The sequence below is a fragment of the Salinivibrio sp. MA607 genome (genome assembly GCF_001996245.1).
Lineage (GTDB): Bacteria > Pseudomonadota > Gammaproteobacteria > Enterobacterales > Vibrionaceae > Salinivibrio > Salinivibrio costicola.
In genome coordinates, this window is the sequence record NZ_MUFJ01000018.1 from 1 (window position 1) to 57671 (window position 57671).

General features: G+C 49.1%; 55 protein-coding genes (1 of these 55 running past the window's edge). 25 read left to right on the forward strand and 30 right to left on the reverse strand.

What is annotated here, in order from left to right; genetic code table 11:
- Positions 1-364: 364 nt before the first annotated feature.
- Entirely contained in the window at positions 365-925 is a 561-nt protein-coding gene (gene gmhB, locus BZG81_RS09795) for a D-glycero-beta-D-manno-heptose 1,7-bisphosphate 7-phosphatase (protein WP_108743480.1), read from the reverse strand.
- Positions 926-1045: 120 nt separating this feature from the next.
- Here gmhB and tsaA point away from each other — a divergent pair, with 120 nt between their 5' ends.
- The 6 genes from tsaA (at position 1046) to BZG81_RS09825 (ending at position 6313) form a co-directional block, all read left to right on the forward strand.
- Entirely contained in the window at positions 1046-1771 is a 726-nt protein-coding gene (tsaA, locus tag BZG81_RS09800) for a tRNA (N6-threonylcarbamoyladenosine(37)-N6)-methyltransferase TrmO (RefSeq protein WP_077661042.1), read from the forward strand.
- A gap of 44 nt (positions 1772-1815) precedes the next feature.
- Positions 1816-3531, forward strand: a complete 1716-nt coding sequence (locus tag BZG81_RS09805) for a proline--tRNA ligase (RefSeq protein ID WP_077677254.1) — start codon at positions 1816-1818, stop codon at positions 3529-3531.
- 218 nt (positions 3532-3749) lie between these two features.
- A complete protein-coding gene (locus BZG81_RS09810; protein ID WP_077677255.1) occupies positions 3750-4880 on the forward strand; it encodes a patatin-like phospholipase family protein in 1131 nt (376 codons plus the stop codon).
- 122 nt (positions 4881-5002) lie between these two features.
- Positions 5003-5857 carry a GGDEF domain-containing protein gene (locus BZG81_RS09815; RefSeq protein WP_021021983.1) on the forward strand — a complete coding sequence of 285 codons (855 nt, stop codon included), beginning with the start codon at positions 5003-5005 and terminating at the stop codon, positions 5855-5857.
- 62 nt (positions 5858-5919) lie between these two features.
- The gene (locus BZG81_RS09820; RefSeq protein ID WP_021021984.1) at positions 5920-6123 is read left to right on the forward strand and encodes a YaeP family protein; all 204 of its coding nucleotides are present in this window, start codon (positions 5920-5922) and stop codon (positions 6121-6123) included.
- Position 6124: 1 nt separating this feature from the next.
- Positions 6125-6313: a DUF4250 domain-containing protein gene (locus tag BZG81_RS09825; RefSeq protein ID WP_077576830.1), complete on the forward strand. Its 189-nt coding sequence runs from the start codon at positions 6125-6127 to the stop codon at positions 6311-6313.
- 71 nt (positions 6314-6384) lie between these two features.
- Here the strand turns inward: BZG81_RS09825 and BZG81_RS09830 are convergent, their stop codons facing one another.
- The 19 genes from BZG81_RS09830 to rpsB all read right to left on the reverse strand — a co-directional run bounded on the left by BZG81_RS09830 (position 6385) and on the right by rpsB (position 28385).
- Positions 6385-7734 carry a sodium-dependent transporter gene (locus BZG81_RS09830; protein WP_021021986.1) on the reverse strand — a complete coding sequence of 450 codons (1350 nt, stop codon included), beginning with the start codon at positions 7732-7734 and terminating at the stop codon, positions 6385-6387.
- A gap of 194 nt (positions 7735-7928) precedes the next feature.
- Positions 7929-9230 carry a tRNA lysidine(34) synthetase TilS gene (gene tilS / locus BZG81_RS09835; RefSeq protein WP_198533643.1) on the reverse strand — a complete coding sequence of 434 codons (1302 nt, stop codon included), beginning with the start codon at positions 9228-9230 and terminating at the stop codon, positions 7929-7931.
- A gap of 97 nt (positions 9231-9327) precedes the next feature.
- The gene (gene accA, locus BZG81_RS09840) at positions 9328-10287 is read right to left on the reverse strand and encodes an acetyl-CoA carboxylase carboxyl transferase subunit alpha (protein WP_077677257.1); all 960 of its coding nucleotides are present in this window, start codon (positions 10285-10287) and stop codon (positions 9328-9330) included.
- 55 nt (positions 10288-10342) lie between these two features.
- The gene (gene dnaE / locus BZG81_RS09845) at positions 10343-13822 is read right to left on the reverse strand and encodes a DNA polymerase III subunit alpha (protein WP_077677258.1); all 3480 of its coding nucleotides are present in this window, start codon (positions 13820-13822) and stop codon (positions 10343-10345) included.
- A 45-nt stretch (positions 13823-13867) separates the two neighbouring features.
- Positions 13868-14467, reverse strand: coding sequence for a ribonuclease HII (rnhB, locus tag BZG81_RS09850; protein WP_077459727.1), 600 nt, complete (start codon positions 14465-14467; stop codon positions 13868-13870).
- On the reverse strand, positions 14460-15614 hold the full coding sequence (gene lpxB, locus BZG81_RS09855; protein ID WP_077677259.1) for a lipid-A-disaccharide synthase: 1155 nt from the start codon (positions 15612-15614) through the stop codon (positions 14460-14462). The genes rnhB and lpxB overlap by 8 nt, the downstream gene beginning before the upstream one ends.
- Complete coding sequence (gene lpxA, locus BZG81_RS09860; RefSeq protein WP_021021992.1) at positions 15614-16402, reverse strand: acyl-ACP--UDP-N-acetylglucosamine O-acyltransferase; 789 nt, start codon at positions 16400-16402, stop codon at positions 15614-15616. The genes lpxB and lpxA overlap by 1 nt, the downstream gene beginning before the upstream one ends.
- Positions 16403-16404: 2 nt before the next feature.
- Positions 16405-16857, reverse strand: coding sequence for a 3-hydroxyacyl-ACP dehydratase FabZ (gene fabZ, locus BZG81_RS09865; protein ID WP_077576836.1), 453 nt, complete (start codon positions 16855-16857; stop codon positions 16405-16407).
- Positions 16858-16941: 84 nt separating this feature from the next.
- Positions 16942-17967, reverse strand: coding sequence for a UDP-3-O-(3-hydroxymyristoyl)glucosamine N-acyltransferase (lpxD, locus tag BZG81_RS09870; RefSeq protein WP_077677260.1), 1026 nt, complete (start codon positions 17965-17967; stop codon positions 16942-16944).
- Between the two features lie 14 nt (positions 17968-17981).
- Positions 17982-18491 carry an OmpH family outer membrane protein gene (locus BZG81_RS09875; RefSeq protein ID WP_021021995.1) on the reverse strand — a complete coding sequence of 170 codons (510 nt, stop codon included), beginning with the start codon at positions 18489-18491 and terminating at the stop codon, positions 17982-17984.
- 20 nt (positions 18492-18511) lie between these two features.
- On the reverse strand, positions 18512-20944 hold the full coding sequence (bamA, locus tag BZG81_RS09880; protein ID WP_077677261.1) for an outer membrane protein assembly factor BamA: 2433 nt from the start codon (positions 20942-20944) through the stop codon (positions 18512-18514).
- Positions 20945-20977: 33 nt separating this feature from the next.
- Positions 20978-22333, reverse strand: a complete 1356-nt coding sequence (rseP, locus tag BZG81_RS09885) for a sigma E protease regulator RseP (protein ID WP_021021997.1) — start codon at positions 22331-22333, stop codon at positions 20978-20980.
- The gene (ispC, locus tag BZG81_RS09890) at positions 22330-23526 is read right to left on the reverse strand and encodes a 1-deoxy-D-xylulose-5-phosphate reductoisomerase (protein WP_077677262.1); all 1197 of its coding nucleotides are present in this window, start codon (positions 23524-23526) and stop codon (positions 22330-22332) included. Before ispC ends, rseP begins: the two co-directional genes overlap by 4 nt.
- Before the next feature lie 18 nt (positions 23527-23544).
- Positions 23545-24396 carry a phosphatidate cytidylyltransferase gene (locus BZG81_RS09895; protein ID WP_021021999.1) on the reverse strand — a complete coding sequence of 284 codons (852 nt, stop codon included), beginning with the start codon at positions 24394-24396 and terminating at the stop codon, positions 23545-23547.
- Positions 24397-24411: 15 nt separating this feature from the next.
- The gene (locus BZG81_RS09900; RefSeq protein WP_021022000.1) at positions 24412-25182 is read right to left on the reverse strand and encodes an isoprenyl transferase; all 771 of its coding nucleotides are present in this window, start codon (positions 25180-25182) and stop codon (positions 24412-24414) included.
- 75 nt (positions 25183-25257) lie between these two features.
- Positions 25258-25815 carry a ribosome recycling factor gene (gene frr, locus BZG81_RS09905; protein ID WP_021022001.1) on the reverse strand — a complete coding sequence of 186 codons (558 nt, stop codon included), beginning with the start codon at positions 25813-25815 and terminating at the stop codon, positions 25258-25260.
- A gap of 53 nt (positions 25816-25868) precedes the next feature.
- Positions 25869-26597 (reverse strand): UMP kinase, encoded by a 729-nt coding sequence (pyrH, locus tag BZG81_RS09910; RefSeq protein WP_021022002.1) that lies wholly within the window; start codon positions 26595-26597, stop codon positions 25869-25871.
- Between the two features lie 83 nt (positions 26598-26680).
- The gene (tsf, locus tag BZG81_RS09915; RefSeq protein WP_021022003.1) at positions 26681-27523 is read right to left on the reverse strand and encodes a translation elongation factor Ts; all 843 of its coding nucleotides are present in this window, start codon (positions 27521-27523) and stop codon (positions 26681-26683) included.
- 133 nt (positions 27524-27656) lie between these two features.
- On the reverse strand, positions 27657-28385 hold the full coding sequence (gene rpsB / locus BZG81_RS09920; protein ID WP_021022004.1) for a 30S ribosomal protein S2: 729 nt from the start codon (positions 28383-28385) through the stop codon (positions 27657-27659).
- Between the two features lie 462 nt (positions 28386-28847).
- Between rpsB and map the strand changes: the two genes are divergently transcribed.
- From map to BZG81_RS09935, 3 genes are read left to right on the forward strand one after another with little or no spacing between them, the layout of a single operon-like run.
- Positions 28848-29642: a type I methionyl aminopeptidase gene (gene map / locus BZG81_RS09925; protein WP_021022005.1), complete on the forward strand. Its 795-nt coding sequence runs from the start codon at positions 28848-28850 to the stop codon at positions 29640-29642.
- A 53-nt stretch (positions 29643-29695) separates the two neighbouring features.
- Entirely contained in the window at positions 29696-32314 is a 2619-nt protein-coding gene (gene glnD / locus BZG81_RS09930; RefSeq protein ID WP_077677263.1) for a bifunctional uridylyltransferase/uridylyl-removing protein GlnD, read from the forward strand.
- Between the two features lie 60 nt (positions 32315-32374).
- Positions 32375-32752: a DUF3461 family protein gene (locus tag BZG81_RS09935; protein ID WP_021022007.1), complete on the forward strand. Its 378-nt coding sequence runs from the start codon at positions 32375-32377 to the stop codon at positions 32750-32752.
- Positions 32753-32786: 34 nt separating this feature from the next.
- Here BZG81_RS09935 and truC read toward each other — a convergent pair whose 3' ends face one another.
- Positions 32787-33536 carry a tRNA pseudouridine(65) synthase TruC gene (gene truC, locus BZG81_RS09940; protein WP_077677264.1) on the reverse strand — a complete coding sequence of 250 codons (750 nt, stop codon included), beginning with the start codon at positions 33534-33536 and terminating at the stop codon, positions 32787-32789.
- Entirely contained in the window at positions 33533-33853 is a 321-nt protein-coding gene (locus BZG81_RS09945) for a YqcC family protein (protein WP_077677265.1), read from the reverse strand. The genes truC and BZG81_RS09945 overlap by 4 nt, the downstream gene beginning before the upstream one ends.
- A 140-nt stretch (positions 33854-33993) precedes the next feature.
- Here BZG81_RS09945 and BZG81_RS09950 point away from each other — a divergent pair, with 140 nt between their 5' ends.
- The 4 genes from BZG81_RS09950 to BZG81_RS09970 all read left to right on the forward strand — a co-directional run bounded on the left by BZG81_RS09950 (position 33994) and on the right by BZG81_RS09970 (position 36823).
- On the forward strand, positions 33994-35046 hold the full coding sequence (locus BZG81_RS09950; protein WP_077459737.1) for a DUF3549 family protein: 1053 nt from the start codon (positions 33994-33996) through the stop codon (positions 35044-35046).
- Positions 35036-35350, forward strand: coding sequence for a DUF3301 domain-containing protein (locus BZG81_RS09955; RefSeq protein WP_021022011.1), 315 nt, complete (start codon positions 35036-35038; stop codon positions 35348-35350). Before BZG81_RS09950 ends, BZG81_RS09955 begins: the two co-directional genes overlap by 11 nt.
- A gap of 928 nt (positions 35351-36278) precedes the next feature.
- Positions 36279-36512, forward strand: a complete 234-nt coding sequence (locus tag BZG81_RS09965; protein ID WP_077576818.1) for a DUF2789 family protein — start codon at positions 36279-36281, stop codon at positions 36510-36512.
- 32 nt (positions 36513-36544) lie between these two features.
- Positions 36545-36823, forward strand: a complete 279-nt coding sequence (locus tag BZG81_RS09970) for a hypothetical protein (protein WP_021022014.1) — start codon at positions 36545-36547, stop codon at positions 36821-36823.
- A 16-nt stretch (positions 36824-36839) separates the two neighbouring features.
- Here the strand turns inward: BZG81_RS09970 and BZG81_RS09975 are convergent, their stop codons facing one another.
- Together BZG81_RS09975 and syd are read right to left on the reverse strand one after the other, a co-directional pair.
- On the reverse strand, positions 36840-37619 hold the full coding sequence (locus BZG81_RS09975) for a Zn-ribbon-containing protein (RefSeq protein ID WP_077576816.1): 780 nt from the start codon (positions 37617-37619) through the stop codon (positions 36840-36842).
- Entirely contained in the window at positions 37616-38164 is a 549-nt protein-coding gene (syd, locus tag BZG81_RS09980; RefSeq protein ID WP_077677267.1) for a SecY-interacting protein, read from the reverse strand. Before syd ends, BZG81_RS09975 begins: the two co-directional genes overlap by 4 nt.
- Before the next feature lie 63 nt (positions 38165-38227).
- On the opposite strand from syd, the gene queF reads away from it, so the two are divergent.
- From queF to xni, 5 genes are all read left to right on the forward strand, one after another.
- Positions 38228-39076, forward strand: coding sequence for an NADPH-dependent 7-cyano-7-deazaguanine reductase QueF (gene queF, locus BZG81_RS09985; RefSeq protein ID WP_021022017.1), 849 nt, complete (start codon positions 38228-38230; stop codon positions 39074-39076).
- 58 nt (positions 39077-39134) lie between these two features.
- Complete coding sequence (locus BZG81_RS09990) at positions 39135-41540, forward strand: hypothetical protein (RefSeq protein WP_077677268.1); 2406 nt, start codon at positions 39135-39137, stop codon at positions 41538-41540.
- Between the two features lie 76 nt (positions 41541-41616).
- Positions 41617-43176: a GGDEF domain-containing protein gene (locus tag BZG81_RS09995; protein ID WP_077459740.1), complete on the forward strand. Its 1560-nt coding sequence runs from the start codon at positions 41617-41619 to the stop codon at positions 43174-43176.
- Between the two features lie 120 nt (positions 43177-43296).
- On the forward strand, positions 43297-44658 hold the full coding sequence (gene ppnN / locus BZG81_RS10000; protein ID WP_077459741.1) for a nucleotide 5'-monophosphate nucleosidase PpnN: 1362 nt from the start codon (positions 43297-43299) through the stop codon (positions 44656-44658).
- A gap of 80 nt (positions 44659-44738) precedes the next feature.
- On the forward strand, positions 44739-45509 hold the full coding sequence (gene xni / locus BZG81_RS10005; RefSeq protein WP_077459742.1) for a flap endonuclease Xni: 771 nt from the start codon (positions 44739-44741) through the stop codon (positions 45507-45509).
- On the opposite strand, the gene rlmM is transcribed toward xni, so the two are convergent.
- The 4 genes from rlmM to BZG81_RS10025 form a co-directional block, all read right to left on the reverse strand.
- A complete protein-coding gene (gene rlmM / locus BZG81_RS10010; RefSeq protein WP_077677269.1) occupies positions 45506-46591 on the reverse strand; it encodes a 23S rRNA (cytidine(2498)-2'-O)-methyltransferase RlmM in 1086 nt (361 codons plus the stop codon). The two genes, xni and rlmM, sit on opposite strands and share 4 nt — an antisense overlap.
- A 102-nt stretch (positions 46592-46693) precedes the next feature.
- Positions 46694-47092 (reverse strand): DUF423 domain-containing protein, encoded by a 399-nt coding sequence (locus tag BZG81_RS10015; RefSeq protein ID WP_077646108.1) that lies wholly within the window; start codon positions 47090-47092, stop codon positions 46694-46696.
- Positions 47089-47727, reverse strand: a complete 639-nt coding sequence (locus tag BZG81_RS10020; RefSeq protein WP_077677270.1) for an alpha/beta family hydrolase — start codon at positions 47725-47727, stop codon at positions 47089-47091. Before BZG81_RS10020 ends, BZG81_RS10015 begins: the two co-directional genes overlap by 4 nt.
- Positions 47724-48629: a transcriptional regulator GcvA gene (locus BZG81_RS10025; RefSeq protein WP_021022025.1), complete on the reverse strand. Its 906-nt coding sequence runs from the start codon at positions 48627-48629 to the stop codon at positions 47724-47726. The genes BZG81_RS10020 and BZG81_RS10025 overlap by 4 nt, the downstream gene beginning before the upstream one ends.
- Before the next feature lie 355 nt (positions 48630-48984).
- On the opposite strand from BZG81_RS10025, the gene BZG81_RS10030 reads away from it, so the two are divergent.
- The 6 genes from BZG81_RS10030 (at position 48985) to phaC (ending at position 55416) form a co-directional block, all read left to right on the forward strand.
- Entirely contained in the window at positions 48985-50196 is a 1212-nt protein-coding gene (locus tag BZG81_RS10030; RefSeq protein ID WP_077677280.1) for an aminotransferase class V-fold PLP-dependent enzyme, read from the forward strand.
- 22 nt (positions 50197-50218) lie between these two features.
- Entirely contained in the window at positions 50219-50644 is a 426-nt protein-coding gene (locus BZG81_RS10035; RefSeq protein ID WP_077661063.1) for a SufE family protein, read from the forward strand.
- A 496-nt stretch (positions 50645-51140) separates the two neighbouring features.
- On the forward strand, positions 51141-51881 hold the full coding sequence (locus tag BZG81_RS10040; RefSeq protein WP_077661064.1) for an SDR family oxidoreductase: 741 nt from the start codon (positions 51141-51143) through the stop codon (positions 51879-51881).
- 15 nt (positions 51882-51896) lie between these two features.
- Positions 51897-53108: an acetyl-CoA C-acetyltransferase gene (locus BZG81_RS10045; RefSeq protein WP_077677271.1), complete on the forward strand. Its 1212-nt coding sequence runs from the start codon at positions 51897-51899 to the stop codon at positions 53106-53108.
- 57 nt (positions 53109-53165) lie between these two features.
- Complete coding sequence (locus BZG81_RS10050; RefSeq protein ID WP_021022030.1) at positions 53166-53513, forward strand: phasin family protein; 348 nt, start codon at positions 53166-53168, stop codon at positions 53511-53513.
- Between the two features lie 79 nt (positions 53514-53592).
- Positions 53593-55416, forward strand: coding sequence for a class I poly(R)-hydroxyalkanoic acid synthase (phaC, locus tag BZG81_RS10055; protein ID WP_077661065.1), 1824 nt, complete (start codon positions 53593-53595; stop codon positions 55414-55416).
- Positions 55417-55469: 53 nt separating this feature from the next.
- Here the strand turns inward: phaC and tcdA are convergent, their stop codons facing one another.
- Positions 55470-56279: a tRNA cyclic N6-threonylcarbamoyladenosine(37) synthase TcdA gene (tcdA, locus tag BZG81_RS10060; protein ID WP_077677272.1), complete on the reverse strand. Its 810-nt coding sequence runs from the start codon at positions 56277-56279 to the stop codon at positions 55470-55472.
- Positions 56280-56312: 33 nt separating this feature from the next.
- Entirely contained in the window at positions 56313-57230 is a 918-nt protein-coding gene (locus tag BZG81_RS10065) for a LysR family transcriptional regulator (RefSeq protein WP_198533644.1), read from the reverse strand.
- A gap of 101 nt (positions 57231-57331) precedes the next feature.
- On the opposite strand from BZG81_RS10065, the gene BZG81_RS10070 reads away from it, so the two are divergent.
- Positions 57332-57671, forward strand: partial view of an aspartate aminotransferase family protein gene (locus BZG81_RS10070; protein WP_077677274.1) — the start only. 989 nt of this gene lie beyond the right edge of the window; only the first 340 of its 1329 coding nucleotides appear in the window; the start codon lies at positions 57332-57334; the stop codon falls past the right edge of the window.

Below are 57671 nucleotides of genomic sequence, written 5' to 3' on the forward strand. Positions count from 1 at the left end.
AAATACTGTTTTGTTCGTCTCTTGCGAGACAAACGAATTGACTGTGCCGAACAACGTAAACGTTGTTTCGTATTGGTCACTCAGTTCATCGAATAAATCTTTTTGTCTATTCTCAACGAGTGCCCACACAGATTGCATAGGTCAAATTGTTAAAGAGCGCCGCTCATCGTTGAGCGGGAGTGGCATAATACGCCACTTTGGCACTGAGTCAAGCATTTTGTTTTGCTTGTCTGTGTTGCCGTTGTTAGCTCGGCTTGCCGTGCCAACGAGAAGCGAATTATAGAGAGTTGTTTTTTTGATGCAAGTGTTTTTGTTCAAAAAAAATCTAATCGCACAACTTTTCGCCGTATCGTTAAATATATGTTTACGCTTGGGTATCTTTCAATGCATCCGGCACATCGGCAATCGATACGAGGACCGCGGTCGCTAACGCCATCCCTTCTTCGGTAACGGGCTTCCCTGAACGAACCAGAAAACGCGTTTCGATGCCTGCTGCTTGAGCGGCTTTCATGTCATCTGCTTTATCACCCACCATCACAGAGCGAGATAAATCAATATCAAGCTCTTTCGCTGCCTCTAAGAGCATACCTGGTTTAGGTTTTCGGCAGTCACAATCAAGTTGATATTCACCGATGCCGTCTAGTGCATGATGCGGACAATAGTAGATGCCATCGAAATCGACACCTTTATCGGCAAAGTTCCAATCCATCCACTCTGTCAATTGTAAGAAATCTTCTTCGCTGTAGTAACCACGAGCAATGCCCGCTTGATTAGTGACTAACACTAAAAGATACCCTTTTTCTTTTAACGCGCGGCACGCCTCAAACACACCGTCAATGTATTCAAAGTTATCGATACTGGCCACATAACCGTGGTCAACATTCACCACGCCATCACGATCGATAAAAATTGCTGGTAGCCTCACGCATTTTTCCTCTTCATCAATAGTCACCAGATTATGTCACGCTCAAGACTGACTTGCATCCATACTCCCCGTCTCTTTCGCATGCTAGTATAGCGGCTTTATTGTCGGGTTTATTCGTTTATGCGCTCCCCATTTTCTATCACGCCGATCGGCACGCTCCAATCACCGTTTAAAGAAAAGTTTGCTGTTCCTCGCCAACCGGGGCTGGCACCGAGTGCGCTTGCCCACCTTAAATTACACGATGACGCGAATCAGATTGAGGCTGTCCGAGGCATCGAACAATATTCCCATCTATGGTTGCTCTTTCTCTTTGACCAAAACTTAGAGAAAGGATGGCGACCGACAGTGCGTCCCCCTCGTTTAGGTGGGAATGAACGTATTGGCGTCTTTGCTAGCCGAGCGACGTTTCGCCCTAACGGTATTGGCATGTCAGCCGTCGAGCTGGTTGATGTGTCACAGGATAACGGGCAGGTCACCTTAACACTGCGCGGATGCGATCTCGTCGACCAGACACCTATTATCGATATAAAACCATACATTCCCTATTCAGATAGCATAGCCGACGCTCAAGGCGGATTTGCTCAAACCAAACCGACCCCAATGGACGTCCGTTTTTCTGACAACGCATTACAGGCTTTATCTCAATCTCCTTATCAAGCCTACCATCAACGCGTGATTAGCGAAGTATTAGCCCAGGATCCTCGTCCTGCTTATAAACAGGGTAAAAAGGATGATAAATGTTACGCCGTACACCTTTTTGATTTTAACGTGCGGTTTTATGTACAACCTACGCAAATCCTGGTCGTGGCGGTAGAAGCTTTTGTCGAAACTCCCCCACACTGTTAATATGTTTGGACTTATTGAACGCCAATTTCAACGGATAACTTTAAATGCGTACCAGTCAATATCTGCTTTCTACCTTGAAAGAAACCCCTAGCGACGCAGAGATTGTCAGCCACCAGCTGATGCTGCGCGCGGGCATGATTCGAAAACTTGCCTCTGGCCTTTATACTTGGTTGCCTTCGGGTGTCCGCGTACTTCACCATGTTGAACGCATTGTGCGCGAAGAAATGAATCGAGCCGGTGCCGTTGAGACCATGATGCCCGTTGTCCAACCTGCTGATCTTTGGTTAGAGACGGGGCGCTGGGAGAAATTTGGTCCTGAGCTACTTCGTATTGCTGACCGCCATCAGCGTGATTTTGTCTTAGGCCCTACGCATGAAGAAGTGATTACGCACTTGGCACGTAATGAAATTAATTCATACAAGCAACTGCCGCTCAATCTTTATCAAATCCAAACCAAGTTCCGTGATGAAGTACGTCCAAGATTTGGTGTTATGCGCTCACGTGAATTCACAATGAAAGACGCGTACAGTTTTGATATTGATAAAGCAGGCATGGAACAAAGCTACGAGAAAATGCGTGCGGCCTACTGTGCCATTTTTAATCGTATGGGGCTGGATTATCGTGCTGTGTTAGCAGATACCGGTGCGATTGGTGGGTCAGCATCACACGAGTTCCATGWCCTGGCCGACAGTGGTGAAGATCTGATTGCATTTTCAACCGAGTCCGACTACGCGGCAAATATTGAAAAAGCCGAAGCTTTGGCACCTAAAACGCAGGCTGATGCACCGACCCAAGAAATGACGCTCGTCGATACTCCTGATGCGAAAACCATCGCTGAGTTGGTTGCGCAGTTTGAGCTTCCGATTGAAAAGACGGTAAAAACTTTATTTGTCAAAGCCTCTGACGAGGTAGAGTCTGATCTTATCGCCCTAATCATCCGTGGTGACCACGAGTTGAATGAAGTGAAAGCAGAGAACCTACCACAGGTTGCTGCACCACTTACCTTTGCGACTGAAGAAGAAATCCGCGCACTGGTTGGAGCGGGTCCTGGCTCTTTAGGGCCTGTCAACTTACCGTCTCCTTTCATCGTTGACCGCAGTGTGGCAGTCATGAACGATTTTGGCGCAGGTGCCAATATCGACGATAAGCACTACTTCGGGATCAACTGGGGACGCGATGCGACGCTTGACCAAGTTGAGGACCTACGTAACGTTGTCGAAGGCGACCCTAGCCCGTGTGGCAAAGGAACGCTGATGTTTAAACGCGGTATTGAAGTCGGTCATATTTTCCAGCTTGGTAATAACTACTCGCAAAAAATGAATGCCGGCGTGCTTGGACAGGATGGCAAGAACGCGATGCTAGAAATGGGCTGTTACGGTATCGGCATTACGCGTGTGATTGCTGCCGCCATCGAACAGAACCATGACCAAAATGGCATTATCTGGCCCGATGCCCTTGCGCCATTTAAAGTTGCCATTGTACCGATGAATATGCATAAGTCTGAGCGCGTACGCGAAGCAGCAGAAGCACTCTATGCTGATCTGACTCACACTGGTATCGATGTATTATTCGATGATCGTAAAGAGCGCCCAGGCGTAATGTTCTCCGACATTGAACTTGTCGGTGTTCCTCACACGATTGTTATCGGAGAGCGCAGCATGGATAACGGAGTGTTCGAGTACAAACACCGTCGTGATGGCGAGAAAGTGCCTTTTGCGATTGACGATGCACTGACTTTCATTCAATCAAAACTCGCTTAAATAGCGCGTGATGGTTGCATTCAATACCCCGTTTTAGCGGGGTATTTTTTTGCTGATTTGTTGCCAACCGGCCTCACTGATTACAAAGCCCTCTATTTAACGCAGTCACCATCCGCAATGTTTAAAAGATTGAATGTTGGAAAGAGTGTGACAATGACCATGCATCGGCGCACACAGGCTGTCTATAATCAAACTGTTAGCGCGAGGATGAGATATGTATGGCCAAAAGCAAACCTAAGACAGCTTTGGTGCTGACTGGCGGTGGGGCCCGAGCCGCTTACCAAGTTGGTGTGTTATCGGCGATCGCGCAGTGGTATCCGCGCGTGCATACTAGCCCGTTTACTATTTATTGTGGCACATCAGCCGGTGCGATTAATGCCGTCTCCCTTGCGAGCCATGCGTCATGTTTTCGACTAGGCGTCAAAAAACTGTCGTGGCTATGGCGCCGATTGAGTACGTCTCGTGTCATTGCGAGTCACCCCAGCGCATTGATTGGCCACCTGTTGTCACAAACCGGGCAACGTTTTCAGTCTCACTATCAACCTCCCATTCCCTTTGGCTTACTAAATAACCGACCTTTACGCTATCTGCTTAATCAAACCATTAACTTTAATAAACTTAATTATCAGGTCTTAGCTGGGCACTTACACGGGCTATCCGTCACCGCCTCTAACTATCAAACCGGCCAGTCAGTCAGCTTTTTCCAAGGAGATCCGGATATTCCGCCTTGGGTACGTGCCCGGGCGGTGGGCCGCCGCAGTCAAATATCAACAGAACACTTACTCGCCTCTTCCGCTATTCCGTTCATGTTTCCAGCATCTAGAATTGGCCATGAGTTTTACGGTGACGGTGCCATCCACCAGATCGCACCTTTGCGGCCAGCGGTAAAAATGGATGCAGAGCGTATCCTCATTTTAGATTTGACCACTGGGATCCGGCAGTCTACTCAAATTAATCATGCAGCCCCTGGACTAGCAATGCTCGGCGGCCACCTGATGAATGCCATTTTCGCCGATACACTGTCTGCAGATTTGGAGCACCTTCAACGACTTAATCAAGTGGCTAGTGCGCTGACACCATCACAGCAGCAACAGTTGGGATTACGCCATATTGATGCCTTACATCTGCGTCCTTCTGAGCCTTTTGAGCCCCTAGCCAAGCGTTTTTACCCACATATGCCGATAGCCTTGCGGAGTTTACTCAAATTATTAGGCATCAATGCCGGTCAAGATGCGACCCTAGCGAGTTATTTGTTATTTGAGCCGGCATACCTTCGCCAGTTGATTGACATTGGTTATCGCGATGCACACAATCATCAGTCTGATATTCTCTCTCTACTGACCGATTAATTATCTAAAAAACAACATGCTTATTAGCCTCTCCTCACCATGATTAGGATGAATATTAAAGGCTGGCATGATTTCTGCTTTACCATTACAAACACACACGATTGTAGAGTTGTTATCCTTTAATGAATGCCTCGCACATAAAGCAGTATACAAAGGCTGATTCCCCCCCGCGGATTATTCCGTTGGGCGCCGATCAGCGCTTGTTGTTGCTGCAAAAACTGCAAGGCCACCTTGATATAAAGGTCCTGTTCGAGGTCTATGCGCGCCAATTAGAAAAACATATCGATATCGGTCGGATTATTTGGGAGCACGATGACATCTCCAATATCATTCGCCGTGGTGAGCAACATACCTTTCGTCAAACGTTTTCAATCAAGTTCAATAAACAGCCGCTTGGTGTCCTTCAATATTCGACACCTTATAAGCTCGACCGAGACGAAATTAGCTTGTTACACACCTATCACAAGTTATTAGCCGGCCCGCTTAATAATGCCGTTGAGTATACGCGTGTGAAAAATATGGCGTTACTTGATGGTTTAACAGGCTTACACAACCGTACGAGCTTTGAGCAGGATCTTCAGCATGCGGTTGCTGTATGCGAGCGAGAAAATATCGGCCTTGTGATGGTGATGTTCGATATGGACAACTTTAAACAAGTCAATGACACCTATGGTCATTTGGACGGCGATAAAGTGTTACGCCGCTTTTCCTTGCTGGTTAGGGAAGCGGTAAGAGGAAGTGATCGCTGCTATCGACTGGGCGGCGATGAGTTTGCCGTCATCTTACAGCCCGCCAGCCAAACGTCAGTCAAGCGAGTCACAACACGCGTTAAACAACTCGTTGGCCAAGACCACCTGCTATCCAGCCATCAGATCAGTGCCTCGGTCGGATTTTCTGAGTATCGACAAGGCGACAATAACCTCTCTCTTTACGAGCGTGCTGACCAGAGCATGTACCGCCAGAAGCGCGCACGTTAATACTTTCCTCCTGCCGGTGAGATTGGGTATAGTGCTCCTTATCATCACTTGAGGAGACAATCATGAAAGTTGCAGACTGCTGTGATCTTATTCGCCAACGCTATGCCGAAATAGGCAGTGGTGAGCAAGGCTATATTCCCGCGGCGATCCACTGCGCGATCAACACCCTAAACGACGTTGCACAAGATCCGTCGATTCCTCAGTCACGTCGCGACCAAGCTGCATTTGCAGCAGCCAATTTATTGATTAGCGATCACGAGGATTAAGATGGATTTAAACAATTACGCGACCATGGATCCTGTGATGCTGATGAGCATCATCAACATGAAGCTGCGTGATGAATTCGATGGCTTGGACGATTTGGTTCGCTATTACGAGATAGATAAAGCCGCTCTCTGTGCTCGGCTTAAAGACGCGGGCTTTGACTACCTGGAAGCAACGAAGCAATTTCGATAATCAGGATTAAAACGAGAAAAGCGGACATGATGTCCGCTTTTTATCTCAATTCACCCTGTGAGCGTGTTCGCTTAACCCAGTGACACCCATAACACGGTTGCCACCAAAATAGGACACACGAACTTCACATAGGCGGGCCAAATTTTCCAAAAAAGGCTCTGTTCAATCTCTTCATAGCCCTCACGTAAGGCAGACAATTTACGGTCACGCGCCCAGATCCAGCCACCAAATAAACAAAACAGTAAAGCAGCAAAAGGCTGGAAGTATTGCGTCGCCACTTTTGCCACTAACCCGAACAAAGTACCAAAGTGGAAAACAATCACCGCACTCAACGCCGCAATCAAGCCGCCAAGCACCCAGCTTGTCAATTTACGATTTGATCCTAACCGCTCGCTAGCCAGTGCAACCGGACACTCGAGCATAGAAATAGAAGACGTCAGTGCGGCAATCGTCATTAATAAAAAGAAGACCAAAGACACATAGGGGCCAGCAGCACCTAAGCTTTCAAACAGCAAGGGTAACACGGTGAATACTAAAGTATCGGCGCTAAGTAAGCTGCCATCCTGAGCATAGATTTCGACGCCCTGATGCATCGCCACAAACATCGCTGGCAATACCACTAACCCCGCAACTACCGCCACAGCAGTATCCACCAAGGTCACACTCAAGGCCATCTTCGGCAAATTCTCTTTCTGGCTAAGGTAAGAGCCATAAATCAACATCGAGCACCCACCAATCGTCAGCGAAAAGAAGCCTTGCCCCATCGCGGCTAGCAACAAGTCTTTGTCCATGATCTTGCTAAAGTCTGGGATGAGATAGTGCTTTAGTCCTTCTGTCGCGCCTGGCAATGTCATGATGTAGATGAACATGGCGGCAAATAAGACAAATAGCGCAGGCATCAAACGCGTTGACCAGCGTTCGATCCCTTGCTTGACCCCGGCTTGGACGATAAAAATAGTCAAAACATAAAAAAGGATAGCACCAAACAGGTTACGCGACGCCGAAAAGCCTTTTAACCAAGCCGCTGTATCGGTAAATTGCAGGATCTCTGCGACCGCGGCGAGCAAAAATGACACTAACCAACCACCAACGATGCTATAAAACGCTAACACCATACAAGGCACCGCCAGGCCAATAAGACCCACACCACTGCCTAAGCGCTTCATTAGTGGGTTGTCACTTAATGCACGCATACTATCTAGCGGGTTAGCTCGACCATGACGGCCTATCGCCATCTCGACCACCAGCATCGGAAACGCGACCAGCAGAATCATCAGAAGATAGACGAGCAAAAAAGCGCCCCCGCCATTACTGGCCGCTTGCGTCGGAAACCCCCAAATATTACCGAGCCCAACCGCAGCCCCTGCTGCAGCGAGAACGAAGCCAATTCTAGTACCGAATAACTCGCGACTTGATGCCATTACCACTCACCTCATGTATCATTAGACTAGTACATTAAGTAATTCGGGAAAATTAAGCAAGCCCGGGGCGCTTAACTGCTCAATTAATCATCACTAGACGGGCATGCTATTATGCCGCCATGATGCGCGATGTTTCTTTTGTCCTCAGTTTAACGGAGTAAAAATAGGTAAACATCCGTTTGCAAAGACTAACGCTAACGTTGCCAAACGAGTCGCCATTGCTGACCACTCGCCCCTAGACGAACAAAATGGTCAGCCACCGCTACCACGCCCTGATCGTCACAGACAATAGGTTGCCGACGACGTAACCAACTTGGGATCGCCGCCTCTTGATAAAGCTTCTTTAATTTTCGCCGCCCTTGCCGCCCAACAGGATGCATTGCTAAGCCACTCGGATTAAAGTGGACCTTGAGCGTTGAGGTTAATGGTCCGAGCGCTAAACCTGGCGCTGTCGCCTCAAAGGGCAACAAGTGCAATTGTCCAAGCCCATCGGGTAACGTCAGGGGCTGCTCCAGTGTTAACTCTCCTTGCCACTGCGATAAGTCGGCACAAGGTGTGACGACATAAAGCTGTTGCTGATAGCGACGAATACTGACATCTGCGATCGTCAAACACGGGTTAGCGTCTTGTTTGGCGTGGATCACGTCACGGATAAGCACCTGTAACTGCGCATAAGTGAGCACCAACTTATATCGCTTTAGCCAATGACGGAGCAGCGCATGCGCCATGGCAGGATCCGCTTGGGGGAGTACCGCGATCGGTAACGCGCCTGAATCACTAAGTGCATTTTCCACTATCGGCGCGATAAAACGCGTCAGCAGTGAGGATTGCTCTGCACATAGGCGCTGTGTGCGTTGAACGGCTTGTCGAAAGCCAGGCCAGCGCGCATCGGCTTGCGGTAACCAGTGCTGACGTAAGAAGTTGCGATCAAAGCGAGTTTGCTGATTGCTAGGGTCATCAATCCAACTCAGCCCATGGCTGCTGGCATAGCTTGCAAGGGCAGCACGTGATTGGGCTAAGAGAGGCCGCACGAGCCAGCCCTGTCCTAATGGACGCACCTCGGGCATCCCTGCTAATCCGTCGAGGCCACTGCCACGCTTTAGCGCGAGGAAAAATGTTTCAACCTGATCGTCACTATGCTGCGCCGTCAACACTAAACCTTCCGGCTCTAGATGTTGTTGCAAGGCCTGATACCTTGCTTCACGCGCGGCGTGTTCAAGACTGAGCGCACTGTCGAGTTCAACATGCTCAACTCGACAGTCAAAGCCCGCTTGTGCAGCCCAGTGTTGGCATTGTCTCGCCCATTGTTCAGCCTGCAGTTGCAAACCATGATTAACGTGGACCACCCGATAACAATGCTGAGGATGCTGATCACGATACTGAGCCAACAGTGCAAGCAGCACCCGAGAGTCCAGACCACCGCTTAATGCGAGAATGATCTGCCGTGGCGTCGAGGTTAACGGTGCCAAACAATCACAAAGTTGTTGGTAAAGCATAGGCATTCACTGTTGATATAATCCGCCATTGTTGCTGGCCGCTGCTAAAAAGAAAAGGGCCCGAAGGCCCTTTTATCCCTATAAATACCATAACGGCTTAGCAATAACCGTAGTTCAATAAACGCTGGTAACGACGATCGCGCAGGCTTTCCGTATCCAAGCCTTCCAAATCAGCCAGCTGGGCCAACAAGGTGTCTTTAATACGCTCTGCCATCGCGGTTAAATCGCGATGGGCGCCCCCAAGTGGTTCGCTAATCACAGTATCAATTAAACCCAGCTCTTTAAGCCGTGGCGCTGTGATCCCCATTGCATCCGCCGCTTGAGGGGCTTTTGCTGAATCACGCCAAAGAATCGACGCACATCCCTCAGGCGAAATCACCGAATAGGTTGAGTATTGCAGCATGTTGACGTAATCGCCTACGCCTATCGCTAACGCTCCTCCAGAGCCTCCTTCACCGACCACATTACAAATAATGGGGACAGTTAACCCAGCCATTTCTTTAAGGTTTCGAGCAATCGCTTCCGACTGGCCGCGCTCTTCCGCGCCCACACCAGGATACGCGCCGGCGGTATCAATAAAGGTGATCACAGGAATATTAAACCGTTCCGCCATCTTCATCAGGCGTAATGCTTTACGGTACCCTTCTGGTTTTGGCATTCCAAAGTTACGTTTTACCTTTTCGTTAGTATCACGCCCTTTTTGGTGACCGATCACCATCACTGGACGCCCGTCAAGACGCGCCAATCCACCGACTAATGCTTTGTCGTCGGCATACGCACGATCGCCGGCCAGCTCATCAAATTCGTGAAAAATCCGGTTCAGATAATCGTAGGTGTAAGGGCGTTGTGGATGACGCGCCAACTGCGCGACTTGCCAAGCACCTAAATCAGCAAAAATCTTTCGAGTAAGCTCAACGCTTTTGGTTTCCAGCTGCTCGATTTCTTTATCTAAGTTAACCGCGTCTTCTCCGCCACGCTTGGACACCGCACGAAGGGCCTCAATTTTGGCTTCTAATTCTGCGATCGGTTTTTCGAACTCTAAAAAATTAAGACTCATACCAAGAGAATCCTATTGGTCACCGCCAGTGTACGCGATACGTCACCAGCCTGGCTTAGTTAAACTCTAATTCGACTTGATCATTACCGAGCAAGCCTTTCAAGGTGTCGATTAATTCATCGGTTGGCGTCACACGCCATTCCGCGCCTAAACGCAACCGAGCACGCGCATCATCACGCTGATAATAGATATTCACCGGCACCGTACCCGAACGATACGGCGCCAGTGCATCATGAAATCGTTCAAAAAAGGGGGCCTCTATTTGCTTAGACGACATCGATATGCCCAAACAACGCGCGTATTTTTCCCGCGCTTGGCTAATGTCCATCAATTCACGGGCGGTCATTTTAAGCCCCCCGTTGAAGTCATCAAAGCTGACCTGTCCTGAGACCACCAGAATGCGATCTTTCTCCACTAGATCAAGATATTTGTCGAGCACGTCAGAAAAAAGCATCACTTCCATCCGGCCCGAACGATCATCCAGGGTCAGTATCCCCAGCCGAGAGCCGCGTTTGGTGGTCATGACTCGCGCAGCAATCACCAACCCTGAAACGGTCGAGATCACATCGCGTTTAGTTGCGTGCGCATCTTCCAGCCGCCAGGTCACATAATTTTTCAGCTCTTTGCGGTAACTATTAATGGGATGACCGGTTAAATACAACCCTAGCGTTTCTCTCTCTCCCTCTAGCCATACTTTATCTGGCCAAGGGGCCGCATGCGCGTAGGCGTGCTCAACTTCTTCAGGGGCATCAGTTAATACCCCGAACATATCGGTTTGCCCATATGCTTCAGCTTGATGGTGTTGGCTCGCGGCGCGAATCGCTTCATCGACAGACGCCATCATCGCAGCACGATGTGGCCCCAGTTTATCCATAGCACCGGCGCGGATCAGCCGTTCAATCACACGTTTGTTGACTTTTTTAGTATCAATTCGAGCACAAAAATCAAACAAGTCTCGGAAATAACCGTCTTGCTCGCGAGCGGCGACAATTGTATCAATAGGGCCTTCGCCAACCCCTTTAATCGCCCCAATACCGTAGACAATCTCACCTTCGTCATTCACGGTAAAATGATGCAGACCCGCATTCACATCGGGCGGTAACACCGTCAGCTTCATGCGGCGACACTCTTCAACCAGCCCCACGACTTTATCGGTGTTATCCATATCAGCGGTCATCACCGCCGCCATAAACTCAGCGGGATAGTGCGCTTTTAGCCACAGCGTTTGATAAGAAACTAGCGCATATGCCGCTGAATGCGATTTGTTAAAGCCGTAACCGGCGAACTTTTCTACTAAGTCGAAGATGCGCATCGCCAGCTCGCCATCAATGCCGTTGGCGATCGCCCCTTTCTCAAAGATTGCACGCTGCTTGGCCATTTCTTCGGGCTTTTTCTTACCCATGGCACGACGCAGCAAGTCTGCACCGCCCAGAGTATACCCCGCTAGCGTTTGCGCAATCTGCATCACCTGCTCTTGATAGAGAATGATGCCATAAGTCGGCTCAAGCGTTTCTTGCAGTGACGGATGTTGCCACTTCTCATCGGGATAAGAAACCTGCTCTCGGCCATGCTTACGGTCAATAAAGTTATCGACCATCCCTGATTGCAACGGGCCCGGCCGGAACAACGCCACCAAAGCGATCATGTCCTCAAAACTATCGGGCTGAAGACGCTTGATCAGCTCTTTCATGCCACGTGATTCCAGCTGGAAAACCGCGGTCGTCTCGGCTTTACGCAACATCGCAAAGGATGCCTGATCGGTCATCGGGATCGCGGTAATATCAATCGGATCCAGCCCTTTGGCTTTCAAGCGAGGATTGATCATGCCCAACGCCCAGTCGATGATCGTCAGGGTTCGCAGGCCCAGGAAATCAAACTTCACCAAGCCTGCGGTTTCAACATCATTTTTATCGAACTGGGTAACAGGGTGGTGTCCCTCGCTATCACAATAGAGTGGCGAGAAATCGGTAATCGTCGTGGGCGAAATCACTACCCCGCCCGCATGCTTACCCGCGTTACGTGTAACCCCTTCCAGCTTCCGCGCCATGTCGATCAGCGCTTTGACTTCTTCATCATTGTTATAGACTTCGACCAGCTGGGGCTCTGCGTCAAAGGCTTTCTCAAGAGTCATCCCTGGATCAGGAGGCACAAGTTTAGAAATGCGATCAACAAAGCCGTAAGGGTGTCCCAACACCCGACCTACATCGCGAATAACCGCCTTGGCCGCCATGGTACCAAAGGTAATGATCTGAGATACCGCATCACGTCCGTACATTTCGGCGACATGGTCGATCACCAGATCCCGTTTATCCATACAGAAATCGACATCGAAATCCGGCATCGAGACACGCTCGGGATTCAAGAAGCGCTCGAAAAGCAGATCAAATTGCAGCGGATCCAGGTCGGTGATTTTGAGGGCATACGCAACCAATGAGCCAGCGCCCGAACCGCGCCCTGGACCAACGGGGATATCGTTATCTTTTGACCATTGGATAAACTCCATGACGATCAAAAAGTACCCGGGAAATCCCATTTGGTTAATCACGCCAAGCTCACGCTCTAAGCGTGCGTCATAGTCGGGTCGTCGACGTGCTCTTTCTGCTTCATCAGGAAACAAAAAGGCGAGACGTTCTTCCAACCCCTCTTGCGAGCGTTTAACCAGGTACTGATCAATGTCCATTCCCTCGGTCGGGAAGTTCGGTAAGAAGTATTCGTTTAGCCGAACAGGCACATTACAGCGTTTGGCTATTTCAACACTGTTGGTGAGTGCTTCGGGAATATCCGCAAACAGCTCACACATTTCTTGCTCAGTGCGTAAATACTGCTCTGCACTGTAGTGTTTAGGCCGACGCGGATCATCGAGCGTAAAGCCATCATGAATCGCGACGCGAATTTCGTGAGCATCGAATTCATCGGGCGAGAGAAAACAGACTTCATTGGTCGCCACTACAGGTAAATCATGCTCGGCAGCAAAGTCGACCGCAAAATGAAGGTAGCTCTCTTCATCTTGGCGTCCGGTCCGCACCAACTCCATATAGTAAGCGTTAGGAAAGTACCGCTGGTAGAAGTGTGCGCACTGTTCGGCGAGCGCTTGGTTGCCTTTCAGTAAAGCACGACCCAAATCACCACGACAGCCGCCAGATAGCACAATTAGGCCTTCGGCATGGTCAACGAGCCATTGTTGATCAATCACAGGACGATGCTGCACATGGCCGCGCAAATACGCTTTGGAGATCAGTAATGTCAGGTTTTTGTACCCAACTTTATTGGTGGCAAGCAGGGTTAGCTGACATAACTCATCGCCAAACGCATCAGACTGAACATTAAAATCTGCCCCGATAATGGGCTTAATACCCACATTGTTCGCAGTGTTATAGAACTTAACCAACCCACATAAATTACTGAAATCGGTGAGTGCCATCGCAGGCATGCCCATTTCCGCCACTTTTTTTACCAATGGCGGCACTTTGGACACTCCATCAACCATGGAGTAATCACTATGAATGCGTAAGTGGACGAAACGTGGCTCAGACATAAAACTCGCTACTTCACTATGATTGGCTGAGATAAATAGCGCGCACTAGTCGATACCGAGCGCGCGTTTAACCGGCTTAAAGCTCTTACGATGCATCGGTAAGGCACCGTGCTCAGCTAAAGCGGCCATATGAACTTTGGTCGGATACCCTTTATGTTGGGCAAATCCGTAGCCTGGATACGCGGCATCCAGCAACGCCATTTCATGATCGCGATCGACCTTGGCTAAAATTGAGGCGGCACTGATTTCCGCCACGCGTAAGTCACCTTTCACAACGGCTTGCGCCGGCATCGGTAAGTCAGGTACGCGATTACCGTCAATCAGCGCATAATCTGGAGTAACCGACAGCCCATTCACCGCACGCTGCATCGCTAGCATCGTGGCGTGTAATATATTGAGTGCATCAATTTCATCAGGCTCAGCACGTCCAACAGACCATGAAAGCGCTTTTTGCTTGATCTGATCATACAGCGCAAGCCGCTTTTTCTCGCTCAATTTCTTTGAATCGGTTAATCCAACAATCGGCTGATTGGGATCTAAAATCACCGCCGCTGTCACCACCGCGCCGACAAGCGGGCCTCGCCCGACCTCATCAACACCAGCAATCACGTTGGCGTCCGGGTATACAAAAGGTTGTTCAGTCATGGTGACCCAATAGTGTTAATACTGCCTTGGCGGCGGAGGCATCCGCATTTTGACGAATGGTTTGATGCAACGCAGTAAAGGTGGACAACAGTGCTTGATTATCGCTATCAAGCTGATCACTAACGGCCTTCGCTAACGCCTCTGGCTGACAGTCTTCCTGTAGCAGTTCAGGCACCAGTGGCGCGTCTGCTAAAATATTCGGCAACGAGACATACTGGGTCTTAAGCAAACGCTTTGCCAGCCATGCTGTCAGTGGTTTCACGCGGTAGCCCACCACCATAGGACGCTTGAGTAACATGCATTCAAGCGCGACGGTTCCCGACGCCAGCAACACAGAATCGGCCGCACTAATAACCTGGCGCGCCGTATCGTCAACCAAGGTAAACGAAAGCTCTGGGGCAATGGCCTGCCAAGCTTGCTCAAACTGTTCGCGACGTGCCGAGTTAACCAAAGCAACCACAAAGCCAAGTTCCGGATAACGTGCCGCAAGCTGTTGGCAGGCTTGTATGAACGGCGGGGCTAACATCGCCATCTCACTGCCGCGACTTCCCGGAAGGACCGCTAACCAACGTTTATTGGGGTCAAGCCCCAGGGTTTGCTGTGCCGCCGTTTTATCCACTTGCATCGGAATGCTATCCGCCATGGTGTGACCGACAAAGGCACACGGCACGTCGAACTTATCGTAAAACGCTTTTTCAAAGGGCAGAAACGCTAAGACAAGATCCGTGGCGGCCGCAATTTTAAAGATCCGCTTTTGCCGCCACGCCCACACTGACGGGCTGACGTAATGGACGGTTTTTATTCCGGCTTTTTTTAATGATGCTTCAAGACGTAAGTTAAAGTCCGGCGCATCAATACCAATAAAGACATCAGGCGGATGAGCAGTAAAGTGCTTCACCAGCGCGGCCTTCACATTCAATAAACGCGGCAGTCGACCCAAGACCTCGACCAACCCCATCACGGACAGCTCTTCCATATCAAACAGGCTCTGGCAGCCTTGCGCTATCATTCGTGGGCCGCCAATGCCGACAAATTCAATATTCGGGTGCTGGGCGCGCAGTGCCTTGATGAGGCCTTCACCTAAAACATCGCCGGAGATTTCTCCGGCGACGATTCCAACCCGTAATGGACGCTCACTCGGTAACATTAACGAATAACGCCTCGCGTTGAGCGTGCAAAAAAGTCAACAAACAACGCCAATGCAGGTTCGTCTTCTGCTTGCGCCGCGAGCTCTTTTTTCACTTCTTCTAACGTTTTACCGGCGCGATACATGTTTTTATACACCGCACGAATGGCCCGAATGGCGGACTTGTCGAAGCCACGGCGTTTGAGACCCTCCACATTGATCCCAAACGGTGCGCAGTGATTGCCTTGAGCCATCACATACGGTGGCACGTCTTGAACCACAATGGATCCGCCGCCGAGCATGGCATGACTACCAATGACGCAGAACTGGTGAATAGCTGACATCCCGCCCACTATCGCGTAGTCATCGACATGGACGTGTCCTGCCAAGGTCGCATTGTTGGCAAAAATACAATGATTCCCTACCACACAATCATGGGCGACGTGGGCATTAATCATAAACAGGTTGTCGCTGCCAACTTTGGTTTCGCCTTTATCTTGCACCGTCCCGCGGTGCATGGTCACGCTTTCCCGAATGGTATTGCGATCACCAATTTCCAATGTTGTTGGCTCACCAGCATATTTAAGATCTTGGCATGCTTCACCAATGGAGGCGAACTGATAGATTCTATTATCACAACCAATACGCGTAGGCCCTTTGATCACCACATGGGTCATCACTTCGGTTCCTGCACCGATCTCTACGCCCTTCCCCACATAAGAAAAGGCGCCAATTTTTACGTTTTCCCCCAGAACTACACCGTCTTCGACAACGGCAGCGGGATGGATATAGGCAGTTTCGTGGATCACAATTAGATCTCTCTTCTTGCGCACTTTAATTGAGCCGAGCAGACAACATCACCATCGACTTTTGCGACGCCAGTAAAGGCCGCAATACCTCGGCGCTCTTTAATAAATTCTACCTCGAGAACCAGTTGGTCGCCTGGCGAGACTGGGCGGCGGAATTTAGCATTATCAATGCTTGCAAAATAGTATAGCTCGTTGTCTTTCGGCTTACCGAAGGTCTTAAACGCGAGCAAGCCTGTCGCTTGCGCCATCGCCTCTAGGATCAGTACGCCTGGGAACACCGGCAGCTGCGGAAAATGCCCGGTGAACTGAGGCTCATTAGCCGTAATATTTTTAATCGCGTGAAGGTATTGCCCTTCTTCAAAATCGGTAACACGATCAATCAACAAAAAAGGATAGCGGTGTGGTAACAGCTCTTTGATTTCATTGATATATAGAACTTTGTTTTCGCGAGTCAAGGTAGTATTCCCGTTCAAATCCAATACTGACTTCATTAACGCAAAACGGCCCGCGTTACTAAGGCGGGCCTGCTATTCTCGGCGTTAATCTTGTTTGTCGAGCTGATGTTCCAGCTCTTTAAGTCGCTTGTGCATCTCGTCAATTTTGAGCACACGCGCGGCTGTTTTCCGCCACTCGCGGTTGGGCTGTAACGGAATACCGGACGAATACATGCCCGGCTCAGTGATTGGCCGCATTACCATCGCCATTCCTGTGATGGTCACGTTATCTGTGATTTCCATATGGCCATTAAACACGCTGGCGCCACCGATAATGCAGTGTTTGCCTACTTTGAGGCTGCCTGCCATTACCGTTGCACCCGCGATTGCCGTGTTCTCACCAATCGAGACATTATGCGCAATCTGGCACTGATTGTCGATAATCACGCCATCAGCAATCTCGGTATCATCCAACGCCCCACGGTCGATAGTGGTACAGGCACCTATTTCGACTCGGTTACCAATCACAACCCGGCCAAGCTGAGGGATTTTAATCCAGTTGCCTTTGTCATTGGCGTAGCCAAACCCATCTGCGCCGATCACTGTTCCTGCTTGAACCAAACAATCTTGACCGATAACGACATGATGATAGACGCTAACATTGGCCCACAGTTTTGTCCGCGCGCCGAGTTTTGCGCCCTTACCAATAAAGCAACCTGCACCAATTTGAACGTTGTCACCAATCAACGCCCCAGATTCAATCACCGCATTAGGGCCAATGGCGACGCCTTCACCTAGGACGGCATCACTTGCAACGACCGCTGACGACGCGATATCGGTGGCGCAGGCAGGGGTCGTATCTAAAATTTGTGCGACCTTCGCGTAGGCTAAATAGGGGTCTGACACCACCAAGGCATTGCCATGACAATAAGCAAGATCGCCTTCTTTAAGCATCACCGCGCTAGCACGACACAGTGCAAGACCCTTCCGATATTTCGGACTCGATAAGAAGGTAATTTGCCCTTCTCCCGCTGAATTCATCCCTGCAAGCGAGGTTATCGTTACAGCGCCGTCTCCGTGGAGCTGTGCATCCAGTTTTTCCGCTAATTCAGCGAGAGTAATTGAAACCATGGGCTCCTCGACGGTTAGTTAACTGCGTTAATCACTTTTTCAGACAAATCATCACTTGGGTTCGCATACAAAACGGCATTGGCATCAATCACGATGTCATAGCCCTCTTGCTCTGCTACTTTATCGACGGCTTTTTTCAGCTTTTGCACCAGCTTAGACTCTTCTTGGCCGCCGCGCTTGCGCTGATCTTCCTGCAAGGCTTTTACTTTGAGTTTATAGTCAGACTCCATCGACTGAAGCTCGCGTTGTAGCTTCACGCGCTCGTCTTCGCTCATCAGCTCACCATTACGTTTAAGTTTTTCTACGCCTTTTGAGAGCTTTTCTTTCAAACGTTCAATCTCTGCGACGCGATCTTTAAATTCACCACGCAATTTCTCATTGAGGTTATTTTTTTGCGCTAGCTGCGACATCACAGCGCCGGTTGATACGTAGCCCACTTTCTGTGCAGCATCAGCCGCTGATGCGTACATGGACGTGGTCAATACCGCGACACTCAGTCCCGCTGCTTTCAAAAATGATTTCACAATAGTCTCCTTTCTGATCATCAGAATGTGCGCCCGATCGTGAAGGTAAAGAACTCTTCATCGTCGCCAGGCTGGCTAGTTATAGGTTTTGCGATGGAAAACACCAAAGGTGCCATCGGTGACATCCACTGCAGTGCCACACCGTAAGCGGCACTGATATTGGATGGATCTGAATAATCCTTAATATTATCCCGGCCACTGTAAGCAGCAGCGGCGGATACGTCATACTCGGTATCCCACACTGAAGCGGCATCGATAAACACACTGGTACGGATTTGTTCGCGCGCTTCCTCTGAGGCAAACGGTGTTGGCACAATCAACTCGGCACTGGCGCGTGCCATAGCATTACCGCCTACAGAATCTGAAGAGCCGTAATCCCCTTCATTATTCTCAACATCATCACTATTTGGCTGAGGTGAACCACCCTTGCCATAGACTGCTTTCGGCCCAACCGAGTTTGAGCGGAAACCGCGCAACGAGGAGAACCCCCCCGCGTAATAGTTTTCATAAAACGGCAGCATATGGTCTTGGCCATTGGTTTGGCCATAACCGTTACCATACGCAAGTCGGCCACGCATCAATAGGGTGAATTCATGTTCTTGCGTCAACGGCACGTATTGGCGAATATCGTACTGCATTTTAAAATACTGAACGTCTGAGCCCGGTACTGTCATGCGGTAAGACGCTCGCTGATAATTACCGGCAGTCGGGAAGTAACCACGGTTAAGGTTGTTACGCGTCCATGAAACGGACATATCAAAATCATCGACTTCGAGTCCACCATTGTTCGTACGGTTATCATCGTGACGGTCAAGAAATTTCTTGATTTGGTAGTACTCACCAATATTTTCGATTTTGTTGTGGGTGTAACCGAGCGAGAAGTCGATCGAATTCAGCTCATCGGTCCAAAAGCCCCACGTCAGGTTGGTACCGTAACTCTCGTTGGTATACTCAACGATGTTGGCGTCACGCGCCTCAAACTCGTTGTAGAAGACCTTACCGCCAAGGCTGACACCGTCGAGGGTAAAGTAAGGGTCACGGTATTCAAGCGTTAGGTTTTTACGGTAATCATTGACCATGGCGTTGATGCCAAAGCGATTACCGGTACCGGCAAAGTTATCTTGCTGCAAACCGAGCTGTAAACTGGCGCCTGACTCGGTGCCATAACCGATACCAAAGTTGATGCTGCCTGAGTTAGCTTCTTTGACTTTATAGTTAACATCGACTTGATCGTCCGTGCCTGGTACGCGCTGAGTGTCCACTTCAACATTCTGGAAAAAGCCGGTACGACTCAACCGCTCTTTCCCCCGAGTGACCGCTTTGGCGTTTAGCCAGGTTCCTTCCAGCTGTCGCATTTCACGGCGTAACACTTCATCTTTAGACGTGGTATTCCCGGAAAAGCGGATATTGCGCACGTAGATACGCTTACCCGGCTCGACATTCACGGTCAGTGAGACTTGTTGATTGTCATCGTCAAAAGTCGGCATGGTATTGACTTTGGGGTAGGCAAAGCCGGTTTCACCAAGATGGCGCTTAATGGCCTCTTCGAGTGCAGTCACCTTATCGCCATTGTAGGTATCACCACGGGTAAAGCTGACCAATGAACGGTAAGTGTCTTCGTTTTGCGGATCGCCACGAAAGTTGACATCAGCAATCTCATACGGCTTGCCTTCATTCACATTCAGAGTGATGTAAACACCCTTTTTATCTGGCGAAATAGCCACCTGGGTCGATTCAACGCGAAACTTTAAATACCCACGATTGAGATAAAAATTACGCAGTTTTTCCAGATCGCCCGCAAGCACCTGCTTTTGATACTTTTCGTTGGCTAAGAAATTCCACCACGGCACATCGGCACGCAAATCGAAGCTATCGCGTAATGCGTCATCACTGAAGACGTCGTTGCCCACGAAATTGATCTGCTCAATCTTGGCCGAGACACCCTCAGTAAATACAAACTTCAAATCTGCACGGTTTCGTGGCAAAGGCGTAACAACGGCTTTTACCGACGCACTGTATTTACCCACACTGTAGTAAAAGTCTTCTAAACCTTTTTCAATTTTGCTGAGTTTAGTCCGATCAAGCGCCTCACCGACGCGCAACCCAGAAGAGGTGAGGTTTTCTTGTAGCTGCTCTTTTTTAATTGCTTTGTTGCCTGAGAACGAAATGCTCGCAATAGTAGGACGCTCCACGACTTTAACCAGCAAGGTTTGATCATCGCGATAGACGCGCACATCCTCGAAATTACCCGAGGCAAACAGTGCATTTATCACATCCGCCACATCCTCGTCGTCGACGTTGTCACCGACACGGACCGGCATCGATAGCAATGCAGCTCCTAAGCTGACGCGCTGTAGGCCTTCAAAGCGGATATCGCTTACCTCGAATGTGTCAGCATGCGCCATACTGCTGCTGATTAAAAGAGACGCTATTAATAGTTTTTTCATCGCCATGTGCTATCTGACTTATCCTTGAATACTAACCGTTTAAAGTCGGGCGAAGTCGTTAAACAATGCCACTGCCATCACCATCATCAACACGGCAGCGCCGATACGATACCCAAAGTCCTGTACACGCTCGGAAACCGGTTTTCGTGTCACAGCCTCAATCCCAAAGAACAGCAAATGGCCGCCATCTAATACGGGCAGAGGAAGTAAATTGATAATGCCTAGGTTCACACTGATCAGTGCCATGAACCCTAAAAATGAGATCAATCCGATCTCTGCTGTCATGCCCGCGCCTTTCGCGATCGATATAGGACCACTTAAGTTGTTCACACCCACATCACCGGTGATCAGTTTTTTTATCATATTGACGGTCATGCTGATCACTTGGCCCGTTTTATTGACCGCTTCTGGTATCGCCGCTAACGGCCCATATTGTTGCGTGAAACGGTATGATTCCGGCCATGCTGCCATTTGAGGAGCAATCCCCGCATACCCTGTCATTTGACCTTCAACATCACGCGCATCCGGGGTGAGTGTCAAATTTTGCGTTTCCCCATCGCGGACGATTGTCAGCGACAAGCTTTGATTGGGACTTCGTTTGATCACCGCAACGAGCGCTTGCCATGATGCCAACTCAGTATCATCCACGGCAACGATCTTATCACCTTGTTCGAGTCCAGCTTGCGCTGCCGCGCTCTGTTCAACGACTTGTGCGACCGACAATGTGATCGCGGGTCGATAAGGCGTGATGCCAAGCGTCGTCAAAGGTGATTGTTTTTCTGGATCAAACTGCCATTGCGTGAGATCTAGGGTGTAATCGCGTTGATAAGTTTGCGCCGGACTCTGTTTCGCAGTGAGGGTCATGCTCTCATCACCAATATGCCCGATCAACGCAAAATTAACCGCTTGCCAATCAGCGGTTTCGACGCCGGAAACTTGGGTTAGTTCCATTCCTGATTCGATTCCGGCTTCAGCAGCAATCGAGTTGGGGGATATTTCGCCGATCACAGGTTTGACAGCAGGAACACCGATCATCATCACCAGCCAATACGCAAAGGCGGCAAAGATAAAGTTAGCGATAGGGCCGGCGGCGACAATGGCGCTACGTTGCCACAGGGGTTGGTTGTTAAATGCGCGGTGCTTGTCTGCGTCAGGAACGGCCTCAATACGCTCATCCAACATTTTGACGTAGCCACCGAGCGGGATCGCAGCAATCACGTATTCGGTATTGTCTTTGCCGTACCAGCGCCATAATGCGCGACCAAAACCAATTGAAAAACGCTCAACCTTTACACCACAGCGACGAGCGACCCAAAAGTGACCGTATTCGTGAATTGCAACCAGTATGCCAAGCGCGACAATAAACGCCGCCGCGTTCCAAAGAAAATCGCTCATTTTGTCACCTTAGTAATCTGCTCATTGGCAGCCATGCGAGCTATTCTATCCAGCTCAAATAAGCAATCCAAGCTTGTTGGCGAGGGAAGCGATGATTGGGTCAATACCTGCTCATTGATGCGAGCAATATCCATAAAGCTGATTTTTCCGGCAAGAAACGCGGCGACAGCTTGCTCATTGGCGGCATTGAGCGTGGTGGTTGCTGCTTGCCCCTGCTCACAGGCTGCGATCGCGAGCGAAAGACAAGGATAACGACACGCATCCGGTGCCATAAAAGTAAATTCGCCAATTTGAGTGAAATCAAGAGGCGCTACCGACGCTTGAACGCGATCAGGATATCCCATTGCATGAGCAATCGGCGTACACATATCGGGCGTACCCAATTGCGCGAGCACCGAGCCATCACACATCTGTACCATGGAGTGGATCACTGACTGCGGGTGGATCACCACGTCCAGTTGATGAGGCTGGGCGTTGAATAACCATCGCGCCTCTATGTATTCCAAACCTTTATTCATCATAGTTGCAGAATCGACCGAGATTTTTGGCCCCATCGACCAATTAGGATGTGCGATGGCCTCTTCAACACTGACGGTCGCTAAGCTTTGTGGGTCACGATAGCGAAATGGTCCACCCGAGCCTGTTAGCAAAATTTTATTGACGCCGGCCGATTGCAAATCACAGCGTCCAGGCTGTTGCTGCACGGATTGCGGCAAGCATTGAAAGATCGCATTGTGTTCACTATCGATGGGCAGCAGCTCAGCGCCGTATTGATAAACAGCATCAATAAAAAACTGCCCAGACATTACCAAGGCTTCTTTATTGGCAAGCAGCACCCGTTTGCCCGCTTTAACCGCCGCCATTGTTGAAGACAGCCCGGCCGCACCAACAACTGCCGCCATCACCATATCCACTTCAGGTAATGCCGCAAGGTGACATAAACTGTCCTCGCCAGCGAGTACTTCGGTGCCGATCCCTTTTTCACGCAACGCATGACGCAGCTGTTGCGCTGACGCGCGATTGGCCATCGCGGCGTAAGCAGGTTGCCAATCGACACATAACGCAATCATTTTCTCGACATTGGTATGTGCAGCCAATGCCGTGACTTCAAACTTTTCAGGGTTGGCTGCAACTACTTTTAAGGTACTGGAACCAATAGAACCTGTGGCGCCTAATACGGTGATTCTTTGCATGTCGAAGACTCGTTTCACTTAATTCGCAAATGCGAAGTACAACACGGTAAACACTGGGAACGCTGCCGTTAAGCTATCAATGCGATCAAGAATGCCCCCATGACCTGGAAGCAAATTACCACTGTCTTTCACGCCAGCGACGCGTTTAAACATGCTCTCCGCTAAGTCACCCAACACGGACGCCAAGGCGGTCACCACAGTGACAGCCAAGAACACGCCAACATTGGCGAAATGGATGTTTAACAGATGCGTCCCTAACCAGGTCACTGCCACTGCCGCAGTGAGCCCACCCAGTAATCCTTCGAGGGTTTTATTCGGGCTGACCGCAGGGGCCATTTTATGTTTACCGAACTTTTTCCCGGCAAAATAGGCACCACTATCTGCGCACCAAACAAGAACAAAAACCAGCAGCACTAACTTGGCGCCATAAAAAGAGGAGAACTGGTAGTCTGTTGCACGCAACAGCAAGACACTCCACATAAACGGTAACAGGGTAACGAGACCAAAGAGTAGGCGTAGTAACTTGCTGTGGGTCCAATATGCCCCTGAGCGAGGGTATGAGAGCACTAACACGGTTGCGAATAGCCACCAAGCCGCGCCGGTTGCCGCCAGTGCGAAAGGTGGCAGTGTGACATGCCCGAGCGCCATGGCACTAAAAGGAATACTAAAGAGCGAAAGTGCCAGCGCTGCAGCGGGGATAATAAAGGTAAAAAGACGCGAAGACGCCGAGACAAACTGCGTCCATTCCCAAAGTCCAATTAAAGTGACAGCCGCTATCGCTGCAACAAATGCAGGAAACGGTAAGTAAAAGACTCCAGCGACCACTAACGGGACTAACAAGGCCGCGGTTAAAACACGTTGTTTGAGCAAACTGATTCCTCGTGGTTACTTATCCGTTGTTATCATGGCTTTAATTTGCTCGCCGGTGCAGCCAAAACGTCGTTCACGATTGACATACCAAGCCACGGCATCATACAAACTTTGTTCGTTGAAATCAGGCCAATATTGCTCGGTAAAACATAACTCTGCATAGGCAGCTTGCCATAAAATAAAGTTACTGATGCGGCATTCGCCGCTGGTGCGGATCATTAAATCGACATCCGGTAAATCTGCCAACATTAAATGACGCGCAATATCCTGTTCCCCAATATCATTGGGTTGTAAGTGACCGGCGACAACCTGTTCAGCGACACGACGTGTTGCCTGGGTAATATCCCATTGCCCACCGTAATTCGCCGCAATATTGAGTACCAAACGGTCATTATTTGCCGTTAACGCTTGAGCTTCGGCAATTTTCGTTTGCAAAGAAGGGCTGAATCGAGAGGTGTCACCAATAATGCGTAATTGCACACCGTGACTGTCGAGCCGTTTAGCTTCACGCGATAGCACATTGATAAATAGCTCCATCAATACGCTGACTTCGTCTTCTGGACGACGCCAGTTTTCACTACTAAACGCAAATAAAGTTAGCGCTTTCACACCAAGCTCAGACGCCGCCTTGACGGTCTTACGTACCGCTTTGACGCCCGCTTTATGCCCGAACACACGGGCTTTTCCGCGAGCCTTGGCCCAGCGTCCATTGCCATCCATGATAATGGCGATGTGTTGCGGTAAAGCGGCAGATTCGAGCTGCGCATCAAGAGACTGGGAACTCATGTTTCTCCTTGGCAAATAAAAAGCGCTGTACTGCACGCACAGCGCTTTAGCATTGGCGGTAAAGTCTAATGAGATTTAGACTTCCATCAACTCTTTTTCTTTTGCATCAAGAAGTGCATCAACATTCTTAACCGCTTCATCAGTCAACTTTTGAATGTCATCTTGCGCACGGTGCTCGTCGTCTTCTGAAATTTCTTTGTCTTTTAATAGGGCCTTGAGATCACTATTGGCATCACGACGGATGTTACGTACTGCAACACGCGCATTTTCACCTTCAGAACGAACAACTTTCACCATGTCTTTACGGCGATCTTCGGTCAGTGGTGGCAAAGGCACACGGATCACGGTACCTGCTGAGGCTGGGTTCAAGCCTAGGTCAGAGGTCATGATCGCCTTTTCAACCGCTTGGGTTACTTGCTTGTCATACACGCTAATCGCCAAGGTACGCGAATCTTCAGCAACAATAGACGCAAGTTGGTTTAAAGGCGTTTGCGCGCCGTAATACTCAACGGTAAGGCCTTCTAGTAGGCTTGGATGTGCACGCCCAGTGCGCAGTTTACCTAACGTGTGCTTAAGCGCTTCTACACTTTTTTCCATACGCGCTTTGGCGTCGTCTTTTATGTCATTAATCACGGGAATATCCTTGCGATTGAATTAATTTGTAAGATTATGCCACCAATATTGGCTTAGCTGTTAGTGATCAAGGTGCCTTCTGCTTCACCCATCACGACACGGCGTAACGCACCTGGCTTATTCATGTTAAATACACGAAGAGGCAGTTTATGGTCGCGTGCAAGTGTAAATGCGGCCAAATCCATCACTTTCAACTCTTTTTCTAACACATCTTGATATGTCAGCGAGTCATAAAGTGTTGCATCTGGGTTTTTGGTTGGATCATCACTGTATACACCGTCGACTTTGGTCGCTTTAATCACCACATCGGATTCAATTTCAATACCGCGTAAACAGGCAGCCGAGTCGGTAGTAAAGAAAGGGTTACCGGTCCCAGCAGAGAAAATCACCACGCGACCATTACGAAGTTGGCTGATGGCTTCAGCCCAGTTATAGCTGTCACATACACCGTTTAGAGGAATCGCTGACATCACTCGTGCGTTCACATAGGCACGATGAAGTGCGTCACGCATCGCCAACCCGTTCATCACGGTGGCTAACATACCCATGTGATCGCCCACAACACGGTTCATTCCCGCCTCAGCAAGACCCGCACCACGGAATAAATTCCCGCCACCGATGACCAATCCTACCTGAACACCCAGCTCGACCAGTTCTTTTATTTCTTGCGCCATACGATCAAGCACGGTGGGATCGATACCGAATCCATCTTTGCCCTGCAGGGCTTCACCGCTCAGTTTAAGTAAAATTCGTTGATATGCAGGCTTAGGATTTGTAGTCATTTCACTACCTTTCTATTAGGCACTAATTAGGGAAGAAGGTTATGGAAGACCGCGGCGAGCACCGCGGTCTGAGTCAGCAAGAATTAGCTTTGTTGTACAGCTGCAACTTCTGCAGCAAAGTCTACTTCTTCTTTCTCGATGCCTTCGCCCACTTCAAAACGGATGAAGTTAGTCACTTCGGCACCTTTTTCTTTCAGCATTTGACCCACAGTTTGTGCTGGATCCATCACGAATGCTTGACCTGTCAGAGAAATTTCACCGGTGAATTTCTTCATACGGCCAACAACCATTTTCTCTGCGATATCAGCTGGCTTGCCTGATTCCATTGCGATATCAACTTGAATTTTCTTCTCTTTTTCAACAACGTCAGCAGGCACATCTTCAGGGTTCACGTAGTCAGGCTTAGACGCGGCAATGTGCATAGCAACGTGCTTGATGGTTTCTTCGTCAGCTTTCGCAGCAACAACTACACCGATACGATCGCCGTGACGGTAAGAACCGACTTTCTCGCCTTCGATGAATGAAACACGGCGGATATCCATGTTTTCACCGATTTTTGCAACAAGCTCAGCACGCTGCTGTTCGAATTTTTCTTTCAGCGCGTCGATTGCTAGGCCTTCAGCCAGTGCTGTTTCTGCCACTTGGTTAGCAAATGCAGCGAAATTCGCATCTTTAGCAACAAAGTCAGTTTCACAGTTAATTTCAACGATCGCAGCTTTGCCGTCGTTTTCTTTAACTAGGATGACACCTTCAGCAGCAACACGGCCAGCTTTCTTCGCTGCTTTTGCCGCGCCGCTCTTACGCATGTTTTCGATTGCAACTTCGATGTCAGCGTTCGCTTCAACCAGTGCTTTTTTACATTCCATCATGCCAGCGCCAGTGCGCTCGCGCAGTTCTTTAACCAGGGCAGCGGTAACAGTTGCCATTGTTCAATCCTCGATTCGAAACTATTTTGGGTAAAAAACAGGGGCCCGATATCGGCCCCTGCTAACCATACTTAGCTTACAGCATGAAAGATGACACGCTGATGGCTAAGAACGCTCACAAGGAGCTGTCGTCTTACTCAGCGACTTCAACCAGCTCGTCTTCTGCTTGCGTGACGATGTCTTGGCTACGGCCTTCTTTGTAAGCGTCAGACGCTGCGTTCAGGTACAGTTGGATAGCGCGAATTGCGTCATCGTTACCTGGGATTACGTGATCAACGCCGTCAGGGTTAGAGTTAGTATCTACCACTGCAAAGACTGGGATGCCCAGATTATTCGCTTCTTTGATGGCAATGTGCTCGTGATCCGCATCGATAACGAACATTGCATCAGGTAGGCCGTTCATGTTCTTGATACCACCCAGTGATTTGTCGAGTTTTTCCATCTCACGGGTGTACATCAGCGCTTCTTTTTTGGTCAGCTTTTCAAACGTACCGTCACTCGCTTGAGTTTCCAGATCTTTTAGACGTTTGATAGATGTGCGAACGGTTTTCCAGTTGGTCAGCATGCCGCCCAACCAACGGTTACTTACATAAAACTGCTCGCAGTTTTCTGCTGCCGTTTTTACCGCTTCGCTTGCTGCGCGCTTAGTACCAACAAACAGAACTTTACCTTTACGCTCACCGATTTTTGACAGTTCAGCCAGTGACTCGTTGAACATTGGTACGGTTTTTTCAAGGTTGATGATGTGCACTTTGTTACGTGAACCAAAAATGAATGGCTTCATTTTTGGGTTCCAGAAACGAGTTTGGTGACCGAAGTGTACACCCGCCTTGAGCATGTCGCGCATTGAAACAGTAGCCATGATAAATTCCTCTCGGGGTTAGGCCTCCACATATCCCATTTACCGACCCGTTAGTGGGCACCCCGGTCAATGTGTCGATATGTGTGTGATTTAAGAATAAAAATGATAATTGAACCCCATCAAACTGAAACCTAGCTCGGCTAGACCTAGCATGGCTAGATTGATCATAATGACGGTTTTCGGCGCGCTTTATATCACAAACACATGGGTAAAATCCAGTTAAATTGCGCGCGCAATCCGCCTAAACCTATACGATGACCGCGCGGAATGCTTCTCTTTCTGTTTCTTCCATGGACATGGCTTGATACCATATAGTCACTATTAGACAGTTGCTAATCCTGCACCGCTTAGACAAGCGTAGCAGGGCGTCAGTGGCTGTGCTTAATGATACAAAACGTGACTTGAATCATGCTCTCGTTTTAACGTTATCATTGAGCATCCCGAATAAAGAGAGAAAGCAAAATGACAATCCCGATTAAAACAGAAGAAGAAATTGAAAAAATGCGCGTAGCCGGTCGGCTCGCTGCTGACGTGCTCGTGATGCTTGGCGAGCATGTTAAGCCTGGGGTCACCACCCGTGAGCTAGACGACATCGCTCACCAGTATATGACTGACGTACAAGGCACCATTCCTGCCACATTGGACTATCACGGTTTTCCTAAATCCATGTGCACATCAATCAATCATGTCGTTTGTCATGGTATACCTTGTGATGAAGACGTGCTTCAAGAAGGCGACATCGTCAATATTGATGTCACCGTGATCAAAGATGGCTACCATGGCGATACCTCAAAGATGTTTTTAGTCGGGGAAGTGTCTCTCGAAGACAAACGTCTTTGCCGTGTCACGCAAGAAAGCCTGTATCACGCGATCAAAAAGGTAAAACCAGGTGCGACTGTTGGTGATTTAGGAACAGCGATCCAAAAGTTCATCAAGAGCAGCAACACGCGCTACTCAATCGTCAAAGAGTACTGTGGGCATGGTATTGGCGCGAGCTTCCATGAAGATCCACAAGTGGTGCACTACAAAAACAACGACCGTACCATTCTTAAACCTGGCATGTGTTTTACTATTGAGCCTATGATTAACGCAGGGAAGTATGGGACCGTACTGGATGAGGACGATGATTGGACGGTCTATACCATCGATGGTAAAAAGTCGGCGCAATGGGAGCACACGCTGCTGGTGACCGACACAGGGGTTGAGGTATTAACGTTACGAGAGGAAGAAAGTCTCCCACGTTACATCAACCACTAATCTAGAAATAAGAGCCGGTTTCGTTCCGGCTTTTTTTTGCGCAAAGGATCGCCATGACAGACACGGTAATTACGCCACAACATTTGGGGGATGATCAACTCGACCCCATCACGCTAAAGGCACAGTTCCAACAGCTACTTGAACAGCAAAAGCAAGATTTCCTTGCCAATGTTCCCGTTGCCGAGTTGGTTTATCAGCGTACCGATTATATGGATGCCCTTCTGGCTAGGTTATGGCATCACTTTGGTTTTGATCAAAGCCCTCTTGCGCTGGTCGCGGTGGGCGGCTATGGCCGGCGTGAATTACACCCTCTGTCTGATATTGATTTACTCCTACTTTGCCAAGCACCGCTAAATGCTTATCAGCAGCAAAGCCTCAGTGATCTACTCACTTTGTTGTGGGACTTGAAATTGGAAGTCGGCCACAGTGTCCGGACTGTCGAAGAGTGTATTGACGTTGGGCTGGATGATCTTACCGTCGCGACTAATTTACAAGAGTCGCGCCTTTTATGTGGCGATTCACAGTTGTTCGAGGCGCTCGAGGCCCGTGTGCACCATGATAGCTTTTGGCCCAGTGAACGCTTTTATCAAGCGAAAGTCGACGAGCAAAAAGCCCGACATCGCCGCTATCATGATACCGCTTATAAACTCGAGCCAGATTTAAAACTCAGCCCTGGCAGCTTACGCGATATTCATACCCTATCTTGGATTGCGCGCCGTCATTTTGGTGCCACCAGCTTAAGAGAAATGAGCGATTTTGGCTTTTTGACTGATGCTGAGTATCGTGAACTTAACGAATGCCAAAACGTGCTGTGGCGGATCCGTTTTGCCCTTCACCTTGAGCTGCGTCGCTACGACAACCGACTGACCTTCGCTCATCAAACCTCAGTGGCTGAACTCCTCGGCTACCGGGGCGACGGTAATCGTGCGGTCGAGACCATGATGAAAGATTTCTTTCGCACCCTCGGACGCGTGGGGGAGCTCAACAAGATGCTGCTGCAAATCTTTGATCAGGTGATCATCGATAATGGTCGGTCTGGAGAAGTCGACGTATTAAGTGATGACTTCCAACGCTGCGGACGGACTATTGAGGCACGCAAACCTGCTTTATTTCAAGCACGCCCTGAGACTATCTTAGATATGATGCTGCATATCGCCGACGACACCTCGATCGAGGCCATCGCCGCCCCCACTTTACGCCAACTGCGTACCGCTCGACGTCGACTTAACCACTTTTTGTGTCAGCAAGACGATGCAAGAGAAAAATTCATGGCACTCATACGCCACCCAAACGCTCTGCATAAAGCGTTTGGACTAATGCACCGCCACGGTGTCATGTCTGCGTACCTCCCACAGTGGAGTCAAATTGTCGGACAAATGCAGTTTGATTTGTTTCATGTCTATACGGTTGATGAACACACGATTCGTTTGCTCAAACATATGCGTTTGTTTGACGATGAAGCTAATCGTGAGCGCCACCCTATTTGTTGCGATGTATTTCCGCGTCTTGCACGACGCGAGCTGTTGCTGGTTGCGGCTATTTTTCATGATATAGGCAAAGGCCGTGGAGGCGATCACAGTGAAATTGGCGCGATTGAATCCCATGATTTTTGTCTTGACCACGGTTTATCAAAGCCAGAAGCCAACATTGTCAGTTGGCTGGTACGTAACCACTTACTGATGTCTGTCACCGCCCAGCGTCGCGATATTTACGATCCCGATGTCATCACCGACTTTGCCAAAGAGGTCCGCGACGAGGAGCGGCTCGATTTGCTTCTCTGCCTGACCGTGGCAGACATTAATGCCACTAACCCAGACTTGTGGAATAGTTGGAAGCGTACCTTAATTGCTGAGCTTTATTATTCCACTCAAAAAGCCTTACGACGTGGGCTAGAAAACCCACCGGATGTCAGAGAACGGATCCGGCACAACAAACATCTCGCTGCTGCCATGTTACGCAAGCAGGGGCACAGTCCACGAGAAATTGAAGTATTATGGCAACGTTTTAAAGCGGATTATTTTCTTCGCCATACCCACAAGCAAATAGCTTGGCATAGTGAACATCTGCTCCACCACGCCGATGATAAGCCGCTGGTGCTCGTCAGTAAAAAAGCGACCCGTGGCGGCACAGAAATATTCGTTTACTGCCAAGACAGGCCGAGCTTGTTCGCACGCGTCGTTGCCGCCCTAGATAAGAAAAACCTCAGTGTCCATGATGCCCAAGTCATGACCAGCAAAGATGGCCACGCACTCGATACCTTTATGGTGCTTGATCAAAACGACGATGCGATTTCTATCGATCGTCATCCTAGAATTATCGACGGGGTTGGGAAAGCACTCGACGAGACCGGCAAGATCACTATTCCCAAGCGTCGCTCACCGCAAAAGTTACAACATTTTTCGGTGAAAACGCAGGTATTGTTTCTCCCCACCAAAAACGGGCGACGTACACTCATGGAATTAGTCGCGCTCGATACGCCAGGGCTATTGGCACGCGTCGGTGCGGTTTTTGCTCGGCAAAATGTGAGTGTTCACGCGGCTAAAATCACCACCATCGGTGAGCGCGCAGAGGACTTTTTTATCGTCACGGATCTCGACAATCAAGCGCTCACTTCTGAACACCAAGCACAATTGAAAGCGGCGCTCGAGAAAGCCCTCTCGCAAGCCAAATAATACCAGGGAATCGCGCGGGCAAGACGCGCAACCATAACGATGTCTAACCATGAGGTGGCTATGTATCAACAGTTAAAGAATATCGGTGTTGAACACCCTGAAAAAATAGAGCGCTACTCGCTCCGTCAAGAAGCAAGCTACGATACGCTCAAAATCTATTTTAGTAAGCCAAAAGGCGATCTGTTTGCGCGGAGTATGAAATTTAAATATCCGCGGCAGCGTAAAAATGTGGTCGTCGACAGCGGTACAGGTCGCTCAAAAGAAGTAACAGAGATAAACCGGAGCCTCTCTTTGGTCATTGATGAGCTCGACCAGATCGTACAACACGAGCATACCGAGCAAGACGTGAAGCAAAAAGTGCTTACCGACCTACGTCACCTAGAAAAAGTGGTCGCCAGTAAGATTGCAGAAATCGAGGCCGAACTCGAAAAGCTGTAAGGGCGGCATGCGAGTACACCGCCCATAGCAAGGTCTAGTTATCGTATGATGACGCCGGCGCTTCCCAGCCCAACTGTTCAATAACATGCTGCCAGACTGTATCCAAAGGCGCATGAATAAAAACAGTCTTGCCACTGGCTGGGTGCGTTAGCGTCATCTCACTGGCGTGCAATAGCAGCTGATGACAATTAAATTGCTCTCTAAACACACGATTGTGGCGACCGTCTCCATGAGTGGTGTCACCAATGATCGGATGGCTTAAGTGGTGCATATGCCGCCGCAATTGATGCTTACGTCCAGTATGAGGTTGCATCGCTACCAAGCTATAACGACTGGTCGCATAGCGTCCGGTTGCGATCGGCAGCTCAACTGTCGCCAATGGCTGATAGTCAGTCACCGCCGCTTTTGCTGTCGCCGGTTGGCTGGCGTGTTTATCTGCTATTTTGTCTTGTTCTTCCACCAGCGGGTAATCCAGCTGGCCAGCATGGGAAACCCAGCCTCGAACAATGCCATGGTAAGCTTTTTTGACCTGCCCTTCAGCAAACTGCGGCATCATCTTAGAGGCCACTTCACTGGATAACGCAAACACCAAAACGCCCGACGTCGGCTTGTCCAGTCGGTGCAATGGATAGACATGCTGGCCAATTTGATCTCTCAAGGTTTGCATCACAAATCGGGTTTCCCCTTTGTCTAACCAAGAGCGGTGGACCAGCATCCCTGACGGTTTATTCACCACCACTAAATGCTCGTCACGGTATAAAATGTTCAGTAAAGTATCGGTCATTGATCAGAAAACAAGTTATCAATTCGAACAACGACAGCAACCACGTCACTATGGCCTGCCTGCTCTTTCATTGCTTCTTCCACGTACGGTGAGATTTCAAAGTTACGTGGCAAAGCTTGCTCTGTCTTGATAAGCGCTCGCATCTTAGGCACAAACACCCATTGCAACCATTCGTGGCACGCCAGTGTATCGACAGCAAACGGTTCTGTGCTGGCTAGCCGCTCAGTTGACGGTGGCGTCGCCTGCCATAGCGCATGATTGTTTAGCACTTGCTCTAATTCATCAAGGAGTTGTTCACATTGTTGGCGAAGAGTCATTGACAACCTCATCATTACTCGACCGATAAAGCGCGAAGCATAGCACGAACCGATTCAAGACGACATTAACAAGGCGAGCATTGCAGGGATAAAAACTGATATACTCGCGGCTAATTAAGCGATAACGAAGAGCGGATATCATGCAAACGGTTCACGCCCTCAGCGCCCTATTTGATCAAGCAGGTTGCCAATTCAGTGTCTATGATTTAGGCCGTCGAGTGTGCCGCCTGGAAGAGGCATCTTTTCGTGCCGTCGAGGCCAACCAACAACCTTACCCTCACCCATTACGTCAGCAAGCGCATATGGCCGTGGCTTTTTGGCCACAAGGTGGCACGCCTTGGGTATGGTTTTTAAAAATGCCTTTAGATGAGCGAGGGTTATTAAATCACACCGCAATGGGGGATTTCCTTCAGTATGTCAGCGCGGCGATGGGCGAGAGCCTGACCGCGACGCCAAACAAGGCACAGCGCGAGAAACTGGCCAACAATCCTTATACCTTTACCCCAACTGACGACAAGATGGCGATGTTTCACGCCTCACTGACCTATCAATTGGGTCATCCTGCCAGCCAGTACTATGACCATGCCCAGCATTACCTCAATGGCGAGCTCGGCTGGGATAATTGGCAAGGTGTTGGACTTCAGGGGCTAGCGGATACCTGCGTGCGTATGCAGGAGCAAAATAATGCAACTCGAGTTCGTAAAGCACTGAATAACATACCTAACACACCACTATATGCGCTGTTAGGTTGTTTGGAGCATTGTGAAATTAACGCGAAATTAGCGGAAAGTTTACGCGAGATGTTTACTCAAATGTGCCAAAACCAAGATGTCGACTTGTTTTTGGTCAGTGCATTACTTCGTGCTCATGCTGGGGCGCCTTCAGACACCGAGCACCAACTGATAGAAGCGGTGCTTGCAAGGCCAGAGCTCCACCACCGAGAAATTTTTGTCGCTATTGCCGGTCGCTGCTGGCGTAGCTTAGCCAATGAATCCGTGCTTGACTACTTTTTGATTGCCTTGGCAGACCACCAAGATGCAGCATTATTTCAGCAAATCTATACGGATTTGGTCATGTTACCACCGTTACGCGGTGCACTACTGACGCGGCTCCACGGTCATACATCACCCGCCCTGGCGCAGGCCATGGCTCGGATGCAACAGGCCGTGACACAAACATCGCATGATCACTGATCTATTGACCATCTTGCTGGTTGTCGTCATTGCCTTGCTATTTTGGCAACAGCGGCGGCAATCTGAGCAAGCTCACCAGCATATTCGTCAATACTGTCAACGAATGGAGTTACAATTACTCTCAATCGCGCGCGGTCGCCACACCATGGTCAAAACGAAGGCTGGTTGGCGATGGGTAACGTACTATTGGTTTGAGTTTTCAGCGACGGGTAATGATCACTACACCGGTCAAGCACAGCTTTATGGACTAAGGCTGAAAGCGATTGATACGCCTGTTCATACGATGCCGGGGCAATCCGATTGATCGATGAGAAGATCGTCAATGCAAAGGCCCTCCCTAGTATAAAGACCTTTGGGGCAAAGACCTGAGTACAGAGACCTGGGTGCACAAACATAGTCGCGCATCGTGATAAGCTGTACTAGATTATAAATATGATGCGCACGCTGAGGGTGTTTTTGCTAATGCGTGACAGGGAGTCACCGAGTGTCGGCCACCGAGTGTCGGCCAAAGCACTCAAAAAGGAAAGGGCGCAGCTTGCGCCGCGCCCTAAAGTTTTACTTGCAGCTATCCTGCTACGAAAAGGTGCTCCCTGCATCATTCCTTGATCAGTCGCCGATTCCTTCAGCGTCGTTCCATGTCTCTCCGTCTTGGAGGTGTCCTTTCGTCATCCTGACAAACCGAAATTCCGATTTTCGATAAGCTCTCCATCCTGGAGGTGTCCATGACTTCGTCCTGAAGTGATCCTTAAGCCCCCATCCTGGGTTGTCCTAAGTCTTCCTGACGTACAAGCTTCCTGCTTGCAGCGAACGGCTCCGTCCGTTGTCCTTTTTGCAATCCTTGCCAGCGCTTCTTCCTGAAGTACTGCCTCATCCTGAGGTACCAAGTCCTTGGTGATTCCTGTTCCCTGTGTCAGTTCCCTTCCGACACCCATAAGATTACGCGAATAGACGCTTGGTACAAGTCACTGTCACGTGCTTAATCTCTCATTTTTTAGTCCGAACTAGTTACAATCCAGTAAGTCACTGTTTTAAATTAAAAATAAACTATCGTCAGGTCGTTTGTCTTGATACGATTCTGCTTTTATCCCACGCGTGTGTAAGAGATATCGCACACAGAAAAGGGATACTTGTCTCGACAAGGTAAGATTGAGTCATCAACGGTGGGGAGAGGTCTACGCTTTTTATTCTTGCTATAGTCAATATAGACCCATACCGACAGGATAGGAGAGACAATGGAAACGTTCCAGCATGATTTGCAACATCTGTTTGAGCAACTCGGGTTAGACAGCGATCACACAGCGATTGAGCACTTCTTATCCAACCACTGTCTGGTGGACGGACAAACGCTGGTGGACGCCCCTTTTTGGAACGCGGCGCAGCGGGCATTGATTGAGCAAGCCGTAAAAGAGGATGCCGACTGGGCTGAGCAAGTTGATATGCTTGATGCATTACTGAGAAAGCCCTAATCTTGCCGCTGACTTTAAACTAAGGAGATGAAATGAGCTATCAAGCAGCATTAGAGCGAGCGTTAAAAGCGCTCGCCGCAAAAGGACAAAGCGCGACAGTGGCAAAGATAAAAGCTCAACTTGATACACAAGTCCCATTGCCGCTGATCATTCAGGCCGTCAAAAGTGCCAAAAAAAATCAGTCCCTGCCTGCCATGTCAGCCCCCGAGATCACCCTGTCTGATGCTGAGCGGATCGATCAACTTGAGCAACACATTACACAGCTAAGTGAGCGTTTGGCCCGGTTAGAAGCAACGTTGGACAATCAGTAATACAACAATCAAGCAATCAAGTTAGTTTAAAGTCCCAAGACAGGTTTGAGACCAAACGGCAAGCCTCACACTTAAATAAGAAAATATCGTGCAGTGGCGTATCTAATCGCCACGCTGCGCCGCATTTCGGACAAGGGCGTGTTAACTCAGTGTCCTTGTCTTTGCCACCGACGCGATATTGATAGTAATAAGTCGGGATCCCCGTTAGGTATTCAATCCGACCGCGCAAATCCCATCCCCGTTGAAATAGCCGAGTATGGGGGCTTTGTATCTCGTTAAGCCCAGCAAATTCGGCATCACTGGCGCCCGCCATTTGTAGTTCATCACAGGCCTGCCATTCCGTTTGCCATTTGACGACCGACTTATGATCACCATTAAAGGTGGCTGGTAAACGGTATAAAGGGATAGGTAGCAACGTATCCCCGCAGCGCAGCGGTGAGCACGTGTGCACAAAGGTTGTGTACAACACTTGCCAACTTGGTGACGCATTAGGCGCCGCTTGCTCCGAATTGAGATCGCGCCCCAAAAGGCGTACTTTTGGCTGGGTTAAACACGCATCAGCCAATTGTTGCAACGCGCGTTTGACTTGAGGACTATGATACTTAGGTTGTAACGCATCTTCATCTGGACACACCACACGGAGCTGAAATTGCCCGTCTTGCATGAGAATAGGAAATTCGCGTCCAAGCACCTGACCGTTATATCGCAGCGCGTCCATTAAACCATTAAGCTTACGATCGACGGCATCTACTGTGGTGTTATCGAAACACTCAAACGTCAGCTCTGTCAGGATCATATAGCATCAACCTCCAACGCCGTCACAAACGCTTCGGCATCTTTGGCTATCACGTCGCGAGTGCCAGTATTCAATCCTTCTTTCACCACTTCGCCGCTCATATTATCAATTGAAATGACCGTCATTTCGTCATCCGTGGTGGCAATGAAAACAGTCGGGGTCAATTTACGCTGACGTTGCATCATTAAATGCCCCAAAATATTTTCTTGTAAGCGTGCGAGATCGTCATCGCTCCAAACTTGCACCAAACAGATCGACTCCCCCGCAAACCGAACCGGTAAATCGGCGCAATAGAAGCCATTATAAAAATCTTTTATATCACTGTGTAAACGCAGCGATATTCCCTTCTCAACATTGGTAAAGTCCGCGGCGGTTTCACGCTTGACTGGCTGCCACTGTACTTGATGCGCATTGTCACTGACCATACAAGGCGATGAGAGCCCGATATACTCATCCGAGCACGGTAAACTCTGATATTGATGCTGCCATGCGGTAACATAATTCTGTGCTAGCGCCCAAAGGGCGCGATGTAATGTGTTCTCCATTCGCAACCTATAGCAAGATTCAGTAAACTTTACCCATTCTACTTGAATCAATAGCAGATCCGTATGAGCAATTATCAAGATGCCGATGCCCTAGCCAAACTATCGCTAGGTCAACACACTGATTACCCAACTGAATATGATCCGTCACAGCTGCGTGCGGTCCCGCGCGAATTAAACCGCCAAGCTATCGGCCTCGATCAGGCGTCGCTTCCTTTCACTGGCTATGATACCTGGACGCTCTATGAGCTATCCTGGTTAAACAAGAACGGTTTACCTCAAGTCGCGATCGGCGAGGTACGATTACCCGCATCCAGCCCAAACCTAGTGGAATCGAAATCGTTCAAGTTATACCTCAATAGTTTTAACCAAACCCGATTCGATAGCTGGCAGCAAGTGGCGAATGCACTACAAACCGACCTTTCCGCTTGTGCCGGTGAAGCTGTGGACGTCACCTTATCGCCCCTCAGTGAACTAGAAGGGGAAGTGATTGCGGGACTATCAGGCGAGTGCTTGGATCATCAAGATATCAGTATTGATGACTATCGTTTCCAACCTGAATGGCTAGAAGACGCCGCGCAAGGTGCCATTGTGTCCGAAACCCTTCATAGTCATTTGCTCAAATCGAATTGCTTAATCACTCACCAGCCCGATTGGGGCTCAGTGAGAATTGCTTATAAGGGCAAGAAAATAAACCGCGAGAAATTGCTTCGTTACCTGGTTTCATTCCGCGAGCATAACGAATTTCACGAGCAGTGCGTTGAGCGCATTTTTATGGATATTATGCGCTTTTGTCAGCCTGAAAAATTGACCGTCTATGCCCGCTATACTCGCCGCGGCGGTTTAGACATAAACCCCTATCGTACCAATATGGGCAAAACCCCGAGTGAAAATAACCGGTTAGCACGACAATAACAAAACGGGGCTGCTTATCGGCAGCCTTTCTTTCATTTTTATACATAGAGGATGGCGCATGCGCATCAGCCCACTACTTGTAGGCCTGCTTTTTTGGTTGACGTCGATGGCGGCGTTCGCTTCTATCCACTCCTCGCCCGTTTTGACCGATGCCGAAAAATTATTGGATACATCCCCCATCCAATCCTTAGAAATCAGCAACCGATTCCTGGCCCAACGACGATTAACGACAGGGGCTAATCGTTCACACGTCAACAATGACACCGATCGATCGATTCGGACGCCGTTGCACACGGTTTATGCGTATTTAATTAGCGCCCGTGCTTATGCTCATTTGGAGCAGCCACTTGACTCCAAAGCCGCGCTCCAAAAAGCGTATCAGGTCGTTGAAGAGTACGATTTAAAACATACTCACGTGCAAGTCGTTCTGACTGAAGCGACGCTCATTTGGCACTTAGACCATGATGAACAAGGCGCACTGGCAAAGTTAGATGCAGTACAAACGGCGATGAGTACCTTGCCGGAAAATAGTCTCAATGGGCCAGAGCTTCGCTTTCGTAGTGCCTTACTACGCGCCAACATACTGGCTGAAACATCAGATAACGAATCGGCATTAGTGGCGTATGAAAATGCACGCAGCCAGCTGAGTAATGATCCACAAGATCTTCGCGACAAAGTCGAGTTTCAACTCTCATTTGGACGTTTTTTGCTGGCACAAGAACAGCATGAAAGTGCCTTAACTGAACTGCTAAGCGCTTTTTGGATCGCCAGTGAAAATGAATATACCGCATTGATCGCGAACGCCAATATGGAACTTGCTCGACTTTATTTTCAACAAGGTGTACTCGAGCAAGCACTCGAGCATGCGAATCAAGCCGCGGCATTTTTCGAACACTTCTCACTCAGCCGACGACTCTCAGCGTCTCAGCGCTTATTAGCTAGCTTATACGAGCAGCAATCTCGGTATAATTTTGCACTCGTGCATTATTTTAATGCGCTCGAAGTTGAGCAGTCTCTTGGCCGAACTCAACCGCTCGCCGATATACACTTAGCCATCGCCCGCACCTACTTTGAGCTAAAACACTTTCCTCTCAGTGATCGCTATATTCAGGATGCATTGCGACTCGTGGGGAGTTTGCCAAACTCGCCACTGACAACTCAGGCCATGCTGTTACAAGGCCGAATACATTTAGCGCTTGAGCAACCCAAACAAGCAGAAAAGGAAATCAAGACCGCGCTTGAGCGCGCCGAGGCTGAAAACGATATCACCACCATGACCCACGCCTATCAGGCATTATCAAACGCTTTCGAGGCGCAGGAACGATATCAAGTTGCACTCGCTATGCAGCGAGAATATGAGCAATTACGAGCAACACAGGCTCAATCAAAGCAACAGCAACAAGCAGATACCTTTAAGCAACAGCAGCGTGTGGTTGAACGCCAGTTACAAATGGATGAATTACAGCGTCAGCTCGATACGGCGCATCAAGAGCAGTTGCACCTACAAAAAGTCAATTACTTTCTATTGGGCAGCCTGGGTGTCCTAATTGCCATTGTCTATCTACGCCACCGCGCCGCAGTGTTACGCCAAACCGAGCTCGAGCAGTTACGTGATGACTTCTACACTCACCCTCGCACTGGGCTGAGAAACTTACGTATGCTTAATGCCAAATTGCCGCGTTCGCTTGAAAAAAGTAATGCCAATTTTGAGCAATGGTACCTCAACGACATGATTCACCAACCGCTCAGTGATCGGCTACGCTTCGCCATGTTCGACGTGGTTTTTCTCAAAGAATTGTTTTTGTTGCATGGTTACCAACGTGCTCAAGACATAGAACGCCAGCTCGGTGAGTATCTGTCTGAACGTGTGACACAATCTGGGCGTCTATACCATTTTGCTGACACCCTGTTTATCTATATAGAGACAAACTGGGACGAAAACACCAAACCTGAAGCACTCGCACAATTTGTACAAACATTGATAGAGGATTTTGTCACCCAATACCAAAATACCGTCCACGAAGCGCCCGCTAAGGACGCTACTGTCGACACATCAGACCAATTACTTGATGACCACACATCCATTGATGCTGCTCCTCAACATCTAGCGCGTTTAACGCCACACGTCGCCATTGGCTTAGCAGAGTATCCCTTTTTGCCACGCGCATATACCTCGATCAACGATCAGGAGCTGATAGAGATCTTGCTCACCGCCACACATCAAGCAAGCGCACTGGCTCAACAAAGTGAAGAAAGTCATTGGGTCCACTTTAGTGCGATTAATACGGCACCGGCGGCGAGTTTCGTCAATACCAACCTTCGCCAAGCCTGTTTAAAAGGGATTGAGTCTGGGCTAGTAAAGGTTAAAACATCATCAAATGGCCTCATGGACTGGCAGAAGGATCACGAATCTGATAAAAAGCGAACATCTTTTATTGATGACGATAGCAATAAGTCGGTATAGCTAACGTCCATGGGTGGTGCATTCTTACTACCTGTGATGCTGAATCGCGAATGTAATTAGGTGTTTTTTCGACCAAATGACTAAGTCAACTCCATCACCGTTGTCGGCACAGACCGCTCAGGCGGATCATCATCATGCGCCTTCAGCATATCGAGAGCTGGCTTTGAAGTCGCGTCGAGAGATCCATACGCTCAAACGCTTAGCATCGCGATTGATTGCGACATGCACAGGCAAAAACACCGCGGTAGATCAAAAACTAACCGACTTCCGTGACATATTATACTCAGCGCAGGATGTTAGCGCGTTGCTTCCGCGTTTAGCTGTTATTGAACGCATGGTGAGTCATCAAGACATGACACAAAAAAAAGCACAGTCCCATCTCGAAGAGCAGTTTCATACCAGTGGTGAAACGCTACAACGTGTTATCGGCCTGCCTGCTCAACTCAAGCGAGATTTACGCGAGTTGCTAGCAAAATCGGCGAACAGTGATACTGAAAGAACGCAGCATTTGATCCGACTACTTCAGCTCTACGAGCGGGCTGTGACCTTGCAAGTCACACGCCCTCGCGCTCAACACGCGCAAATAGAGCTCGATAAAGACCAAATTCGTCGCGTCGCAGATGAGCTACAAAACCTGATTACCGAGCTCGATATTGATGGTCAAGCTGGCAGTCAGTTGCTTGATATTCGTCGCCAATTATTGACCGATGTCGCGCCAGCGACTGTCGTCTCACTCACTCTGTCCGCCCTTCGGCTGATTTTAGATGCCACGCAAGCCGAGCGTCAGGCATCACAACAATTTCTCGCCCAAGTGAATGATGATCTGGTTGCAATCAGTCAGCAAAATACGCGCGCTTTTGATCACGCCACGCAATTGCGGGTGGCACATCAAAGCGTTGATCAGCGCCTAGATCACACCATTACTGACATTGAAAAAGAACTTGGTCTAAAAGGCACGCCAGAGTCCAATCCTGAGGCCGCACTAACACGTGCACTCGACGCGCTGAACGCCATAGCAAAAGAGAACGAGGCCCTCAAAACGCGAGAGCGCGCACTCGAAGAGCAACTGAGCCACAATCAAACCCAGTTGAGTACACTGGCTGAACACACGATGGATCAACGCCGTCATGTTGGCGACCAAGAACGCAAGCGTTTACTGGATCCACTGACCCGTGTTTACAATCGCGCCGCGCTCAATGATCGCCTCGAACATGAATTCCGCTTATGGAAGAAGTACCAACGGCCGTTTTGCCTCGCGGTGATTGACATTGATCACTTCAAGCAAGTTAACCAACAGTTTGGGTATGAAGTCGGTGATAAAGCCTTGAAAATCGTCGCGCGTACGATTTATCAATGTTTGCGTGATACCGATTTTATTGCTCGGTTTGGTGGTGAAGAGTTTGTGATCTTATTGCCCGATGCCAACGATGATACTCGCACAGAAATCCTAGCCACTATCAGCCATACCATCCGCAAGCTGCCGTTAAAATTCAAGAACGAACGCGTCGCGATCACCGTATCGATTGGTGCTACCCTCTTTAGCGATCAAGATACGCCAACCCCCGTTCTAGAACGAGCAGACCAAGCGTTGTATCAAGCCAAAAACAGTGGCCGCAACCAAATTATTTGGTGTTAATTATTACTGGTCAATTGTGGCTGGCGTGTGTATTTTTAATTAACACACTGATTTTTATAGCACCGTGCTATCTTCCCTACTTGGCTTTTCAAGAGGGGCGGTCCGTAAGAGGTTGTCGTTATGATCACACACATTAGCCCCATAGGAACGATGGATCTGCTTTCTCAAATTGAGGTTGATCGTTTAAAAACCAGCGCCAGCAGTGATTTATACCGTTTATACCGAAACTGCTCATTGGCTGTTTTAAATTCTGGTAGTCATACAGATAGCTCCAAAGCGCTGCTAGAAAAGCATGAAAACTTCGAAATCCGAGTGCTTCGTCGAGAGCGTGGGATCAAACTCGAGTTGGTTAATCCGCCTGAGCATGCCTTCGTCGATGGTAAAATCATTCGTGGCATTCAAGAGCACATGTTTTCTGTGCTAAGAGATATCATTCATGTCAATGTGCAGCTCGAGCACAGCCCGGCGCTAAACCTAGACAGCTCGCCACATATTACCAATTTAATATTCGGTATCTTACGCAACGCCAAAGCACTGCGTCCCCATGTCGATCCTAACCTGGTTGTATGCTGGGGCGGTCACTCCATCAATGATATCGAATACCAATACACCCGCGAAGTGGGCCATGAGTTAGGGCTGAGAGAGCTGGATATTTGCACCGGTTGCGGGCCAGGTGCGATGGAAGGGCCTATGAAAGGCGCGGCCATCGGTCATGCGAAACAACGTACTTATGACAGCCGCTTTATCGGCCTGACGGAGCCATCTATTATTGCCGCCGAGCCGCCCAATCCAATGGTGAATGAATTAGTGATCATGCCCGATATCGAGAAGCGTTTAGAAGCGTTTGTTCGTATCGCCCACGGTATCATTATTTTTCCTGGTGGCGCCGGTACCGCCGAGGAGTTACTTTATATTCTCGGGATCATGATGCACCCCGATAATCACGCGCAGCCACTGCCGATCGTACTCACTGGGCCCAAAGAGAGCGAGGCCTATTTTCGTGATATTGATAATTTTATTCGTGATGTACTCGGTGAAGAAGCCACACAATACTACGAAATTGTGATTGATGATCCGGCCAAAGCCGCGCGTTTGATGAAAAATGCCATGCCCGCCGTCAAAGAGCACCGCAAAGCAACGGGTGACGCCTACTCGTATAACTGGTCATTAAAAATTGAGCCCGGCTTTCAGCATCCCTTCGCGCCCACGCATGAAAATATGGCAAACCTCAACTTACACATGAATCAACGCCCAGAGCTTCTCGCGTCTTCGCTGCGCCAGGCTTTTTCAGGCATCGTTGCAGGTAACGTCAAAGATGAGGGGATGCGTAATATTGAACGCCATGGCCCATTTAAAATTGATGGCGACAAGTATTTGATGGCCAAAATGGATAAACTTTTGCAAAGTTTCGTTGAACAACAACGCATGAAGCTACCTGGCACTGCGTATGTGCCTTGCTATGAAATTGTTTCCGAGACTTAGGCACGACTTTTAACGCCCTGCGTCCTAAACAAAAACCGGGTATAATGCGGCATTTATAAAACGCACACCCGGTTTTTATTATGTCTAGGCTCCATGTTGTTATTATTGATGCGATGAATCTTATCCGCCGAGTCCACGCTGCCCAGCCGGATCAAGAATCGATCGATGCGACTGCTCAATCCTGCATCAAAACCTTGGATAAAATCATCAATCATAGCCAGCCTAGCCATATTGTTGCCGTGTTTGATCATATTGGCCCTGATCGAGGTTGGCGGGCCGAGATACTTCCCACCTATAAACAAAACCGTAAGCCCATGCCTGTGGCACTAGAACAAGGCTTAGACACGATCCAAGAAGCATTTTGGCAAAGAGGGGTCGATGCGTTACTGTCACAAGGCGATGAAGCCGACGACATGATTGCTACCTTGGCATTAAAAGTGGCAGCGCGTCATGAGCACGTCACGATTGTTTCTACCGATAAAGGCTACTGCCAGCTATTACAACCCACGTTAAGCATTCGTGATTACTTCCAACACCGGTGGCTCGATTTAGCGTTTGTTGATGCTCAGTTTGGTGTGCGTCCTGAACAGCTGTGCGATTTTTGGGGGCTGGCCGGGATCAGCAGTAGCGAAGTGAGCGGCGTCCCCGGTATTGGTGCAAAAACGGCAGCAACGCTGCTTGAGCGGTACGAGACGCTTGAGGCTATTTTCGCCGCAAGCGATGTCGAACAAAAATGGCAAAAAAAGCTCGCTGGGCACCAGGATTTAGCCCAACGTTGTAAAAAGGTAGCCCAATTAAAAACGGATATCCCACTCGGTTTTAACCTGCAAGATATCCGCTTTGAACGTTAGCCGCCACGTTGCTGGCGTTTCACACGGCGCAAGTGCACGGTGATCTCTTCGCGATCGTGATAAAGGTGTTTCGCGCACATTTCATACGGCACATTGTAGTCAGCCAAAAATGCACCTAGGGTTTGCAAGTTTTCTGACACCTGCTCATAACGTCGGCTCATCGGCAGTTTCAAGTTAAAAATAGCCTCTTGGGCCCAACCTTCAATTAACCACTCTCCCATCAACCGCGCCACTCGCGATGGTTTTTCAATCATGTCGCACACTAACCAGGTCACATTCTTGCGCGTCGGCTCAAATTTAAACCCATCTTCGGCATGATGAAACACTTGTCCTGTCTCCATCAGGCTTTCAGCCATCGCCCCATTATCCACCGCATGGACAAACATCGAGCGTTTAACCAATTGATAGGTCCAGCCCCCGGGGCATGCACCTAAATCGACCGCCCACATGCCAGGCGCTAAACGCGTATCCCACTCATCCTTGGGTATAAAATGATGGAAGGCCTCTTCCAGTTTTAATGTCGAACGGCTTGGCGCATCAGACGGAAATTTCATCCGTGGTAGGCCCATATAATGAGGTGAGTTATTGGTCGTCAGCGAGTAGCCCACCAAGCAAGTACCCGGTGCGGTAAAGCATAAGTGAATCACCGGTTTTTTGGGGTTATCTTTGGCTAACATGACGCCTTGTTTGCGCAAGGCTTGGCGTAGTGGCACGGTAAACTTACGGCAAAACTTCAATAAGGCTTTAGCCTCATCGTTATCCGGTGTCTCCACCCGTAGATCGCCACCTTTAGGCAGATCGCTCGCTACCGCCAGAATCGGGGAGATACGATCATCAGGGTCAAGATCCGACAAGGCGGCGGTCACAGCAATCATTTGGCGCGCAAAGATCAGCGAGTCCAACGATAAATCACGCACAACGCGCTCAGCGTCATCTTCTTGGTAGCACTCAAACACAACATACGCGCTGTTATTTATCACGCGCGGAAACCCATACACGCCCATTTCGGTGGTTTTTTGTTGGATTTCTGCGGCGCAGTCTTTTTCAAATCCTGCACGGCAGTAAAGCAAAACCTGGTTCATAACACCCTCTGGTTCGACGATAGGATCACGCTATGTGATGATAAAAATAAGTTGCGCATTATATCTGTCATCTCGACAAGAAAGAAATGCAGATAGCCGCTTTTAACGCGATGGATGAGAGAGAGAAACGTTTGTACGCCATGTGCCCACAGCGAGCCCTCCCCAGCCGATTAAAAAGCTCACGCCGCCAACTGGTGTTACCGGTCCTAGCCAATGCATATCCGTGAGAGCAAGCAGGTATAAGCTACCGCTAAAGCCGATCATACCAACTAACCAAGCCCAAGCGACCCAGCTGAATAACCGCGTGGAGATCCGTGAAGAAAGTGCACACAGTCCAAGCAAGGCTAAACTATGCCACATCTGATAGTTAACGCCGGTTTTAAAAATAGCTAATTGATAATCGGACAAAACCATTTTCAAACCATGTGCTGCAAAGGCACCTAGCCCGACAGCCAGTCCTGCCCCTAAAGCAGCTAGGCTGATCCAGTGGTTTAATTTCATGCTTTCGCTCCTTGGCGCTCAATAAAACGCAGTAGACAGTCGACCGCAAACTGCCGATTGTCCGACTCAGTGTAACCTGACGCTTTGCGCGGCTTGAAACTATGATCGCCATCAGGAACGAACTCAATATCAATACTTGATGAGTATGAATACCCCATCACTTCTTCTTTCCGACCAAAGGTATCACGCTCCCCTTGCACAATGAGCAACGGTTTGGTCACGGTCGCTAAATGCTCGCCTTTATATTTTTCAGGCTTGCCTGGAGGGTGAAAAGGAAAGCCAAAGCACACCACCCCGCTGACTGATGAATGGCCGGTAAGGTGGCTGGCCATACGTCCTCCCATCGATTTACCGGCAAGCCATAAACGACTTTCTTTTGGGCGTAAACTATCGATGGCATCAATCACAGCTTCAAAGTGTGCAAGTAGCTTAGGTGCACGGTCTGGCGGACGCTTTTTGCCATCTTCCTGACGCTTTTCCATATAGGGAAAATTAAACCGCACCACACGGCAACCGACCCCGATACGTGTCGCGATATCTGTCATAAACTCATGCTCTTTGCCGGCGCCTGCACCATGAGCAATAATCACCCAATCAGTGGCACTATCAGGCCCATCAAATTCTAGATCTATCATAAATTCATACTCGCTTGCTCTTTTGCTGCAGTGGCTAGCATCCATTCTCGAAACGCAGTAATGCGCCCGGTGTCAGCGTCTCTTTGTTGACTCACCAGATAAAAACCATTGTCACTTTTTAACACCTGCTCAAAAGGTTGCACCAAACGTCCAGAGGCCAGTTCAGGTTGGGAAAGCACATTATTCCCTAATGCAACGCCCTGTCCGTGGGCCGCTGCCTGAAGCACCATCGACGAATGACTAAAAATAGGACCGTGCTCAACGTTCACCTCACTCAATTGATGGGCTTTTGCGAATGCCTTCCATTCTTTTCGTGAGCGATCATGCAACAAAACATGATGGACGAGATCGTCTGGCGCTTGGAGCGGATAGCCGGACTCTAGCAACATGGGAGAACAAACAGGCAACAAGCACTCTTGGTACAATAGGTCACAGCGCAAACCCGTCCAATGGCCTCGGCCATAATAAATGGCTACGTCGACATCATCGGTTAATGACCCATCCTCCAAATCAACCGCTTTTATCCGAACATCGATATCTGGATGCGCTTTATTAAAATCAGCGAGCCTCGGCACTAACCATTGAATCGCGAAACTGGGTGGCAAACTAATGGTCAGCGCCCCTTTGGCACTTCGCTCTAACACTTTATCAGTGGCATAAGAAAGTTCAGAGAATATATCTTTAATATCAAGAAAATAGCTTTGACCTTCTTCCGTCAACAACAGCGAGCGGTTACGACGACGAAATAGCTTTAATCCCAAAAATTCTTCTAACGCTTTGATTTGATGACTCACCGCCGCCTGAGTCACAAAGAGCTCTTCAGCTGCACGGGTAAAACTCAAATGTCGTGCGGCTGCTTCAAAAACGCGCAGCGCGTTAAGTGGAGGAAGACGCCTTGCCATAAACGGACACCCTATTCATTAATTTTTCTAATCGTTGACATTATAAATTGTCGATTGCTGATATACCAGCAACACCCTATAGTGCATCCCGCATCCACATGTGACGTCTCTCTATTTAGACTGTTTCCGTGGTTGCGATGTTGTGTTTGCATTTGTCTAACACTGGTTAGACAGGTAGTCGTATCTACCACTTTTAACTTCCTGTATTTTGACATTGTCTGTCATTACATATTTGTTGGCACTGAGCTTGGCTCAGTGCTTTTTTTTGTCCGTTTTTTATCTTAAACACGTATCACGCTTGAGTTACACCAGTGAGATGGCGATCATAGGCAAGATTTTACTTTGGACGATGACTATGACAGACGGTTTTGATCCCTACGCATTGCGTGCCCAGTTTCCCGCTTTTAATGCCTCAGACTGGGTGTATTTGGACAGTGCGGCTACGGCACAAAAACCACAGTGTGTGATTGATGCCATTTGCCAAAGCTACATGGCACCGGTTGCGAATGTTCATCGCGGCCAACACCAAGCCTCGTTATCCACCACTGCACAGTTTGAACAAGCGCGACGTGAGGTTGCGGCGTTTATTGATGCAAACCCTAGTGAGATAATTTGGACGCKAGGGGCAACGGAAGCTATCAACTTACTTGCCTATAGCCTCAGCCACACTTTGACCGCCAACGACTGTATCCTCGTCAGCGAAATGGAGCATCATGCTAATTTGCTTCCCTGGCAACTGATCGCGCAGCGTACAGGCGCGCAACTGGTAAAGATCCCCTGTTGTGTCAGCACGGGCCAGTTAGATATGGACGCTTATCAACAAGCACTCACGACCCGTCCCCGTATCGTGGCGATAAGTCATGTCAGTAACGTGACCGGAACACGCCACCCGATAGAAGCAATGACCGCACTCGCGCATCGTCATGGTGCAACGGTGATCATTGATGGTGCACAAGGGATCGTTCACGAGCCCCTCAGTATGCAAACCTTGAATGCTGACTTCTATGTGTTTTCCGGACATAAGTTGTATGGACCAACCGGTATTGGCGTGCTCTATGGAAAACCAGAAGCATTGGCTACTCTCGCGCCATTTCACGGTGGTGGCAAAATGATTACTGACGTCACATTTGATGATCACACATTAGCACCGATTCCCGCTCGTTTTGAAGCAGGCACGCCCAATACAGCGGGGGCGATTGGCCTTGCTGCCGCCATTCAATGGCTAAAACAATATGACGCTCAAGCCATCGATACCCATATTAGTGACTGTTATCAATCGCTACTCGACGGCTTGAAACAACGCCCAGCCATCAAGCTAATCTGCCCCCAACCACACAGCACCATAGTGTCATTCGTGGTAGAAGGAGAACACCACGCAGATATTGCTGAGCTGCTCAGCCAACAAAACGTGGCAGTACGGTCTGGGCACCACTGCGCGCACCCGCTGATCAAAGCGCTGGGCGTGGAGGGAACCGTACGTGTATCACTCGGTGCCTATAATCATCAGGAAGACATTCAACGCTTCCTCACAGCGTTAGATAAAACATTATATTTACTCGGTGTTTAATCGTTTCATAACAGGATCTACCATGGATTTACCTACTCACCCCTTTGGCAGTGAACTCGACCAAAAAATGGTTACCGAGATGCTTGCACAACACATCAGCTGGGAGGACAAATACCGCCAGCTTATCGTGTGGGGTAAACGCTTGCCTACGTTTACCGATGAACAGAAGCATGCTGCGCGCCTTGTCAGTGGATGCGAAAGTGATGTTTGGTTTTTACATCACTCGGATGACGAAAGGCATTACTTTGCTGCAGATTCAAATGCAAGAATCGTTAAAGGTCTATTAGCCGTTGTGCTCGCTTGTGTTCATGGTCAACACAGTGATGCCATTTACGCTCTCGATTTAGATCAAGTCTTCCAACAAGCCGGATTATCGCACCATTTAAGTGAGTCACGCACCAATGGTTTGCATGCGATTGTGCAATATGTTCATCACCTTACCGCTTAATTTGTGTTGGACGCCGTGGTTCATCGTCACGGCATTCTAACCTTATCCCCCCTAAAACATCGCGCCACCACTGCCCACATATGCCGACAACCCGACTATTCACCATCGAAATGCACAGAAGAGTGCAATCGATTTCTTCCAGATCATTCAGTCTCGCCAACGGAAAACAAAGACAAACATGAAAATAACAACTTATTAACAAAGTATTGCATTATTACCTATCAAAATTGACCGAAATCGCGAATGTGTAATCCGAGGCTTTTATACTTTGCGTATTTGGCTAGATTCGTTAGCTTAGAAGCAGGCAGTCATAAAAGGGTCACACCAACAAGTTAGACTGCCTAATAATATCGGCAGCATGATTATTAACTATTGGCATAACTCTTGCTGCCGTTATGAGACAAGAAAGGATGACTGTAATTCTGGTTTAAAGTGGTTCCAGATGCGGCTTCAGGCATCTCGTTATATTTGCTTGTTGTAGTGAATGGAGTCATAGATGAAGAAACTGGCATTAGTAACTGGCGCAAAAGGCGGCATTGGATCAGCGATCACCGAAAAATTAGTTGATGATAATTATCGCGTCATTGCAACACACTTCACGGGCGGTGGTCAGTGCGCACAAGACTGGTTTGAAGAAAAAGGGTTCAAACAAGATCAAGTGCGCCTATTCGAACTTGATGTTACCGATACAGAACAATGCGCTACACGTATTGCTAAACTGCTTGAAGAAGAAGGCACAATCGATGTCCTAGTGAATAACGCCGGGATCACGCGTGACAGTGTATTCAAAAAGATGGATGCCGATAAATGGCACGACGTCATCAACACCAACCTCAATAGCCTCTTTAACGTCACTCAACCTTTGTTCGCTGCCATGTGCGAAAAGGGAGGTGGACGTGTCATTAATATCTCGTCTGTAAATGGTCAAAAAGGCCAGTTTGGCCAAGCAAATTATGCCGCAGCGAAAGCAGGGATGATGGGCTTTAGCAAATCGTTAGCTGCCGAAGGAGCCCGTGCAGGCGTCACCGTGAATGTGGTTGCGCCAGGGTATACCGCGACGCCTATGGTAACGGCCATGCGCGAAGACGTACTTGAGTCGATTACCAATCAAATCCCGATGAAACGCTTGGCAAAGCCAGAAGAAATTGCGGCTTCCGTGGCTTACCTCGCGAGCGAGGCAGGCGCATACATTACGGGTGAAACGCTGTCGGTCAACGGCGGCCTGTACATGCAATAAATCAAGGATAGATTGATGGAACGCATTTTTATTGTGGCGGCAAAACGCACCGCCATCGGTGCTTTTTCAGGCACGCTCAAAGATATCCCTACCGGCCAATTGGCTGCCTATGCTATCAAAGGCGCATTAGCTGAAGGTCGATTAACTGGTGAGGCTATCGACGAAGTGATTGTAGGCAATGTAGTCAGCGCCGGACAAGGAATGGGAATAGGTCGTCAAGCAGCTATCTATGCCGATATCCCTACTCATGTTCCCGCATACTCTGTCAATATGGTCTGCGGCAGTGGGATGAAAAGCATTATGGATGCTGTTACTCATATTCGCGCTGGTGATGCACAACTTGTGGTCGCTGCTGGCGTAGAAAACATGTCACAGATTCCGTTTGCAGCGGCCGGGAACTTACGAACAGGGCAAAAGATGGGCAACTTTGCGATGAAAGACTTGCTCATCAATGACGGTCTCTCCGATGTGTATAACCAATATCATATGGGCGTCACCGCAGAAAACGTTGCTAAAAAAATGGATATCACTCGCGAGCAACAAGATCAGTTTGCCCTACACAGCCAGCAAAAAGCGGTTGCAGCGATAGAAGCCGGTCGCTTTAAAAGCGAGATCACTCCCATTGAGATTAAGCAGCGTAAGCAGACCATTACCTTTGACACCGATGAGTATCCTAAAGAAGACGTAACCCTTGAAGGGCTGGGAAAATTACGTCCCGCCTTTGATAAAGAAGGCTCGGTGACCGCGGGGAATGCATCAGGCATCAACGATGGTGCGAGTGCGGTGATCTTAGCCTCCGAATCGGCAGTCAATAAACATGGGCTCACCCCATTAGCAGAAGTAAGTGCCTATTCACAGCACGGAGTTGATCCTAGCGTCATGGGGTTAGGCCCCGTGGGTGCGGTGAACACCGCACTCGATAAAGCCAACCTCACTCTCGATAACATTGATTTGTTTGAACTCAACGAGGCATTTGCTGCGCAAGCACTCGGGGTGGTTCACCAACTAGCTGAGCACCACAAGACGACGCCCGATGCCATCTTGGCACGTGCTAACGTCAATGGCGGAGCAATTGCACTTGGCCACCCGCTTGGTGCATCCGGCAACCGAATTGTTGTGACCTTGCTACACGAGCTTGCGCGAAGAGGCGAAACCTATGGCGTTGCTTCTTTGTGTATTGGCGGCGGTATGGGTACGGCTTTAGTAATTAAGCGTACACAAGCATAAACGGACACTTGCGACCTTGGGGAAAATCCCCAGAACAACACTATCAGGAGATACACCATGTACACAGATATGTTTAAAGCGTTTTCTGAGCAATCTGAAAAAGCCCTGGCTCCCTACGTTAATTTTAACAAGCTGGTAGCCAAAAACGTCGAAACACTCACCGAATTGCAAATGAACGCGATGCGCACATACAGCTCGCTCGGTCTTGAGCAGATGAAAGCTGCCAGCGAAGTCAAAGATGTCACCAGCATGACATCATTTAGTAGCCAGCAACTGGCAGCATTGACCAAACTGTCTCAGCAAATGATGGATGACAGCACCAAACTGCAAAACATCGCTAAAGAGTTCAAAGAAGATATCGACAAAATCACGGCTGAAAACATGAAAGCCGGCACCCCAGCATAAAGGCAGGGTTACTGCACTATCGCCTGCTACTCACCGTAGCAGGCCTTTATAGTGCTTTTCCGATCAAGAGGGCAACATTATGTTTCATCACTTCTTTTCGGACTACCTTGCCAGGCTGCAAGAACAAAACCAGCAATGGTGGCAGGATCTTGAGCAGGGCAAGGCAGCCGTAGACACACCGTTTAATCAAGCCATGCAGGAAGTCAGCCTGCAAGACACTGCTCAATTGCTGGAAGGCGCGGCTCAACAACCCGCTGCACTTCTACAAGTACAGATGCAGTGGTGGGAACAACAAATGCAAATCTGGCAGAACGCCATGCTCGCCCGTGATAACACGGACGAAGTGATCAGCGAAGGTAGCGACGATAAACGTTTCAAGGACAAGGCGTGGCAAGAAGATGTCCTCTATAACTTTATCAAGCAATCGTATCTGTTATTTGGACGTACCTACATGGAAACCATTGAGGCCATTGAAGGACTCGATGATAAAACCCGTGAGCGCCTTTCTTTTTTCTCTCGCCAAGCTATTAATGCCATGGCCCCCAGCAACTACATCGCGACCAACCCAGAGTTGTTAAAAATGACGCTGGAATCAAAAGGTGAGAACTTGCTGCGTGGCATGGAGCAGTTAAAGCAAGACATGGAGTCAAGCGCCGACATCCTAAAAGTACGCATGACCAATAATAACGCTTTCCGCGTTGGCGATGACGTTGCTAACACCCCAGGAGACGTGGTGTATAAAAATGACCTGTTTGAGCTTATTCAATACCGCCCGGTCACCGAAAACGTCCATGCCACACCTGTGTTAGTGGTGCCGCCTTTTATCAATAAATATTACATTCTCGATTTGCGCGAGAAAAACTCACTGGTTCGTTGGTTAGTAGAACAGGGACACACCGTCTTCTTGATGTCATGGCGCAATCCATCTGCTGAGCAAGCTGATATTGGCTTTGAAGACTATGTCACGCAAGGGACAGTAAAAGCTGTCAGTGCGATTGAAGACATCACCGGCCAATCACAGATTAATGGTGTCGGCTATTGTATTGGCGGAACCGTATTAGCGTGCACCATTGCCTACTACTCTGCCAAACGCATGAAAGCGCGTATTAAGTCGGCAAGTTTCTTTACTACCTTACTCGATTTCTCACAGCCTGGTGAAATTGGCGCTTACATCAATGATAGTCTCATCCGAGCCATAGAAGCGCAGAATACTGCTCGCGGTTATATGGATGGGCGATCGCTGAGTGTGACCTTTAGCTTGTTGCGGGAGAATAGTCTTTATTGGAACTACTACATCGAGAACTATCTGAAAGGGAATAGCCCAGTCGACTTTGATTTGCTGTATTGGAACAGTGACAGTACCAACGTGGCCGCTAAAACCCATAATTTTATCCTGCGCGATTTATACCTCGAAAATAAGCTGGTGCAAGATAAGGGCGTTAAAGTCGGTGGTGTATGGATTGATCTCAATAAAATCAAAGTTCCCAGTTATTTTATTTCCACTAAAGAAGACCATATTGCTCTGTGGCAAGGCACGTACCGTGGTGCGCTCAATGTCGGCGGCAATAAAACCTTCGTATTAGGTGAGTCCGGCCATATTGCAGGGATTGTTAATCATCCAGTGAAGAAAAAATACGGCTTTTGGACCAATGACCACCTCGCAGATACGGCAGAGGAGTGGCTGGAAGGCGCGTCTCACCAGACTGGATCATGGTGGACACATTGGGAAAAATGGTTACGAAGTTATAGTCCCGACGAACAAGTTGAGCCCTACCCAACGGGATCAGACAGCTACCCTGTACTTTATGCTGCACCAGGTGAATATGTACGCCAGGTACTGCCGGTTAAATCGGACGTTGAGCCGAAATCAGCCGAATCTGAACCGGTAAAAGAAGAGGCTTAATCAACCGTCCCACAAAAATGGCGCCCCGACAGATCAGGCTGGGGCGTCACTTTCTAATCTTCGCGCCGCTGATCAGCGGCGATTAACTTTTGTAAAATACGTGAGACCGCGACAAATCCAAAGCTTGCTGTCACCATGGTTGCGGCGCCAAACCCACTGGCACAATCCATCCGTTTCGGGCCTTCTGCCGATGATTTACTCTCACACACACTACCATCCGGTTGCGGATATTTGAGCTGCTCGGTGGAGTAAACACAGTCAATCCCGAACTTGCGTCCTTTCGTCTTGGTAAAACCATAAAAGCGACGCAAATTGTTACGCAGCTTGGCCGCCAAGGGGTCTTGAATGGTTTTGGTGAGATCCACCACCTGGATTTGCGTCGGGTCCATCTGCCCACCCGCGCCCCCGACGGTAATAACTTTGATTTTGTGCCGCTTGCAGTGAGCCAATAATGCGGTTTTGGGCTTAATGCTATCGATCGCATCAAGCACATAATCAAAGCGCTTATCGATATACTCAGCAATATTATCCGGTGAGATAAAATCATCAATCACAGTGACTCGGCATTCCGGGTTAATCGCAGCCACGCGTTCAGCCATTACCTCACTTTTGCTTTGGCCGATGGTCGCTTTCAGCGCGTGAATTTGTCGATTGGTGTTAGTGACACACACATCATCCATATCAATCAGTGTGATCGCCCCAATCCCTGTGCGAGCCAGCGATTCCACTGCCCACGATCCCACGCCACCAATACCGATGACACAAATATGGCTTTGGTGAAWCACCTCTAGCGCACGGCGTCCATACAAACGAGCCGTACCGCCAAAACGTTGCAGATAGGATTCTGATAGGGGATGTGTCATAACTATTGTCTTCGTTGATCGCGCTGACAGGCGTTATACCGACTTGCTGATAGGATGTCTAGCCACATCCACCTTGAGGGCGTCACACAGCCAGTTGATCACGTGCATGACAGCGGGTGAACGCTGCTTATACCGCGCACTATAAAGGTAGTAGCCATAGCCGCTGTCTATACTTAACCCCAACGGATTTACAATCTGATCGTTTGACAGGGCGGCTGAGGCCATAAAGGTGGGGATCAACGCCATGCCCATACCCTGTTTCACGCCTTCAAGCGCCATAAAAAAGTGCTCAAAGCCTGCACCATATTGCGGATTACTGTCAGCCAGCCCAAATTGTTGCCAAAACTGCTCCCACAGTGAAGGGCGCGTCAAATGAGATAAAACCGGCACCTCCGATAACAACGCGGTCCGATCCAAAGGCTCTGGTAGCAAAGTCACTGATGCGACAAGCGATAAGTGTTCGTGAATTAAACAGGCTCCTTGCGCGCCTGCCTGCTGATGAGGCTGACAGCGGATTAAAATATCCAGTTCACTTTCTTTCCCTTGGGGCACATAGTCACTGGCACTGACCACCACAGAAATATCAGGATGCTGCGATTTAAATTCAGGCAGCTGAGGAATTAACCAAAGGCTAGCAAACGAAGGCGGCACCAATAAGCTGACAGACTCTTGCCTTGCACTTTGCTGGCGCGCTTGCGCCGTGGCATTGGCGATATCATTGACGCTGGCCGATATCACATTTAAATAAGAGTCACCGACTCGGTTGAGTTTTACTCCCCCTGCGTGTCGCTCAAAGAGTGGTTGGCCAATCCCTTCTTCAAGCTGCTGTATTTGCTTGCTCACCGTACTTTGGCTGATATGCAACACCTTGGCAGCTTCGGAAAAGCTCCCCGCCTGAGCCACCGCAATCAATGTTTGTAACGAACGCATCGACGGCAAACGCACATTCATCACCCTATTCCTTTTTTGCATGCCTGGTGAAAATATATCCTTTGCAGTTCAAAACACAAGCCCACCATACTGACTTATCAGTTTTGCGTAGAGGCCGTCCTATGAGCCATGTCTTTCACCGCCATTGTCATCACCTTCCTCCCACCATCGCCAGTGGTCAAGGGGTTTATCTAACGGATACCCAGGGTAAGCAGTATCTCGATGCATGCGGAGGCGCAGCCGTCTCTTGCCTTGGGCACAACCACCCTGCCGTATTGGACGCTATCCACCGTCAGCTTGATGCGATTCCCTATGCGCATACCGGCTTTTTTACCTCAGAAAGCAGTGAAGCGCTCGCCAAGATGTTGGCCGATCTTGCACCTCCCTCGATAAATCACGCCTATTTAGTCAGTGGTGGATCGGAAGCGATGGAAACCGCGCTAAAACTCGCTCGCCAGTACT

Bases quoted from the DNA above. Each gene is read 5' to 3' on its own strand.
- tsaA (WP_077661042.1), top strand. From the start codon at position 1,046: ATGCGCTCCCCATTTTCTATCACGCCGATCGGCACGCTCCAATCACCG.
- BZG81_RS09810 (WP_077677255.1), top strand. From the start codon at position 3,750: ATGGCCAAAAGCAAACCTAAGACAGCTTTGGTGCTGACTGGCGGTGGG.
- BZG81_RS09815 (WP_021021983.1), top strand. From the start codon at position 5,003: ATGAATGCCTCGCACATAAAGCAGTATACAAAGGCTGATTCCCCCCCG.
- BZG81_RS09820 (WP_021021984.1), top strand. From the start codon at position 5,920: ATGAAAGTTGCAGACTGCTGTGATCTTATTCGCCAACGCTATGCCGAA.
- BZG81_RS09825 (WP_077576830.1), top strand. From the start codon at position 6,125: ATGGATTTAAACAATTACGCGACCATGGATCCTGTGATGCTGATGAGC.
- BZG81_RS09830 (WP_021021986.1), bottom strand. From the start codon at position 7,734: ATGGCATCAAGTCGCGAGTTATTCGGTACTAGAATTGGCTTCGTTCTC.
- tilS (WP_198533643.1), bottom strand. From the start codon at position 9,230: ATGCTTTACCAACAACTTTGTGATTGTTTGGCACCGTTAACCTCGACG.
- accA (WP_077677257.1), bottom strand. From the start codon at position 10,287: ATGAGTCTTAATTTTTTAGAGTTCGAAAAACCGATCGCAGAATTAGAA.
- dnaE (WP_077677258.1), bottom strand. From the start codon at position 13,822: ATGTCTGAGCCACGTTTCGTCCACTTACGCATTCATAGTGATTACTCC.
- rnhB (WP_077459727.1), bottom strand. From the start codon at position 14,467: ATGACTGAACAACCTTTTGTATACCCGGACGCCAACGTGATTGCTGGT.
- lpxB (WP_077677259.1), bottom strand. From the start codon at position 15,614: ATGTTACCGAGTGAGCGTCCATTACGGGTTGGAATCGTCGCCGGAGAA.
- lpxD (WP_077677260.1), bottom strand. From the start codon at position 17,967: ATGGTTTCAATTACTCTCGCTGAATTAGCGGAAAAACTGGATGCACAG.
- bamA (WP_077677261.1), bottom strand. From the start codon at position 20,944: ATGGCGATGAAAAAACTATTAATAGCGTCTCTTTTAATCAGCAGCAGT.
- rseP (WP_021021997.1), bottom strand. From the start codon at position 22,333: ATGAGCGATTTTCTTTGGAACGCGGCGGCGTTTATTGTCGCGCTTGGC.
- ispC (WP_077677262.1), bottom strand. From the start codon at position 23,526: ATGCAAAGAATCACCGTATTAGGCGCCACAGGTTCTATTGGTTCCAGT.
- BZG81_RS09900 (WP_021022000.1), bottom strand. From the start codon at position 25,182: ATGAGTTCCCAGTCTCTTGATGCGCAGCTCGAATCTGCCGCTTTACCG.
- pyrH (WP_021022002.1), bottom strand. From the start codon at position 26,597: ATGACTACAAATCCTAAGCCTGCATATCAACGAATTTTACTTAAACTG.
- tsf (WP_021022003.1), bottom strand. From the start codon at position 27,523: ATGGCAACTGTTACCGCTGCCCTGGTTAAAGAACTGCGCGAGCGCACT.
- rpsB (WP_021022004.1), bottom strand. From the start codon at position 28,385: ATGGCTACTGTTTCAATGCGCGACATGCTCAAGGCGGGTGTACACTTC.
- map (WP_021022005.1), top strand. From the start codon at position 28,848: ATGACAATCCCGATTAAAACAGAAGAAGAAATTGAAAAAATGCGCGTA.
- glnD (WP_077677263.1), top strand. From the start codon at position 29,696: ATGACAGACACGGTAATTACGCCACAACATTTGGGGGATGATCAACTC.
- BZG81_RS09935 (WP_021022007.1), top strand. From the start codon at position 32,375: ATGTATCAACAGTTAAAGAATATCGGTGTTGAACACCCTGAAAAAATA.
- truC (WP_077677264.1), bottom strand. From the start codon at position 33,536: ATGACCGATACTTTACTGAACATTTTATACCGTGACGAGCATTTAGTG.
- BZG81_RS09945 (WP_077677265.1), bottom strand. From the start codon at position 33,853: ATGACTCTTCGCCAACAATGTGAACAACTCCTTGATGAATTAGAGCAA.
- BZG81_RS09950 (WP_077459737.1), top strand. From the start codon at position 33,994: ATGCAAACGGTTCACGCCCTCAGCGCCCTATTTGATCAAGCAGGTTGC.
- BZG81_RS09955 (WP_021022011.1), top strand. From the start codon at position 35,036: ATGATCACTGATCTATTGACCATCTTGCTGGTTGTCGTCATTGCCTTG.
- BZG81_RS09965 (WP_077576818.1), top strand. From the start codon at position 36,279: ATGGAAACGTTCCAGCATGATTTGCAACATCTGTTTGAGCAACTCGGG.
- BZG81_RS09970 (WP_021022014.1), top strand. From the start codon at position 36,545: ATGAGCTATCAAGCAGCATTAGAGCGAGCGTTAAAAGCGCTCGCCGCA.
- BZG81_RS09975 (WP_077576816.1), bottom strand. From the start codon at position 37,619: ATGATCCTGACAGAGCTGACGTTTGAGTGTTTCGATAACACCACAGTA.
- syd (WP_077677267.1), bottom strand. From the start codon at position 38,164: ATGGAGAACACATTACATCGCGCCCTTTGGGCGCTAGCACAGAATTAT.
- queF (WP_021022017.1), top strand. From the start codon at position 38,228: ATGAGCAATTATCAAGATGCCGATGCCCTAGCCAAACTATCGCTAGGT.
- BZG81_RS09990 (WP_077677268.1), top strand. From the start codon at position 39,135: ATGCGCATCAGCCCACTACTTGTAGGCCTGCTTTTTTGGTTGACGTCG.
- BZG81_RS09995 (WP_077459740.1), top strand. From the start codon at position 41,617: ATGACTAAGTCAACTCCATCACCGTTGTCGGCACAGACCGCTCAGGCG.
- ppnN (WP_077459741.1), top strand. From the start codon at position 43,297: ATGATCACACACATTAGCCCCATAGGAACGATGGATCTGCTTTCTCAA.
- xni (WP_077459742.1), top strand. From the start codon at position 44,739: ATGTCTAGGCTCCATGTTGTTATTATTGATGCGATGAATCTTATCCGC.
- rlmM (WP_077677269.1), bottom strand. From the start codon at position 46,591: ATGAACCAGGTTTTGCTTTACTGCCGTGCAGGATTTGAAAAAGACTGC.
- BZG81_RS10015 (WP_077646108.1), bottom strand. From the start codon at position 47,092: ATGAAATTAAACCACTGGATCAGCCTAGCTGCTTTAGGGGCAGGACTG.
- BZG81_RS10020 (WP_077677270.1), bottom strand. From the start codon at position 47,727: ATGATAGATCTAGAATTTGATGGGCCTGATAGTGCCACTGATTGGGTG.
- BZG81_RS10025 (WP_021022025.1), bottom strand. From the start codon at position 48,629: ATGGCAAGGCGTCTTCCTCCACTTAACGCGCTGCGCGTTTTTGAAGCA.
- BZG81_RS10035 (WP_077661063.1), top strand. From the start codon at position 50,219: ATGGATTTACCTACTCACCCCTTTGGCAGTGAACTCGACCAAAAAATG.
- BZG81_RS10040 (WP_077661064.1), top strand. From the start codon at position 51,141: ATGAAGAAACTGGCATTAGTAACTGGCGCAAAAGGCGGCATTGGATCA.
- BZG81_RS10045 (WP_077677271.1), top strand. From the start codon at position 51,897: ATGGAACGCATTTTTATTGTGGCGGCAAAACGCACCGCCATCGGTGCT.
- BZG81_RS10050 (WP_021022030.1), top strand. From the start codon at position 53,166: ATGTACACAGATATGTTTAAAGCGTTTTCTGAGCAATCTGAAAAAGCC.
- phaC (WP_077661065.1), top strand. From the start codon at position 53,593: ATGTTTCATCACTTCTTTTCGGACTACCTTGCCAGGCTGCAAGAACAA.
- BZG81_RS10065 (WP_198533644.1), bottom strand. From the start codon at position 57,230: ATGAATGTGCGTTTGCCGTCGATGCGTTCGTTACAAACATTGATTGCG.